Annotated in this window: 50 protein-coding genes (2 of these 50 only partly in view); 20 read left to right on the forward strand and 30 right to left on the reverse strand. The window is 64.8% G+C overall.

Annotated features, from left to right (window positions below; translation table 11 throughout):
• From AB7Z56_RS41880 to AB7Z56_RS41895, 4 genes are all read left to right on the forward strand, one after another.
• Window positions 1-474, forward strand: the end of a protein-coding gene (locus tag AB7Z56_RS41880) for an acyl-CoA dehydrogenase family protein (RefSeq protein ID WP_231143714.1). It extends 744 nt beyond the left edge of the window; 474 of the gene's 1,218 nt are visible here — the last part of the coding sequence; the start codon falls outside the window, past its left edge; its stop codon occupies window positions 472-474.
• A 65-nt stretch (window positions 475-539) separates the two neighbouring features.
• Window positions 540-1,520, forward strand: a complete 981-nt coding sequence (locus AB7Z56_RS41885) for an amino acid--[acyl-carrier-protein] ligase (protein ID WP_063980011.1) — start codon at window positions 540-542, stop codon at window positions 1,518-1,520.
• 94 nt (window positions 1,521-1,614) lie between these two features.
• On the forward strand, window positions 1,615-2,490 hold the full coding sequence (locus AB7Z56_RS41890) for a hypothetical protein (RefSeq protein WP_063980012.1): 876 nt from the start codon (window positions 1,615-1,617) through the stop codon (window positions 2,488-2,490).
• 361 nt (window positions 2,491-2,851) lie between these two features.
• Window positions 2,852-5,719 (forward strand): PAS-domain containing protein, encoded by a 2,868-nt coding sequence (locus AB7Z56_RS41895; protein WP_063980013.1) that lies wholly within the window; start codon window positions 2,852-2,854, stop codon window positions 5,717-5,719.
• Window positions 5,720-5,751: 32 nt separating this feature from the next.
• On the opposite strand, the gene AB7Z56_RS41900 is transcribed toward AB7Z56_RS41895, so the two are convergent.
• The gene (locus AB7Z56_RS41900; RefSeq protein ID WP_063980014.1) at window positions 5,752-6,051 is read right to left on the reverse strand and encodes a hypothetical protein; all 300 of its coding nucleotides are present in this window, start codon (window positions 6,049-6,051) and stop codon (window positions 5,752-5,754) included.
• Between the two features lie 126 nt (window positions 6,052-6,177).
• Window positions 6,178-6,648, reverse strand: a complete 471-nt coding sequence (locus tag AB7Z56_RS41905; protein ID WP_063980015.1) for a MarR family winged helix-turn-helix transcriptional regulator — start codon at window positions 6,646-6,648, stop codon at window positions 6,178-6,180.
• A 97-nt stretch (window positions 6,649-6,745) separates the two neighbouring features.
• Between AB7Z56_RS41905 and AB7Z56_RS41910 the strand changes: the two genes are divergently transcribed.
• Complete coding sequence (locus tag AB7Z56_RS41910; protein ID WP_441256817.1) at window positions 6,746-7,114, forward strand: antibiotic biosynthesis monooxygenase family protein; 369 nt, start codon at window positions 6,746-6,748, stop codon at window positions 7,112-7,114.
• Window positions 7,115-7,299: 185 nt separating this feature from the next.
• On the opposite strand, the gene AB7Z56_RS41915 is transcribed toward AB7Z56_RS41910, so the two are convergent.
• Window positions 7,300-8,994 (reverse strand): bifunctional diguanylate cyclase/phosphodiesterase, encoded by a 1,695-nt coding sequence (locus AB7Z56_RS41915; protein WP_063985945.1) that lies wholly within the window; start codon window positions 8,992-8,994, stop codon window positions 7,300-7,302.
• 221 nt (window positions 8,995-9,215) lie between these two features.
• Here AB7Z56_RS41915 and AB7Z56_RS41920 point away from each other — a divergent pair, with 221 nt between their 5' ends.
• Entirely contained in the window at window positions 9,216-9,476 is a 261-nt protein-coding gene (locus tag AB7Z56_RS41920) for a hypothetical protein (protein WP_063980017.1), read from the forward strand.
• Between the two features lie 4 nt (window positions 9,477-9,480).
• Here AB7Z56_RS41920 and AB7Z56_RS41925 read toward each other — a convergent pair whose 3' ends face one another.
• From AB7Z56_RS41925 to mtgA, 3 genes are all read right to left on the reverse strand, one after another.
• Window positions 9,481-10,116, reverse strand: a complete 636-nt coding sequence (locus tag AB7Z56_RS41925) for a hypothetical protein (RefSeq protein WP_063985946.1) — start codon at window positions 10,114-10,116, stop codon at window positions 9,481-9,483.
• Window positions 10,117-10,259: 143 nt separating this feature from the next.
• On the reverse strand, window positions 10,260-10,442 hold the full coding sequence (gene rpmF / locus AB7Z56_RS41930) for a 50S ribosomal protein L32 (protein WP_028149139.1): 183 nt from the start codon (window positions 10,440-10,442) through the stop codon (window positions 10,260-10,262).
• 169 nt (window positions 10,443-10,611) lie between these two features.
• Window positions 10,612-11,286 (reverse strand): monofunctional biosynthetic peptidoglycan transglycosylase, encoded by a 675-nt coding sequence (gene mtgA / locus AB7Z56_RS41935; RefSeq protein ID WP_063980018.1) that lies wholly within the window; start codon window positions 11,284-11,286, stop codon window positions 10,612-10,614.
• Window positions 11,287-11,447: 161 nt separating this feature from the next.
• On the opposite strand from mtgA, the gene AB7Z56_RS41940 reads away from it, so the two are divergent.
• Both AB7Z56_RS41940 and AB7Z56_RS41945 read left to right on the forward strand, forming a co-directional pair.
• On the forward strand, window positions 11,448-12,371 hold the full coding sequence (locus AB7Z56_RS41940) for a polyprenyl synthetase family protein (RefSeq protein ID WP_063980019.1): 924 nt from the start codon (window positions 11,448-11,450) through the stop codon (window positions 12,369-12,371).
• Between the two features lie 214 nt (window positions 12,372-12,585).
• Window positions 12,586-13,272 (forward strand): DUF1345 domain-containing protein, encoded by a 687-nt coding sequence (locus AB7Z56_RS41945; protein WP_063980020.1) that lies wholly within the window; start codon window positions 12,586-12,588, stop codon window positions 13,270-13,272.
• Between the two features lie 45 nt (window positions 13,273-13,317).
• Here the strand turns inward: AB7Z56_RS41945 and AB7Z56_RS41950 are convergent, their stop codons facing one another.
• Entirely contained in the window at window positions 13,318-15,135 is a 1,818-nt protein-coding gene (locus tag AB7Z56_RS41950; protein WP_063980021.1) for a caspase family protein, read from the reverse strand.
• A gap of 172 nt (window positions 15,136-15,307) precedes the next feature.
• Window positions 15,308-15,736: a GFA family protein gene (locus AB7Z56_RS41955; protein ID WP_063980022.1), complete on the reverse strand. Its 429-nt coding sequence runs from the start codon at window positions 15,734-15,736 to the stop codon at window positions 15,308-15,310.
• Between the two features lie 94 nt (window positions 15,737-15,830).
• Between AB7Z56_RS41955 and AB7Z56_RS41960 the strand changes: the two genes are divergently transcribed.
• From AB7Z56_RS41960 to AB7Z56_RS41970, 3 genes are all read left to right on the forward strand, one after another.
• Window positions 15,831-16,205, forward strand: a complete 375-nt coding sequence (locus tag AB7Z56_RS41960) for a nuclear transport factor 2 family protein (protein WP_231143715.1) — start codon at window positions 15,831-15,833, stop codon at window positions 16,203-16,205.
• Window positions 16,206-16,350: 145 nt separating this feature from the next.
• Window positions 16,351-17,220, forward strand: a complete 870-nt coding sequence (gene bla, locus AB7Z56_RS41965) for a class A beta-lactamase (protein WP_063980024.1) — start codon at window positions 16,351-16,353, stop codon at window positions 17,218-17,220.
• Between the two features lie 46 nt (window positions 17,221-17,266).
• Complete coding sequence (locus AB7Z56_RS41970; protein ID WP_231143716.1) at window positions 17,267-18,877, forward strand: Na+/H+ antiporter; 1,611 nt, start codon at window positions 17,267-17,269, stop codon at window positions 18,875-18,877.
• Window positions 18,878-18,973: 96 nt separating this feature from the next.
• Here AB7Z56_RS41970 and AB7Z56_RS41975 read toward each other — a convergent pair whose 3' ends face one another.
• The 7 genes from AB7Z56_RS41975 to AB7Z56_RS42005 form a co-directional block, all read right to left on the reverse strand.
• A complete protein-coding gene (locus AB7Z56_RS41975) occupies window positions 18,974-19,738 on the reverse strand; it encodes an N-acetylmuramoyl-L-alanine amidase (protein WP_414643557.1) in 765 nt (254 codons plus the stop codon).
• Window positions 19,739-20,092: 354 nt separating this feature from the next.
• Window positions 20,093-20,524, reverse strand: coding sequence for a hypothetical protein (locus AB7Z56_RS41980; RefSeq protein WP_063980026.1), 432 nt, complete (start codon window positions 20,522-20,524; stop codon window positions 20,093-20,095).
• Between the two features lie 81 nt (window positions 20,525-20,605).
• Complete coding sequence (locus tag AB7Z56_RS41985) at window positions 20,606-23,236, reverse strand: SUMF1/EgtB/PvdO family nonheme iron enzyme (RefSeq protein ID WP_063980027.1); 2,631 nt, start codon at window positions 23,234-23,236, stop codon at window positions 20,606-20,608.
• Window positions 23,237-23,373: 137 nt separating this feature from the next.
• Window positions 23,374-24,270 carry a TauD/TfdA dioxygenase family protein gene (locus AB7Z56_RS41990; RefSeq protein WP_063980028.1) on the reverse strand — a complete coding sequence of 299 codons (897 nt, stop codon included), beginning with the start codon at window positions 24,268-24,270 and terminating at the stop codon, window positions 23,374-23,376.
• 175 nt (window positions 24,271-24,445) lie between these two features.
• A complete protein-coding gene (ispG, locus tag AB7Z56_RS41995; RefSeq protein ID WP_063980029.1) occupies window positions 24,446-25,729 on the reverse strand; it encodes a flavodoxin-dependent (E)-4-hydroxy-3-methylbut-2-enyl-diphosphate synthase in 1,284 nt (427 codons plus the stop codon).
• Window positions 25,730-25,741: 12 nt separating this feature from the next.
• Complete coding sequence (locus tag AB7Z56_RS42000; RefSeq protein ID WP_063980030.1) at window positions 25,742-26,695, reverse strand: DMT family transporter; 954 nt, start codon at window positions 26,693-26,695, stop codon at window positions 25,742-25,744.
• A gap of 34 nt (window positions 26,696-26,729) precedes the next feature.
• Window positions 26,730-27,224, reverse strand: coding sequence for a Fur family transcriptional regulator (locus AB7Z56_RS42005; RefSeq protein WP_038943833.1), 495 nt, complete (start codon window positions 27,222-27,224; stop codon window positions 26,730-26,732).
• Window positions 27,225-27,379: 155 nt separating this feature from the next.
• Here AB7Z56_RS42005 and AB7Z56_RS42010 point away from each other — a divergent pair, with 155 nt between their 5' ends.
• From AB7Z56_RS42010 to AB7Z56_RS42020, 3 genes are read left to right on the forward strand one after another with little or no spacing between them, the layout of a single operon-like run.
• On the forward strand, window positions 27,380-27,862 hold the full coding sequence (locus AB7Z56_RS42010) for a MarR family winged helix-turn-helix transcriptional regulator (protein ID WP_014491125.1): 483 nt from the start codon (window positions 27,380-27,382) through the stop codon (window positions 27,860-27,862).
• Complete coding sequence (locus AB7Z56_RS42015) at window positions 27,855-29,030, forward strand: HlyD family secretion protein (RefSeq protein WP_063980031.1); 1,176 nt, start codon at window positions 27,855-27,857, stop codon at window positions 29,028-29,030. Before AB7Z56_RS42010 ends, AB7Z56_RS42015 begins: the two co-directional genes overlap by 8 nt.
• Window positions 29,031-29,034: 4 nt before the next feature.
• Window positions 29,035-30,591: an MDR family MFS transporter gene (locus AB7Z56_RS42020; RefSeq protein WP_063980032.1), complete on the forward strand. Its 1,557-nt coding sequence runs from the start codon at window positions 29,035-29,037 to the stop codon at window positions 30,589-30,591.
• Between the two features lie 132 nt (window positions 30,592-30,723).
• Here the strand turns inward: AB7Z56_RS42020 and AB7Z56_RS42025 are convergent, their stop codons facing one another.
• The 6 genes from AB7Z56_RS42025 to pcaF all read right to left on the reverse strand — a co-directional run bounded on the left by AB7Z56_RS42025 (window position 30,724) and on the right by pcaF (window position 37,430).
• Window positions 30,724-31,812: an ecdysteroid 22-kinase family protein gene (locus tag AB7Z56_RS42025; RefSeq protein WP_231145444.1), complete on the reverse strand. Its 1,089-nt coding sequence runs from the start codon at window positions 31,810-31,812 to the stop codon at window positions 30,724-30,726.
• A gap of 48 nt (window positions 31,813-31,860) precedes the next feature.
• Window positions 31,861-33,552, reverse strand: a complete 1,692-nt coding sequence (locus tag AB7Z56_RS42030; RefSeq protein WP_063980034.1) for a methyl-accepting chemotaxis protein — start codon at window positions 33,550-33,552, stop codon at window positions 31,861-31,863.
• A gap of 264 nt (window positions 33,553-33,816) precedes the next feature.
• On the reverse strand, window positions 33,817-34,407 hold the full coding sequence (gene pcaG, locus AB7Z56_RS42035; protein WP_063980035.1) for a protocatechuate 3,4-dioxygenase subunit alpha: 591 nt from the start codon (window positions 34,405-34,407) through the stop codon (window positions 33,817-33,819).
• Complete coding sequence (gene pcaH / locus AB7Z56_RS42040) at window positions 34,408-35,109, reverse strand: protocatechuate 3,4-dioxygenase subunit beta (RefSeq protein WP_028155300.1); 702 nt, start codon at window positions 35,107-35,109, stop codon at window positions 34,408-34,410.
• A gap of 119 nt (window positions 35,110-35,228) precedes the next feature.
• A complete protein-coding gene (locus AB7Z56_RS42045; protein WP_063985948.1) occupies window positions 35,229-36,122 on the reverse strand; it encodes a dioxygenase family protein in 894 nt (297 codons plus the stop codon).
• Window positions 36,123-36,221: 99 nt separating this feature from the next.
• Complete coding sequence (gene pcaF / locus AB7Z56_RS42050; protein ID WP_063980036.1) at window positions 36,222-37,430, reverse strand: 3-oxoadipyl-CoA thiolase; 1,209 nt, start codon at window positions 37,428-37,430, stop codon at window positions 36,222-36,224.
• 216 nt (window positions 37,431-37,646) lie between these two features.
• Between pcaF and mutS the strand changes: the two genes are divergently transcribed.
• Window positions 37,647-40,385 carry a DNA mismatch repair protein MutS gene (mutS, locus tag AB7Z56_RS42055; protein WP_063980037.1) on the forward strand — a complete coding sequence of 913 codons (2,739 nt, stop codon included), beginning with the start codon at window positions 37,647-37,649 and terminating at the stop codon, window positions 40,383-40,385.
• A gap of 123 nt (window positions 40,386-40,508) precedes the next feature.
• On the opposite strand, the gene AB7Z56_RS42060 is transcribed toward mutS, so the two are convergent.
• From AB7Z56_RS42060 to AB7Z56_RS42090, 7 genes are all read right to left on the reverse strand, one after another.
• Entirely contained in the window at window positions 40,509-42,185 is a 1,677-nt protein-coding gene (locus AB7Z56_RS42060) for a methyl-accepting chemotaxis protein (protein WP_187387844.1), read from the reverse strand.
• Between the two features lie 439 nt (window positions 42,186-42,624).
• Window positions 42,625-43,338: a hypothetical protein gene (locus AB7Z56_RS42065; protein ID WP_063980039.1), complete on the reverse strand. Its 714-nt coding sequence runs from the start codon at window positions 43,336-43,338 to the stop codon at window positions 42,625-42,627.
• Between the two features lie 104 nt (window positions 43,339-43,442).
• Window positions 43,443-44,258: a hypothetical protein gene (locus AB7Z56_RS42070; protein ID WP_063980040.1), complete on the reverse strand. Its 816-nt coding sequence runs from the start codon at window positions 44,256-44,258 to the stop codon at window positions 43,443-43,445.
• A gap of 175 nt (window positions 44,259-44,433) precedes the next feature.
• Complete coding sequence (locus AB7Z56_RS42075) at window positions 44,434-44,943, reverse strand: OsmC family protein (protein WP_028149375.1); 510 nt, start codon at window positions 44,941-44,943, stop codon at window positions 44,434-44,436.
• A gap of 54 nt (window positions 44,944-44,997) precedes the next feature.
• The gene (locus tag AB7Z56_RS42080; RefSeq protein ID WP_063980041.1) at window positions 44,998-45,783 is read right to left on the reverse strand and encodes an ABC transporter ATP-binding protein; all 786 of its coding nucleotides are present in this window, start codon (window positions 45,781-45,783) and stop codon (window positions 44,998-45,000) included.
• 4 nt (window positions 45,784-45,787) lie between these two features.
• Window positions 45,788-46,633, reverse strand: coding sequence for an ABC transporter permease (locus AB7Z56_RS42085; RefSeq protein ID WP_441256818.1), 846 nt, complete (start codon window positions 46,631-46,633; stop codon window positions 45,788-45,790).
• Window positions 46,634-46,874: 241 nt separating this feature from the next.
• On the reverse strand, window positions 46,875-47,846 hold the full coding sequence (locus tag AB7Z56_RS42090) for an aliphatic sulfonate ABC transporter substrate-binding protein (RefSeq protein ID WP_038943838.1): 972 nt from the start codon (window positions 47,844-47,846) through the stop codon (window positions 46,875-46,877).
• Between the two features lie 188 nt (window positions 47,847-48,034).
• On the opposite strand from AB7Z56_RS42090, the gene AB7Z56_RS42095 reads away from it, so the two are divergent.
• Window positions 48,035-50,824, forward strand: a complete 2,790-nt coding sequence (locus AB7Z56_RS42095) for a [protein-PII] uridylyltransferase (RefSeq protein ID WP_063980043.1) — start codon at window positions 48,035-48,037, stop codon at window positions 50,822-50,824.
• A gap of 8 nt (window positions 50,825-50,832) precedes the next feature.
• Here the strand turns inward: AB7Z56_RS42095 and AB7Z56_RS42100 are convergent, their stop codons facing one another.
• Window positions 50,833-51,363 carry a methylated-DNA--[protein]-cysteine S-methyltransferase gene (locus tag AB7Z56_RS42100; protein ID WP_063980044.1) on the reverse strand — a complete coding sequence of 177 codons (531 nt, stop codon included), beginning with the start codon at window positions 51,361-51,363 and terminating at the stop codon, window positions 50,833-50,835.
• A gap of 97 nt (window positions 51,364-51,460) precedes the next feature.
• Here AB7Z56_RS42100 and AB7Z56_RS42105 point away from each other — a divergent pair, with 97 nt between their 5' ends.
• The 3 genes from AB7Z56_RS42105 (at window position 51,461) to AB7Z56_RS42115 (ending at window position 54,691) form a co-directional block, all read left to right on the forward strand.
• The gene (locus tag AB7Z56_RS42105) at window positions 51,461-51,817 is read left to right on the forward strand and encodes a DUF1304 domain-containing protein (RefSeq protein WP_187388035.1); all 357 of its coding nucleotides are present in this window, start codon (window positions 51,461-51,463) and stop codon (window positions 51,815-51,817) included.
• A gap of 147 nt (window positions 51,818-51,964) precedes the next feature.
• The gene (locus AB7Z56_RS42110; protein ID WP_063980046.1) at window positions 51,965-53,191 is read left to right on the forward strand and encodes an ABC transporter substrate-binding protein; all 1,227 of its coding nucleotides are present in this window, start codon (window positions 51,965-51,967) and stop codon (window positions 53,189-53,191) included.
• A 273-nt stretch (window positions 53,192-53,464) separates the two neighbouring features.
• A complete protein-coding gene (locus AB7Z56_RS42115) occupies window positions 53,465-54,691 on the forward strand; it encodes an ABC transporter substrate-binding protein (protein ID WP_063980047.1) in 1,227 nt (408 codons plus the stop codon).
• A 177-nt stretch (window positions 54,692-54,868) separates the two neighbouring features.
• Here AB7Z56_RS42115 and AB7Z56_RS42120 read toward each other — a convergent pair whose 3' ends face one another.
• Complete coding sequence (locus tag AB7Z56_RS42120) at window positions 54,869-55,294, reverse strand: DUF1330 domain-containing protein (protein ID WP_063980048.1); 426 nt, start codon at window positions 55,292-55,294, stop codon at window positions 54,869-54,871.
• A gap of 168 nt (window positions 55,295-55,462) precedes the next feature.
• Between AB7Z56_RS42120 and AB7Z56_RS42125 the strand changes: the two genes are divergently transcribed.
• A protein-coding gene (locus tag AB7Z56_RS42125; RefSeq protein ID WP_063980049.1) for a transglycosylase domain-containing protein crosses the window boundary here: on the forward strand, window positions 55,463-57,294 show its 5' portion. Its footprint extends 382 nt past the window's final position; the window shows 1,832 of its 2,214 coding nt (coding positions 1-1,832); it begins with the start codon at window positions 55,463-55,465; the stop codon falls past the right edge of the window.

Consider the following 57,294-nt stretch of genomic DNA (forward strand, 5'->3'; position numbering starts at 1 on the left):
CCGTTCGCGCATCTGTGCTGGTCCTCGGCCTGGGCCGGCATCGCGGCTGCGGCCGTGACCCGTGCGCAGGCTTTCGTTCGCAAGGCGGCCCGCACCTCGGGCGGCCAGATGCCGCCGGCCGCGGCGCATTTCACGGCCGCGAAGATGTCGCTGGCCAAGCTGCGCGCGCTGATCGCAGCCAATGTCGACACCTTTGCCCGCGCCGAACATGACGAGCGCGCGCTGAGCTCGCTCGATTTCCAGTCTTCGATCACGCTGTTGAAGGTGCAGGCCTCCGAGCTCGCGGTCGAGACCGTGATGCATGCGATGCGCACCGCGGGCCTCTCCGGCTACCGCAACGACGGCGAGTTCACCATGGGCCGCCACCTGCGCGACGTGCTGTCCTCACCGATCATGATCAACAACGACCGCATTCTCGCCAACGCCGCCACGTCGACGCTGATGAGCGGCATTCCGGCAAGCCTTCGGGACTAGAAAGCCTTCGCGACTGACGTGCCTTTCGGCCAAAAAGAACAATTTCAGATAGCAGGAAGTCGAACATGAACATTGCTGTTCTCCCCAACTCGCCCGAGACCGCGCCGCAAATCGCAGATCCGCTCGATCATCTCGCCGACAAGCTGTTCCACCCCATGGGCTCGGACGGCGTCTACGCCCGCACCGCGCTCTATGAGGGCGTCGTCGAGCGTCTCGCCGCGCTGATCACGAGCGATCGCGAGGCCGGCACCGAGGTCATGCGCTTTCCGCCGGTGATGAGCCGGGCCCAGCTCGAGAAATCCGGCTATCTCAAGAGTTTTCCGAACCTGCTCGGCTGCGTCTGCGGCCTGCACGGCACCGAACGCGAGATCAACGCGGCGGTGAGCCGCTTCGACGCCGGCGGCGACTGGACTTCATCGCTCTCGCCGGCCGACCTCGTGCTGTCGCCCGCCGCGTGCTACCCGGTCTATCCGATCGCGGCGAGCCGCGGACCTTTGCCGAAGGGCGGCCTGCGCTTCGACGTCGCCGCCGACTGCTTCCGCCGCGAGCCGTCGAAACATCTCGACCGGCTGCAATCGTTCCGGATGCGCGAATATGTCTGCATCGGCAGCCCCGACGACGTCGCCGATTTCCGCGAGCGCTGGATGGTGCGCGCGCAGGCGATTGCCCGCGACCTCGGCCTGACCTTCCGCGTCGACTATGCCAGCGACCCCTTCTTCGGCCGCGTCGGTCAGATCAAGGCAGTGAGCCAGAAGCAGCAGCAGCTCAAGTTCGAGCTCCTGATCCCGCTCCGCTCGGAGGATCAGCCGACCGCCTGCATGAGCTTCAACTATCACCGCGAACATTTTGGCACGACCTGGGGCATCCAGGACGCCAATGGCGAACCGGCCCACACCGGCTGCGTCGCCTTCGGCATGGACCGCCTGGCCGTCGCCATGTTCCACACCCACGGCACCGATCTCGCCGCCTGGCCCGCCAAGGTGCGGGAGATCATGGGCATGCAGCCGTTAGCCACGGCCGATGCCCATGGTGAAGGCTGGCGCTAGAGCGTGATCCGGAAAACTGCGGGGCGGTTTTCCGAAAGATCATGCTGAAACGATAGAGCGAACGAGGCCTCCCATTTCCACGGGTAAAACGAGCGTGATCCACACCAAGGTCCGATGCCGCGAGATCACCGAGGCCGACGTCGATGCGGTCGCGGACCTGCTGACGCGCGGCTTCGTCGGCCGCTCGCGCAATTACTGGATTCAGGGGCTGCGCCGACAGGCCTTCCGGCCCGTGCCGGAGGGCTATCCGCGCTTCGGCTACATGCTCGACAATGACGGCGCGCCCGTCGGCGTGCTGCTGCTGATCTACACGGCGCGAAAGCACGGCGAAGAGGCCGCCATCCAGTGCAATTTGTCGAGCTGGTATGTCGATCCGGCCTACCGCAACTACGCCCCGCTGCTGACCAAGATCGCGCAGCGGCACAAGGATGTCACCTATCTCAACATCAGCCCGGCGCCGTGGACCTGGCCGATCATCGAGACGCAGGGCTTTCGTGCCTATTGCCACGGCATCTTCTTCTCCGTGCCTGCACTCGCGCGCCCTCCGCGCTGGAGCAAGATCGAGGTCATCTCGCAGCACGCCAAGGCGATCGAGGGGCTGACCGACGACGAGACGCAGCTCCTCACGCGGCATGCCCGCTACAATTGCCTCAGCCTGGTCTGCCGCACGCCGAAGGGAACGTTCCCCTTCGTCCTGCAGCCGGTGCGCATCCGCCGCGGCTTCATCGCACCGCCGGCGATGAAGCTGATCTATTGCCGCAGCGCCGCCGAATACGCCGCCTGCGCAGGCCGCATCGGCCGGCTGCTGCTGCGACTTGGCAAGATCTCGGTGGCGATCGACTCCAATGGCCCGATACCCGGCCTCGCCGGCATCTACACCGAGCGGCGCGGTCGTAAATATTTCAAGGGCCCGCACCGGCCGCAGCTCGGCGACCTCACGGACACGGAACTCGTGCTGTACGGGCCGTAGGGTAAGGTCGGGCCCAACATCCGCCGTCGTCCCTGCGAACGCAGGGACCCATACCGCGTGATCTACCTGTGAGCCCAGACGCCGGTACCGCGGGAAGATCATTCCGGATCAGTCTTCGCCAAACTGCGCCCTGGGGTCATGGGTCCCTGCGTTCGCAGGGACGACACCTGATTTGTTGCAGGCTCTCGGCCAACTCTGGCTTGCAGGCACTTCCGCATTCGCGCGCCGGCACACACTCTACGCATCCCCAGTCACCCTCCGTAAACTACTGCGCTTAAGGGAATTTTCCGGCCTCTTCGCTACGCTCAGTGGCTGAACTACGTTGCGTTAAGTCTATTGCCGGCCGAGACCCGTCGATCCCATGACGCCGATCCGCGATAACGAGCTTGGTGCACGCCACGCAGAGGGCCCGCAGGCCCTCGTCGGGCTGAGCCAGCTTGCGCTCGATCACATGGAGCAGGGCGTCTGCGTCTACGACGCCGACAACCGGATCGTGCTGGTCAACCAGAGCTATCTGTCGCTGTTCGACATGTCGGCCGACATCGTGCATGTCGGCACGAGCTACCGCGAGGTGCTCGCACACAGCGCGGCGCGCGGCAACTTTCCTCAGGACGAGCTCGACGCGCTGTATACGAAGCGGATCGCGCAGATCGCAGGCGGGAAGCCGTTCCGCACGGAGCAGCAACTGGCGAGCGGACTCGTCATGGCGCTCGAGCTGAAGCCGCTTCCCGGCGGCGGCTGGATGACGATCTGCGATGACGTCAGCCGCCTCGCCCGGCTCGAGGCGGAATTACGCGTGCAGACGGAGCGCAGCCAGCACGCGCTCGCCAACATGTCGCACGGCCTCATCATGTACGATGGCGACAGCCGTGTCGTCGTCTGCAATGAGCGGTTTCTGAACCTCTACAATCTCGACCCCGACATCGTGAAGCCGGGCGTCTCGCATTGCTCAGTGATCGAACACTGGATGTCGCGCGGCAACCTGCCGGGCATGCCGATTGACGAATTCCGCCACACGCGCCTGGAGGACGTGCGCGCCAGGAAAGCGAAGACCCTGCTGGTGATGCGCTATGACGGCCGGATGGTGCAGGCGGTGTCCCGCTTCCTGCCCGACGGCGGCTGGGTGACGGTGCATGAGGACGTCACCGAGCGGCTGCAGTACGAAGAAGCGCTGCGGCAACAGAACTTCATCCTCGATGCGGCGCTGGAGAACATGGCGCACGGGCTCGCCTTCTACGACAGCGACATGCGCCTGCGCGTCTGCAACACCACCTACCGCAAGATCTATCGGCTGTCGCCGGAGGAAACCAGGCCTGGCACGCATCTCGGCGAGCTGATCGAGCGGTCGATGGTGAACGGGGCGTTCACTTCCGAATACAGTCCGCAACAGCTGCTGGAAGCCGCCAGCGCGAGGATCGCGAACCACGATTCCTCGCCGATGCGCCGGCGCATGTCGAACGACACCGTGATCTCGGTGCGCTACTGCGCGCTGCCCGAGGGCGGCTTCGTCGCCACCTACGAGGACATCACCGACCGCGAGCGCGCGATCGAAGAGCTGAGCGAGCAATACCGCCGCTTCGACGCGGCGCTGAACAACATGAGCCAGGGCCTGTGCATGCTCGATGCGAGCCTGCGCGTCATCGTCTGCAATCGCCGCTACATCGAGATGTATGGGCTGTCGCCCGATGTCGTGAAGCCCGGCGTCTCGATGCGCGAGATCATGGAGCATAGCTGCGACCTCGGCATCCATCCGAACACGACCGCCGCGAGGATCTATGCCGACTATGTCGAAAGGCTGCGCGAGGGCGAACACACGCTGCACCGTCACCTGAACGACGGCCGCATCATCAAGCTCAATCACAAGCGGATGGAGCACGGCGGCTGGGTTGTCACCTATGAGGACGTCACCGAGCGCCACAAGGCCCAGGCCCGCGTGGCGCACATGGCGCAGCACGATTCACTCACCGACCTGCCCAACCGCACGCTGTTCCGCGAGAAAATGGGCGAGGGACTGAACCAGGTCGCGATCGCCGGCGGAGCGATGGCCGTGCTGTGCTTCGACCTCGATAATTTCAAGACGGTCAACGACCGCCTCGGCCACGCCGCCGGCGATCGGCTTCTGCGCTGGGTCGCGTCACGGCTGAAGGAGAATGTCGGCGAGCATGACACCGTCGCCCGCCTCGGCGGCGACGAGTTCGCCGTTCTCCAGCGCGGACCGCAGCCGCAATCGGCGGAACGGCTCGCCCGCCGCCTGGTCGAGATCATCGGCCACCCGCCGCCGCTGGAAAGCCAGTCGATCCATGTCGGCGTTTCCGTCGGCATCGCGATCGCGCCCGATCACGGGCTCGATGCCGACGAGCTGATGAAATGCGCCGACCTTGCGCTGTACCAGGCCAAGGCCAAGGGGCGCGGCGCCTACCAGCTGTTCGAGCCCGAGATGGAGGAACAGGCGCGCGGCCGGCACGCGCTGGAGCACGATCTGCGTGGCGCGCTTGAGGCACGCGAATTTCACCTCGTGTTCCAGCCGCAGGTGCGGCTCGACACCACCGAGCTCACCGGTTTCGAGGCGCTGCTGCGCTGGAAACACCCCTCCCGCGGCTTGGTCTCGCCGGCCGAATTCATTCCTCTCGCGGAGGAGAACGGGCTGATCGTCCCGATCGGCGAATGGGTGCTGCGCACGGCCTGTGCGACCGCGGCGTCCTGGCCCGATGTCACCGTCGCGGTCAATTTGTCGCCGGTGCAGTTCCGCTCGCGCGGACTCGTGGCGATGGTCGCGAGCGCGCTTGCGGAAGCCGACCTGCCGCCGCAGCGGCTCGAGCTCGAGGTCACCGAGACCGCGCTGCTCGACGACAGCGAGGCGACGATCGAGATCCTGCACCAGCTCCGCGCGCTTGGCGTGCGTGTCAGCCTCGACGATTTCGGCGTCGGCTATTCCTCGCTGAGCTATTTGCGCAAGTTTCCGTTCGACCGCATCAAGATCGACCGTTCCTTCGTCGGCACGCTCGGCGAGAGCCCGGAGAGCGTCGCCATCGTTCGCACCATCGCCAGCCTCGGCTCCGTGCTCGGCGTCGAGACCACGGCGGAAGGTGTCGAGACCATCGAGCAGCTCGACTTCGTCCGCGAATGCGGCTGCACAGCAGTCCAGGGCTACTATTTCGGCAGGCCGTGCCCGGCAGCCGAGGTCGGACGCACGATCGAGCGACTGAGCGCGGTCAGACGCGTGGCGTGACGCTCCGCTTCACCGCGACGCTCTCTCTATCGTTACGCCCGACACGACCTCAGGCGATTGAGCGTGGCACGATCGGCCGATGCGAGCGCATTGCTCCACTCCCGTTCGGAGAGGTCTCCGACCAGGCTGGAAAGGCTGATGGCAAGTGCACGAAGCCGCGCATTCTCCTCAAGAAGCAAAAAAACGTCGTTCGACGGGGATTCATCGTCCGAAAAGCTAGCGCCTTCGCAGAGCTGCTGCGACAAGAGTTCGAAAGACTCGTCACGCACGGTATCTTCGGCAGTGGAAATCAGCTTCTGTCTCTTATGACGCATTAAATCTTCATCACTCATGGCAAATTCCCCAACTCAGGACATGCCTCCAACCGCATTTGGATACATCGATTGAGTCGGCGGCGGATTTGAGTCCGAAATGGGCTCACACGATGTACGCCTCGTGTCCCCCGGCGCCTCGCTTGCTTACTCGTTCGCTTCACCGGCGTCTTTCAGACCGGCTCGCAGTGCGGTCACGACGCGATGGGCCACGTCGATATCCCTGACCGACAATCCATCCGCAAGGCCGTTGACCCACGGGACCTGCAAGCGGCCGGCGGCGTCGTAGACCTGCCTGCCCTTGTCGGTGAGCACCACAAGCTGCGCCCGGCGATGATGCGGGTTGGTCTCGAAGACAACGAGACCATCACGCGCGAGGTCGTTGACGATGCGCTGCACGTTCTGGCGATTGGCGCCGAGATTGCGGGCGAGCCAGGCGACCGGCTCCGGGCGCTCGGCGTCGGCGATCGCCCCCAGGATCTGCCAGCGCGCACTGGTGAGGCCGAGCGACGTCACCAGCCGGTCGCCAGCGGTCAGAAGCAGGCTGTTGGCGCGGAACATGTCGAGGATGAGGCCGGTCAGCGCTTCGCCCGCCGGGGTCCGTTTGGTCTTGTTCATTTGGCACCATTGATCCGTATTGACATCATGATGTCGATTAGCTATATCCGGGACTGTCGAATTGACATTATGACACCAAATTGACCGGAGCAATGTCATGCCCCTCATGCGCCCCCTCGACCCTGCCTTCCCGATCGACCGTCAGATCGCGCTCGAAACCGGCCCCGCGGTGCTCGTGAACGTGTTCACGCTCGACGCCGAGGATGAGCAGAGCTTCCTCAAGACGTGGCAGGACGACGCCGCCTTCATGAAGCGCCAGCCCGGTTTCATCTCCACCCAGCTTCACCGCGCCGTCGGCGACAGCCCGGCCTATCTGAATTACGCGGTGTGGGAATCCAACGCGCATTTCCGCGCCGCTTTCACCCACCCGGAATTCCGCGCAAAGATCGCCGCCTACCCCGCATCCGCAGTCGCGAGCCCGCATCTGTTCCAGAAGGTCGCGGTGCCCGGTATTTGCGTGGGGTAGCTGCGCGCCTCCCACTCAGCTGTCATGCCCCGGCTTGACCGGGGCATCCAGTACGCCGCGGCCTCTCGGCTTAAACACAACTGTCTCTGGAATACTGGATCGCCCGATCAAGTCGGGCGATGACAGCGAGCATGCGGAAAGCCCCGCGCAGCTCGTCGTTATCCGACGAAGCAAGGGACGCAGCTCTATCCTGCCGCAGGCAGTGCGCTGTCCGGCGGCGTGCCCCATGGGCGGTCGGCTGAGGCGAGCCCGATCAGGCGGCCCTGGATGTAGTCGCAGCCCCAGTCGCGCAGCATGGCGGCGGCCTCTTCGTCCTGCACCCACTCGGCGACCGTCTTGATGTCGAGGCGGCGGGCGAGGTCGATCAGGGTCTGCACAAAGGCGCGGTCGTCGGCGGAACGGGTGATGTTCTGCACGAAGGCGCCGTCGATCTTGACGATGTCGACGCCGAGCTTGCGCAGGTTTCGGAACGAAGTGTAGCCAGCGCCGAAATCGTCGATGGCGATGCGGCTGCCGAAATTCTTCAGCCGCGTGACAAAGCCACGCACGTCATCGATGTCCTGGATCGCGACCGTCTCGGTGATCTCGACGATCAGCCGCTCGGCGACGCCGGGGTGGGCCAGCATCAGCGACTCAATTCCCGCCCACCAGTCCGGATCCATCGTCGTATCAGGCGAGATGTTGAGGCTGAGGCAGATGTCGGGCGCGGCGGCGAGCTCGGCGACCACGAGCTCGAGCACGCGGTGATCGACCAGGCGGATCAGGCCGAGCCGTTCGGCAACCGGCACGATGTCGGGTGCCAGCAGCACCTGGCCGTCGCCCTGGTCCATCCGCACCAGGCATTCGTGGAACGCGCAGTCGCGCGAGGCGGCCGCGACCACCGGCTCATAGGCGAGCTTGATGCGGCGCTCGTTCAGCGCGGTGACGATCTCGTCGGTGACACGGATGTTGACGCGGCGCTGTGCGTCGCGCGCGGCATCCGGGCGCCACGCCGCGAACGAACCGACGCGGCGTTGTTTTGCCGCGTCCAGCGTCTCATGGGCGCGATTGACGGCCTCGTCAGTGCTGCGGGCATAGCGCGGCACGCTAACCGCGCCGATCGACGCCGTGACCGAGACCGGGCCGGATTTGGTCGGCACCACCTCGTCGCGGATGCCGGCAAGGAAGCGCTCGGCGGCGACGTTCATGTCATCGACGGTGCAGTTCTTCAGAATCAGACCGAACTTGTTGCCGGAGAAACGGCCGAGCACGTCACCGCCGCGCAGGCGGGCGCGGATGCGCTTGGCCACGTCGAGGATCACGGCGTCCGCGACGTCGAAGCCGAAAGCGTCGTTGACGCGGGCGAGATGATCGATGCCGACCAGCATGAAGGCTGCGGTCGAGCGGAAGCGGGTCGTCTCCTCGATCGCCTCGGCCAGCGCCGCGATCAGGTGGGAACGATTGAGCTCGCCGGTCAGCGGATCGAGCCGAGCCAGCTTGGCCAATTCCTCGTCGCGGGCGTGGCGCTCATTGTTGATGCGGATGGAGCCGATCGCGCGCACCGGGCGGCCATCGGGGCCGGCGAACCAGCGGCCGGTCTCCTCGATCCAGACCACGGGATCGGCGGCGCTCATGCGCACGCCATATTCGACCCGGTAGGGCGCGCCGTCGGCGCCGTGCACCGGCGAGGTCTGCGCCAGCGCGGCGGTCCGCAGCGTCTGCGCGGGCTCGATCAGCTTGGCGAATTCGGCGCCGGTCGCGAGCCGCTCGGGCGGGATGCCGGGAAAGACGCTGGCGACCTGCTCACCCCACACGATGGAATCGCTGGCGATGTCCCAGGCGAAAACGGCCTGACCAAGAGCGGCCAGGATGTCGGAGGCTTGCGGCAATGCAGGGGTCAAAATCGCCTCGTTTCGGGACAGCAGGGAGTCCTGAGTCGGCACAGAATACGGCCAGATTCGACTCCGACTCTAGGCAAAGTTCATAAACAATTTGGAAACCATGTTTCGCAGGCCCGCGGAACCAAACCGGCCCGGCCGGCATAGGCCTTGCGAGTACATGACACGCACCGGCGCCAGCGTCTCGAAACGCGACAGGCCTCGCCGGATCAACGGTGATTGCGATGTTAAGTACTGATCGATCGGACTGCACGGACAACGGCACGGGCACGGCCCTGGTGCCGCTGCTGCCGACGTTGCAGTGGGTCCACAAGGCGCCGCTGCCCCGTCCCGATCCGAGCTTCGTCACCCAACTCATCGCCAATGCGGAGCACCTGCCCCAGGCCAGCCGGCTCCGCCGCGCCTCTTCCGAAGATGCGCAGACGGCCTATGGCGGCAAGCGCCCGCTTCCGAGCGTCACCGCGCGCACGCGGCAGGTGGTTTGAAGGATCAGCGCGGCGCGTCGGGAGACGGCGGCGTGCCGTTGCCCGGTTGCAAATCCGGCGAGGGAATTTCCGGCGAGGGCGGGTTCACGGGTTTCGGCGCGGGATGATCCTTCAGCACGGATTCGGCGACCGACTGCGCTGAAGGCGCGGGTGGCACCGCCGGCGCAGACACCGGCTCGAACTTGGGTTCGGGCGCCGCGTCGTCCGCTGCCGCTTCGGCCTGGCGCTTAGCCTTGCGCGGCGCCGGCACTGTCGTCTCCGCGACATAGGTGACGCGGCGGCGCGTGCGCTGGGCGATACCGCCGAGGAAATCGGCCATCGCGAGCAGCACCAGCAGGAAATAGGTGGAGTTGCCGAACTTGGGCCACATCACGAATTCGGCCGCGGCGGCACCGAACACGATCAGCGACAGCAGATGATCCATCAGGAATTTCGAGCCGGGCCGCGCGCCTTTGACCACCTCTAACAGCAGCAACACGATACCGAGCGCGAGCATCACGTCGGCAAGCGTGACCGGCCAGGTCTCGCCCGTGATCATCGGCACCCTGAACAGCACGTCCGTAAAGGACACGGACGGCATCAGGAAGGCGATGATGTTGTAGACCGCGAGCGGGATCAGGAGCAGCGGGAAACCGACCATCGGCGAAATGCCTTCTCGATCAAGATATCCGGACAGGACAATGCGGCCGCGAAGCATTAGCTCCGCCGCCGTCATTGTCATATCTCATTGGGTGGCCGAAATCAGGCAGGCGAAATGATCCTGCCCGGAGAAAGGTCCTAAATTCAGGACTCTTTCTTCTTCAGGACCTGACGGCCCTTGTACATGCCGGTCTTGAGGTCGAGATGGTGCGGACGACGGAGCTCGCCGGAGTCCTTGTCTTCCGCATAGGTCGGCTTCTTGATGGCGTCTGCCGAGCGGCGCATGCCACGACGCGACGGCGAGGTTTTTCTTCTCGGAACGGCCATTTCAATATCCTCTAGGGATTGGTGTTGTCAGGGCATCGTCCGCGAGGGGACGGCTCAGCACCCGCAAACCGAGGCGAGCTGAATGCCGATCAAGGCCGGGCTTATAGAGGAAGGCTGGCCGTAAATCTAGGCTTTTGGACCGGAAAATACGTCCGAAAAGGGCCCAAAATCAGCGATTTTCCCGCCAGCAGGTCAAAAGCGAGTTCGCCTGCGCCCTCGCCACATAGGTCCCCGCCAGCCGCCGGACGCCAGGCCCGGGGGTCCGGGCGCTCCGTTTGACCGGATTGGGCAGGATCGAGGCCAGAAGTGCCGCCTCCCGAGGCGAGAGGTTGGCCGCCGATTTGCCGAAGGCATAGGCGCTGGCCGTCTCGACCCCGAACTGGCCCTGGGGACCGAGCTCGGCGATGTTGAGGTAAATCTCGAGGATTCGCGCCTTGGGCAGGACGAGATCGATCCACAGCGCCAGCGGGAATTCCAGCGCCTTGCGGACGAAATCCCGCCCCTGCCAGAGGAACAGGTTTTTTGCCACCTGCTGGGTGATGGTGGAGGCGCCCCGGAAGGGCGTACCGTCCTCCTTCGCATCGTCGATCGCCTCGCGCAGCGCGCCCCAGTCGATGCCATGATGCTTGCAGAAATGGGCGTCCTCGGCCGCCACCACCGATCGCAGCAGTGAGGGCGACATCGCGGCCAGATCAATCCACTCCCGATGCATCGGCGCACCCCGGAGCGACCGCCAGGCCATCAGCGTCGAAACGGGATGGCCGGTGCGGTAGAACGGCGCGATCACGTAGGGCGCGAGAGCCACGACCACGAGCGCTACCAGCAGGGTCTTGACGATGCGCAAATCGACCTTTCCGGCGCAAAATGAAACGCGGCCACGGATCCCGCCATTAAGTCTGTGATAATTCTGGCCTTTTCCAGCACTTTTTAGGCCTTCCAAACGATTGACTGAGGCGGGCGCATAAAGGATTGTCCCGCCGAATTTTAGTTCTGGAGCCCTTCTTGATGACCGGCACGTCCCCGTCCGATTTCGCCAAACGCCTGGACAAGACCGCTGATGACACCGAAGCCCTGCTTGGACGCCTGCTGGCGGACGACATCCTGCACGATGAGATCGCCCGTCCCAAGCGACTGATGGACGCAATGCGCTATTCGAGCCTGAACGGTGGCAAGCGCCTGCGGCCGTTCCTGGTGGTCGAGAGCGCCGCCGTATTCGGCGTTCCCCGCGAAGCGGCGCTGCTCGTGGGCGCCGCGCTCGAATGCATCCACTGCTACTCGCTGATCCATGACGACCTGCCGGCGATGGACAATTCGGACCTGCGCCGCGGCCGCCCCACTCTGCACAAGAAGACCGATGACGCGACCGCGATCCTCGCCGGCGACGGCCTGTTGACGCTCGCCTTCGACATCGTCACCCGCGATGAGATCCACCGCGACGCCAATGTGCGCCTCCTGCTGACGCGCGCGCTGGCGCGCTGCGCCGGCATCGGCGGCATGGTCGGCGGCCAGATTCTCGATCTCGCCGGCGAAGGCCGTTTTGGCGGCAACGAGCCGATCGATGTCGCCCGCATTCAGCAGATGAAGACCGGTGCGCTGCTGCGCTACGGCTGCATCGCCGGCGCGATTCTCGGCCAGGCCTCGCAAAAGGAATATCAGGCGCTCGACGATTACGGCCGCGCGCTCGGCGAAGCCTTCCAGATCGCCGACGATCTGCTCGACGTCGAGGGTGATGCGGCGGCCCTCGGCAAGCCGGCCGGCGCCGATGCCGCACTCGGCAAGACCACCTTCGTCACCCAGCTCGGCATCGAAGGCGCCAAGCAGCGCGTGCGCGACCTGCTCGCGCGGGCCGACGGCGCCGTGTCGATCTTCGGCGACCGCGCCGCCGTGCTGCAAGCCGCCGCGCGCTTCGTCGCCGAGCGGAAGAACTGATGTAGTGCACGATCTTCACCTCGCCCCGCTTGCGGGGAGAGGTCAATATTCAGGCGCAGCTTGAATATCGGGTGAGGGGGAGCCTCCGCGAATCCAGCTCTCACCGTCCTTGCGGAGGCGCCCCCTCACCCCGACCCTTTCCCCACAAGCGGGGCGAGGGAGCAGGCCGCCGCTGCGGCGACAACGAGAGTTGAGCGAGAGGGCTGGAGCCATCATGGCCACCGACAAAGACGATCCCGTCCTCGTCCGCTTCCGCAAGATGTCGCGGCCGATGCGGCTGATTTACGCGCGGCCGCGCACCTTTATCGCACTCGCTGCCGGCATCCTGGTCTGCTTGCTGCTGCCGGGATCGCACCGGCTGGTGACGCGGCTGCTGTTCGGCTGGGATGCGTTGATCGCGGTTTATCTCGTGCTGGTCTACGCGATGATGCTGTGCAACGACCAGCAGCACATCCGCCGCAGTGCCGCAATGCAGGACGACGGCCGCTTCGTGATCCTGCTGGTGACGGCGATCGGCGCCTTCGCCAGCATCGCAGCGATCATGTCTGAGCTCGGCACGCCGCATCGCGGGGCGTGGGAGTTGACCATCGCGATCGCCACCATCGCGCTGTCATGGGCCGCCGTGCACACGACCTTCGCGCTGCATTACGCCCATGATTATTACCGGCACCCGCCGGGCGGATTGCAATTTCCGAGCGGCGATAAGGAAGATCACGCCGATTATTGGGACTTCGTCTATTTCTCGTTCGTGATCGGCATGACCGCGCAGGTCTCCGACGTCGGCATCACCGACAAGACCATCCGCCGCACCGCGACCGCGCATGGCATCGTGTCGTTCATCTACAACACGGCGCTGCTGGCGCTGACAGTGAACATCGCGGCAAGCGCGATCTCGAACTGACGTCATCCCGGCAAGTGCCGAGACGACGGCGTCGATGGCGCGGTCCTAGTTGCACACCTCGGCATTGGCGTCGTTGCCGGGGCCGCCGCCGCCGCGATATTCGAGATGACAGCCGCGGTTGACCGGACGGCAGCTGCCGCCATTGCAGAAAATCTGCCCGCCACCCGAGGCGCGGCCGGCGCTCGCGGCAGCCGCAATGCCCGCTGCGGCACCATCGCCGCCCGCCGCGCCACCGGCCTGACGGCGCTGCCGTGCGGGACGCTCATCGCCGTCGTCGCGCTTGGCGGTTGCGCGCTTGGCCGTCGCAGGCTTGGCGATGTGCTGCTTCTCGCACGCATTGTCGTCGTTGATCGCATAGCCCTCACGGCAAACGATCTTCGTGCACGTGTCGCCGTCGGCCTTGAAGCCGTGCTCGCAGACCAGCGGGCAGACGCGCGACGGCTTTGACTTGACGGTATCGAGCGCATCGGTGCTCGCCACTTTCACGTCGAGCCTGGTGCCGGCGTAACGGTTGAACTGCGACAGCGAGCGCCGCGAAGTTGTATTCCAGTTGCCATCGGCCTGCCCGGAGAAACAGCCGACGCGGCCGAGCTCGGTCTGCACCAAGCGGCTGAGGTCGACCGGCGTGGTCGTCGACGTCAGTGAAGCGACGCTGGTGCCGGCGGGGCTCGCCGTGCTGGCGGGTGCAGCACCTGGCGCCGCGGCGGCGAGGTTGACGCGCTGCTGCTCGGCCGCGGCTGCCTGCTGCTGCACCTGCTCCTTGGCCTTCTGCGCGGCGAGCTGCGCCTGCTCGGCGGCCTTCGCATCAGCCGCGGCCTTGGCCTGCGCATCCTTCTGCGCGCCGAGGGCGGCAAGACGATCGCGTTCGGCCTCGGCCTGCTTCGCCTTCTCGGTGGCCGCCGCATGGGCCTGCTCGGCACCGATTTTGTCGACCTGAAGCTTGGCGAGATTCGCATAGAAGCCGTCAGGATGCTGGGCCAGGAATGCCTCCCAGGCCGGCCTGTTGCCAACCTGGAGCGCGAGCTCGTAGTCGCGGCGGATATCGGCCGCCTGCGGGTTCGCCACCGGCGCCACCGGAGCGGCCGCGACCACCTTAACCGGCACCAGCGGCACGTCCTCGCCGCCGAGCGAGCCGTACACGAACGGCTCCTGCTTGTTGCCGGTCGATTTGAGCACGTCGTCGCGCACGAAGCCGAAGGCGCGGCGGACGTCGAGGCCCGGCGTCGTCAGATGCTTCGACAGTGCCATAGTAAAGGGGCTGTTGGCGCCGTCGCCGTCCTGCGCCGTGAAGCCGGCCTTGGCCGAATACGCGATCAGCGTGTTGGGGCTGTTCGGCTCGACCTGGGCCAAGCCGCGGCCGATGCCGCGCGAGACAACCGTGCGCTTCATGGTCTTGCCGAACGGATTATCGCGGCAGGCGTCGAGGATCACCAGGCGAAGCTGCTTGGCGGGCTCGACCGTGACCAGGACGCGGTCGAGCGACAGCCCCTGGTCGTAGACATCGGTGTCGCGTTCGAGCTTGGCGTCAACAGGGATCAGATAGTTCGAGCCTTCGACCTCGATGCCGTGGCCGGCATAGTAGATCACGGCGATGTCGGCATCGCGCGTCGCATCGGCAAAATCGCGCAGCACGCGCCGCGTCTCCAACGCGGACAGATCATGCCGGGACTCCACAATTTCGAAGCTGGCGTCCTTCAGCGTCTTGGCCATCACTGCACCGTCATTGACGGGGTTCGCGAGCGACGGCGCGTACTGATACGACGAGTTGGCAAGGACCAGCGCCACGCGCTTTCCGGCGAGAGCGGGCGCAGCGCCGAACAAGAGAGCCAGAAAAAGCGGACAAAGTCCGAGCAGGCTACGCATGACAGAACTTCCAGAGATCGGGAGCAATTCGGTCGCCCTTTGGGGATTGCCTTAGCAGAATCCGCCATCGCATTTGTGATGGAGATCACGAAGACGATGCCGGCAAACTGCCAAGGAACTCTTTAGTCTCGCCGGAGCGATAGCGGTTCGCTGGCGCAGGCCAAGTATGCGCTCAGTCACCCCCGATGTGTCCCCGGTATTGCGGCAGCTCGTCCGTGATCTCATGCCAGGGCGCTTTCGAGCCCACGAAGATGTGGGCGCTCGGCCGAATCGAGGGGGCGTCAACCAGGGTTCCCATGGCGACATGGACCCATTTTCCCTCGCGCACCCGGGAATAAAGCAACGAGCCGCAGCGGGCGCAGTGCGCGTCGTGGGTTGTGTCGTCGCCATAGATCAGGCGCTGGTCCTCGCCACGGACGATGCGGAGCTTGTCCTGCACGATCCCGGCGAACGGCTTGAAGGCGGAGCCGGTGGTGCGGCGGCAGTTCGAACAGTGGCAGTTCAGCGCGTAAGAGAACGCGTCCGCGACCTCGTAGCGCACCGCACGGCAATAGCATTCGCCGGTGAGGATACGAGCGTTCGAATTTTCTGATCCGGTCATTCCAGCGTCCTCGCGCAATTGACGCAGACACCCATAGCGCATTTTGATGCGTACGACTAAGTTCGCCCCGAGCCATCATTCAAAGGGGTGACCCATGAGCCAGAACCGTTCGAGCGTCGAAGCCGTCGTGCAATCCTATTTCGACGGACTTTACGAAGGCGATGCCGAAAAACTCGGCGCCATCTTCCATCCCTCCGCCGATTTGCGCTGGGTCGAGAAGGGCGAGCTTCAGGTGCTGACCGTCCCCGACTGGCTCGACCGCGTCCGCAAGCGCCCTTCCGGCAAGGCCGAAGGCAAGCCGCGCGAGGATTTCATCGTCACCATGGACCGCTCGGATGACAAGACCGCCTTCATCAAGGTCAGGTGCCAGCTGCCGCCGCGCTTTTTCACGGACTACCTGGTGGCGATGAAGCTCGCCGACGGCTGGCAGATCGTGTCGAAATCGTACCGGTATGACCTGAGGGAGTGAGGGCACCCTCGCACTGCCCGAAATCCGGCACACTCGCCCCGCATTCTCCGTCATTGCGAGCGCAGCGAAGCAATCCAGTCTGTCTCCGCGGAAAGATTCTGGATTGCTTCGCTGCGCTCGCAATGACGATGTCTGAAAGTCCCTTATGCCTCTCGACCGCCGCTCCCTGCTCGCCTCGCTCGCCTGGATCGCCGCCTCTCCCGCGCTCGCCACAGACGCGCCACCCGAGCTCGAATCCTACGAGCGCGAAACCGGCGGGCGGATCGGGGTCTATGCCGAGAACCTCGCGACTGGTGCGAAGCTCGCATGGCGCGCCGACGAGCGCTTCGTCATGTGCTCGACGTTCAAGGCTTCGCTCGCGGCCTGCGTGCTGGCGCGGGCCGATCGCGGCGAGGAGCAGCTTGCGGCCATGATCCCCTACGGCAAGGCCGACCTGCTCGACTACGCACCTGTCGCCAAACAAAATCTCGCCGCCGGCGCGATGTCGGTCACCGACATGTGCAAGGCGATTGTCGAGCTCAGCGACAACACCTGCGCCAACCTGCTCTTGGCGCGGATCGGCGGCCCCGCCGCGCTCACGGCCTTCTGGCGATCGCTCGGCGACACCACCTCGCGGCTCGACCACAACGAGCCCGAGCTCAACCGCTCACCGCCCGGCGATCCCCGGGACACCACGACGCCGGCGGCGATGGCCGGCAATCTGAAGCGGCTGGTGGTCGGCGAAGCATTGTCGCCGGCCTCGCGGACCCAGCTCACCGAATGGATTGTGGGCTGCAAGACCGGCGCCAACCGGCTGCGCGGCGGCCTGCCGGCAGGCTGGAAGATCGGCGACAAGACCGGCAACAACGGCAAGGATGCGTCGGGCGATATCGCGGTCGTCTGGCCCAAGCTCGACAGTAAGCCAGATGTACCAATCCTGATCGCGGCCTACACCCAGGGCGGCAGGCCCAACGCCGCGCAGATCGAAGCCGTGTTCGCGCGCGTCGGACGCATGGTGGCCGAACGGCTGGCGTGAGCCGCGACGCATTGACCTTTTGGCCGCTTCCGGGCCAAGACAGGCCATGATCGCAGCGAAATTTCAGACCTTTCTCATCCTGCTCACGGTGCTGGCCGGCACCGCGCTGGTCGCCCGCCGCTTCAACATCGCGCCCGCCATTCTCCTGATGCTCTCAGGCGTCGGCCTCGCCTTCGTGCCGGGCATGCCGCCGGTGGAACTGCCACCGGAACTGGTGCTGCTGATGGTGCTGCCGCCGCTGATCTACTCGGCGAGCGTCGCCATGAGCTGGCGCGAGTTCAGGAACAATCTGCGGCCGATCGTGCTGCTCGCGGTCGGCGCGGTGATCTTCACCGCGGCGCTGGTAGCTACTGCCACGCATTATGTGATCGGCCTGCCCTGGACCATCGGATTCCTGCTGGGCGCCATCGTCGCGCCGCCCGACGTGGTGGCGCCGCTCGCGATCGCGCGCCGTCTGAACATACCGCGCCGGCTCCTGGTCATCCTCGAGGGCGAGGGACTCGCGAACGACGCGACCGCCCTGATCCTCTACCGCTTCGCGCTTGCGGCCATCATGGTCGGCCATTTCTCACTGCCGCTGGCGGCCGGCGAGTTTGTCCTCATCGTCGCCAGCGAGATCGCCTTTGGCATCGGCATTGGCTGGCTCTCCCTTCGCTTCCGCAAATGGTCCAGGGATCCGCAGGTCGAGCTGACGCTGTCGCTGATCACGCCCTACGTGTCCTACTGGCTGCCCGAGCATCTCGGCGGCTCCGGCGTGATCGCGACCGTGGCCTGCGGCCTCTATGTGAGCTGGAACGGGCCGCTGCTGATCTCGGCGTCGACCCGCCTGCAAGGCATCTTCTTCTGGGATCTCATCATCTATCTGATCGAGGGCCTGCTGTTCCTGCTCACCGGATTCCAGATGCGGGCACTCTACGAGAAGTCGAAGGCGTTTCCGCTCGACGATATCATGATCGCGACCGCGGTGGTTTTGACGGTCATCGTCATCGCACGCTTCGTCTGGCTGTATCCTGCGATCTATCTGCCGCGGATATTGAGCAAGAGCCTGCGCAAGCGCGACCCATCGCCGCCATGGCAATGGCCGTTCGTGCTCGCCTTCACCGGCGTGCGCGGCGCGGTGTCGCTGGCGGCCGCGCTGGCGCTGCCGTTCACGTTGCCGGGCGGCGAGGCCTTCCCGTATCGCGACCTGATCCTGTTCGTCGCCTTCGGAGTCATCTTCGTGACGCTGATCGGCGTCGGCCTGACGCTGCCGCCGGTGGTGCGCTGGCTCGGTGTCGCCGAGGCCGGCCGCAACGAGCATGTCGCCGAGCACGAGGCCGAGATCTCGGCACGCCGCCAGGCGCTCGAGGCGGCGCTGAAGTCGCTCGACGCAATGACCGAGGAAAAGGATGTGTCGGACGAGGTGATGCGGCTCCTGCGCGCGCGTCACGAGATTCGTGTCAACCAGCTTCCGGATTCACTCGACCCCAACCATCACGACGTCTCCGCCGCCGGCACCGCCCTGACCCGCGACCTGATCGTCGCCGAGCGAAAGTTCATCCACGACCTCCTGCGCGACGGCCAGATCACCGACGAGACGCGGCGCCGGATCGAGCGCGACCTGGACCTGGAAGAGGCAAGCCTTGCGAACAGGGAGTATCGGGGGGTGCCGTTGTAGCCTTTTCGTCATTGCGAGCGAAGCGAAGCAATCCGGACTGCTGCCGTGGAAAGACTCTGGATTGCTTCGCTTCGCTCGCAATGACGGCAGCACCAACTATCGCCTCTCGCAAAATTCCCCGACCCCCGCCGCAACGGCGCCCGCAATCATCTCCTGCCGCTCCGACGAGTTCATCTCCATCTCCTCGTCGCGGTTGATGATCGAGCCGGCCTCGAGCAGCACGGCCGCGCTTCTCGCTCGCGACAGCACGACGAGCCCGTCATAGCGGTAGACGCCGACATCCTTGTCGAGCAGCTGGCGTCGGTAGCGGCCCATCACCGGCAGGGTGTATTGGCTGGCATAGTGCAGCCCCTGCTCCTTCAACTGCCTGCCGATCATCCGGGCCAGCTTCAGGCTGCTGGTGAAGTGTGGATTGCGCTCGGACACGAACAGCGAGTGACCCGAAAAACGGTCGCTAAAATAGCTCTTTGCGCCGTCGAATTCCCAGGTCTCGAGCAGCTTGTCCGGCACTGAGTCGTGATGGATCGACAGCACGAGATCGGCCCGGCCGTCATTCGCGGCACTGACGCGCTTGAACAGGCTCGGCCGCGCCTTGCCGTCCGTGACGAGCAGCCGGGTTGCGGTAAAGCCTTCGGATTTGAGTTTTGCCGTGACCAGCCTTGCGAGCCGGAAGTTGAAGCCGAACTCCGGATCATTGCGCGCGCTCAACGCGCCGTAGGAGTCCGGGGTGTGCCCGACGTCGACGACGATCCGAAATTTTCGCGGCTCGCATTTCTCCGGTGCGGGCGACGGCTTAGGTCTGGCTTTCGCAACCTTTCGGGCCGGGGCAGCACGGCCCGCGTCGATCGACGGAAGCAACATTGCGACCAGCGACACGAGGAGAATTGTGACGATGCCTCGTCCTAACGACAAGTCCTACTCCGCTGCCGCGATCCGCGGCCTCCCGACGAAGTCGGCGACGTCGCCGAAGCGCTGCACGACGATCGCAACAACTCGCCCATTCCCGTCCCCAAGCCGGACTCGGTCAGGAACTTGTTGTCCTCGGCGCGGAGCATGGCGGATCCTCCCGATTTGATTTTCGGGAAGATTGGCGCGGACGCGGGAAGACGTCAACGCAAGCACGGCTTCGTGAAGTGGGTTGGCGCAGCGTAATCGCCGCCTTTATCGCAGGCCGAAGGGGGCAGATCTTAGGGCTCCTATCCGCCCCCATCGCAATTACCTGACGGTGACGGCGACTGTGTATACCTTGCCATTATCCGGGTCGGTAGGGTCCGCCGTCACGCGCCGATACGTGAAGGAGTCTTCACCGACATAACCCTTCTTGGATTGGTACACCACGCTGGTCAGCCGCACGGTCTTGGCCTCTCCGCTTCTCAATTTGCGTTGCCCGGTGCTCGCTCGCGTCGTCACGGCACCGCTCTTCGGCGGAGTCACGACTTCAATGCTGACGGGCCAGACCTTGCCACTGCTGTCGACGCGCCAGTGTCCGCCGCATTTGCAGATTTCCTTTGCCTCGCCCGATTTCACGACGAGCGACGTGTTCCCCCCGCCCGCATGTGCGCCACAGAGGATTCCGAAGAACAGGACGAGCCCCGCGGTGATTTTGATCAAGAGGGCCGACGGTAGGCGTACCGGGTAGGTTGTCATTTCATAAGTCTCCAATGAAAAAATCTTAGAGTTATTGTATGGGATTGTTCCGGCTGGCGAGGCCGATGCACTCGTGCCCGGCTATCTCAAGGTTCTCGCGACTCGAAATCCAACGTTGCTCACGCGTCCTTCGGACTGCACGCCGTAACGGCTCCCCGCTTCGACTGCATCCGCCTTGCTGACCCAGGAGCCTCCCCTGAGGACACGCTGCTCGCATCGGCCTTTCAGCCAAGGACTCCCGTCCACAGGCGCGCCCTCATAAGTGTCGTTGACGCAATCCTCGACCCATTCCCAGATATTGCCGTGCACCTGATAGAGGCCCCACGGATTCGGCTGGAAGGAATCGACAGGAGCCGTCTTTTGCCCGGAGGCACCCTTTGCATTCTTGTCCTGGCTGGCCCTGTCATCGTAGTTGGCCTGGCCCCGAGACACGGAGACTCCCCACCAGAACGATGACGTCGTTCCCGCGCGCGTCACATATTCCCGCTCGGCTTCGCTCAGGAGGCGGTACGTCTTGCCGGTGCGGGCCGACAACCAGGCTGCATAGCTCTTGGCATCCGACCAGGAAATGTTGATCGCCGGTCGTCTCCCGCGGCCCCAACCGTTGTCCCAGGGCTTGTACCCATTGCATCCCCCATCGGCGACGCAGGCGTCCCATTCCGCAAACGTGACAGCGTAACGGCCAACCGCGAATGAATGGGCGAACGTCACCTTGTGGCGAGACGATTCCGCGGTGCGTTTCGATGCACTCTCCGACGTCCCCATCATGAACGCGCCCGGCGGGACCACAACCATCTCCGGACACTTTTCACATTCCTTGAAGCTGGCCTTCTGCTTCAGAGCCGCCTCTTCCGAATCGGACAACACCTTGATGCCGATCGCAGTCAGTCCTTCGCGCTGCGGGGTCGTGTCTGGAGCCGGAAGCGTGGCGTTGGTGGAGGCCATCTGCACCGCCTGTAACGCCTTGAACCGTTCGCGCGCCTCTGCGGAGCGCGCGCTTTCGGGAAATTTGCTCAGAAACTCTTCGAACATCGCCGGCGAGCGCCCATCCTTTATCGCGTTCCAGACGATCTCGTCGGTTGCGGGCGGGGGCGGAGGAGGTGCCGTTGTCGCCGCGCGTTCCTTCTTCAGCTCGTCACGACGCGACAGTGCGGCGGAGAGGTGCGAACTGTTCGAATATTTGACGGAATACTCCTCGAAGATCGCGGGGTCGTGCGACTCCTTGATCGCGTTCCAGACGATCTCATCTGCAGGCGGAGGTGGCGGCGCTTGAGCAGCAGCGATCTCCTTCCGCAGGTCATCCCCTCGCTGTCGTGCGGCCGCGATGTGCGGGCTCGCCGCGTATTTACTCACGAACTCATCGAAGATCGCGGGATCGCGCGATCCCTTGATCGCGGCCCAGACGATGTCCTCGGCGGCGGGAGGTGGCGGAGCTTGCGCGGCGGCAATCTGCTTTTTCAGCTCATCCCTGCGCCTCTGGGCGTCCGCCAGATGCGGGCTTGCCGGAAACTTGCTGGCGAAATCATCGAAGATTGCCGGATACGTCGAGCCTTTGATGGCATCCCAGACGACCTCGTCGGCGGTCGGAGGCGGTGGAACGCGGGCGGCAGCGGCGGCGATCTGCTTTTGCAGCTCGTCGGCGCGCGATTGCGCCTCGGCGCGATGCTTGCTGGCCGGAAACTTGCTGAGGAAATCATCGAAGATTGCGGGATAGTTCGAATCCCTGATCGCCGTCCAGACGATTTCGTCGGCGGTCGGCGGCGGGGGTATGCGCGCGGCAGCCGCAGCTTGCGCCTGCTTGAGCTCATCACGCCGTGATTCGGCCGCCTTCAGATGTGGCGTCGTCGGAAACTTCGCGATGAAATCCTCGAACACGCCCGGATAAGCCGAATCCTTCACGGCGTTCCAGACGATGTCATCCGTCGTTGGCGGTGGCGGCAGTTTCGGTGCATCGACGATCGAGATGACAGAGCCGCCCAATGATCCGTAGACGAACGGCTCCTGGTGACGATTGGTGACCTTCAGCACTTCGTCGCGAACTCGGCCGAACGCAATCCTCAAGTCCAAGCCGGGAGCGGCGATGTTGTGCAGCAGCGCGGCCGTGAAAGGACTGTTTTTGGCATCGCCGTCCAGCGCAACCGATCCGGCCTTGGCCGCGAAGGCAATCAGCGTATCGGATATCGCCGGCTCGACCTTGGCCAACCCGCGACCGATCGATCGGGACGCTATGGTTCGCTTCATGGTCTTCAAGAACGGGTTGTCCCGGCACGCATCCAGGATGACGAGGCGAAGCCGCCTGGTGGGCTCGATTGATTTCAGAATGCGATCGAGGGAAATGGCTTCATCCTCAATGTCGAAATCGCGGGACAACTTCGCGTCGACGGGGATGACGTAGTTTGCACCATCGACCTCGATGCCATGGCCGGCGAAATAGACGACGGCCACGTCGGCATCGCTTGCCATCTCGGCGAAATCGCTGATCGCGCGCCGCATGTCTGAAATACCAAGATCACGGCGAGCATCGACCGCGGAGAATCCTGCAGATCTGAACAGGGAGGCAATCTCGGCGGCGTCATTCCGGGGATTCGGAAGGCTCGGGACATTCCGGTACGACGAATTGCCAATCACCAGGGCGACGCGCTTCTCGGCCAGCGCCTGACCCGCGAACCCGTAAAAAACGAGCGCAAGAATGGTAGCCGCCACCCAGCGCATAATTCCCCCCAAATCGCCCTTTGCGAGTATATCGCTGGTTGTAGCCCCTGCAAGCAGCACCGCGAGCCCACATCATTCGACGGGGGCGATCCCAAGTCCGTGATTCAGGTCACTGAGCGATTGGCGACGGTGGCCGTTTAAATCGGCCGCTCCCCCTTCACCGTGACCCGCGTGCCCGAGCGCGTGTGCGGCCAGTAGTCCCACATCGCGCGGTGCTGGGTGCAGCGGTTGTCCCAGAACGCGATGGCGTTCTCGGTCCAGCGGAAGCGGCACTGAAACAGCGGGTTCTCGGCGTGCTGGTAGAGATAGGCGAGCATCGCATCGCTCTCGTCGCGCGGGATGCCGTTGATGTGGCGGGTGAAGCCGCGGTTGACGTAGAGCGCCTTCCTCCCCGTCACCGGGTGCGTGCGCACCACCGGATGCTCGGCGCTCGGATAGGACGGACGATCGGCGACGCCGTAATTGGCGTAAAGCCCGCGATAGATCGGCTCGCCGTCATGCAGCGCGGTCAGCCCGTCGAGATACGCCTTCATCCGATCCGACAGCGCCTCATAGGCCGCGTACATGTTGGCGAACAGCGTGTCGCCGCCGCGCGGCGGGCACTGCTTGATGTAGAGGATCGAGCCCATCGGCGGCTCGAGATCGCAGGACACGTCCGAATGCCAGCCCTCGCCGTTCGCCCGCGGCGAGTTCTTGTCGGCGTAGATCTTCATCAGCGCCGGATCTTCGTCCTCGTGAGGTGCTGCGGGATGGAAATGCAGATCGCCGAACTTGCGGCCGAACGCGAGATGCTGTTTTGGCGTGATGTTTTGATCGCGGAAGAAGATGACGAGGTTTTCGGCGAGCGCGCGGTGGATCTCGTCCATCTGCCGGTTGGAGCGGGCATCGCCATCGACGAGGCTGCCGAGGTCGACGCCGGATATTTCCGCGCCGATGATGGGGGTGAGCTTTTCGACCGCGATGGTCTCGTAAGCCGCGCCGTCTTCGGCCGTGTGGCGATAGCGCGGACCCTGCTTGCCGGATAGCGAGCTCATGGGTGTTACTCCCAATCATTGTTGATTGGGGACATCGTAGCCCGGACGCAGCGAAGCGCAATCCGGGAACGGTCGTTCCGCGGTGGGCAGCGCCCCGGATTTCACGGTCGCGCAAAAAATAAGGCGGGTTACGCTTGCGCTAACCCGCCTTACAATTTCAATGTTGAGTGGGCGCTTACTCCGCTGCGGTCACCGGCACCTTGGCGCCCTGGCCGTAGCGCTGGTCGATATAGTCGATCACCAGCGCCTTGAAGTCGGCGGAGATGGTCGGGCCGCGCAGCGTGCGGAATTTCTTGCCGTCGACGAAGACGGGCGCGGCCGGGGCTTCGCCGGTGCCCGGCAGCGAGATGCCGATATTGGCGTGCTTGGATTCGCCGGGGCCGTTGACGATGCAGCCCATCACCGCGACGTTGAGCTCTTCGACGCCCGGATATTTCGTCTTCCAGCCCGGCATCTCGTCGCGGATGAACGCCTGGATCGAGCTCGCCAGCTCCTGGAACGTGGTCGATGTGGTGCGGCCGCAGCCGGGGCACGCCGCAACCAGCGGCACGAAGGTGCGGAAGCCCATGGTCTGCAGCAATTCCTGGCCGACCTGCACTTCGCGGGTGCGGTCGCCGCCGGGCTCCGGCGTCAGCGAGATGCGGATGGTGTCGCCGATGCCCTGCTGAAGCAGGATGCCGAGCGCGGCCGACGAGGCCACGATGCCCTTGGTGCCCATGCCGGCCTCGGTGAGACCGAGATGGATGGCGTAATCGGAACGCGCCGCGAGATCCTGATAGACCGCGATCAGATCCTGCACCGCCGACACCTTTGCGGACAGGATGATGCGATCCTTGGGCATGCCGAGCTCTTCGGCGCGCGCGGCCGAGAGCAGCGCCGACTGCACCATGGCCTCGCGCGTCACCGCGCGCACGTCGCGCGGATTGGCGGACGCGGCGTTCTCGTCCATCAGCTTGGTCAGCAACTCTTGGTCGAGCGAACCCCAATTGGCGCCGATGCGGACCGGCTTGCCGTTCTTGTTCGCGATCTCGATGATGTCGGCGAACTGGGTGTCGCGCTTGTCCTTGAAGCCGACATTGCCGGGATTGATGCGATATTTCGCGAGCGCCTCGGCGCAGGCCGGATAGGCCGCGAGCAGCTTGTGACCGATATAATGGAAGTCGCCGATCAGCGGCGTGGTGATGCCGCGCTTGGCGAGGCCGTCGCGGATATGCGGAACGGCAGCAGCGGCCTCCTCGCGGTCCACGGTGATGCGGACCATTTCGGAGCCGGCGCGCGCAAGCGCTGCGACCTGGGCGATGGTGCCGTCGATGTCGGCGGTGTCGGTATTGGTCATCGACTGCACGACGATCGGCGCACCGCCGCCAACGGCGACGTCGCCGACCTTGACCTGGGTGGTCCGGTGCCGGGGCGCCGGGCCCGCGATGTCGGAATCAATGGGGTTTTCGAGCTTGTTCATGGGGTCCAAATATCAGGTTTTGGTGACGTTGAGCAATGCATCGCGCGGCGCCGCAGCCGTTGAGCTGGGACGGTTAACCAGAAAAAGCCCAGCAATTACAAGGATCGCAGCGGCCCCGAATGTCAGGCTCAAGGTGTCGTGCATGATGAAATAGCTACCCACCACGCCAAACAAAGGGGTGATGAAGGTAAAAGCCGACAATTTGCTGGCCGAATAGGTCTTCACCAGCGCGAACCAAAGCGTGAACGTGGTTCCAACCACCCAGATCGCCTGGAAGGCCATCAGGCTGAGCGACAGCGGCGACGGGGTCCGGGTGATGGTCTCCCCAAACAGCCAGGCGGCGGTGCCCAGGATCGGGATCGAGGTCGCGACCTGATAGCCGAGTGCCTTTTCCGGCGCCGCGAAGCGCAGCCGGGTGCCCTTGGCGACCAGTGTGGTCGCCGCCCAAAGCCCTGCGCCGGCCACGATCAGGAGGTCGCCGAGCAGGATGTGCGAATCCACATTGGGCTGCGGCACGCCGATCGCGAGCGCAACTCCGGCAAAGCTCACAGCCAGCCCCAGCCATTGGGTGCCCCCGAGCCGCTCGCCGAGCACCTGGTAGGACCCGAGCGCGACGAAGAACGGCGCCGTGTAGAGGAACACCACCGCGCGCGAGGCCGAGGTCAGGCGCAGGCCCTGGAAAATCAGCACGAACTCGACGCCGAACATCAGCCCGGCGACCAGGCCGGCCTTCCACGTGCCGTCGCGCTCGAAGAATTTGACGCCGCGCAAGCTGCCGACGATGAACAGCACGGGCAACGCACCCATCGAGCGGATCATCGCCTGGAGCATCGGCGGCACCTCCGGCAGCACCAGCTTCACCGCGATCTGATTGAAGCCCCAGGTCAGGCACAGCATGAGCATCACGGCGATGGCGCCGGCACTGAGGGGGCGACCGGCGGACGGTATGGCTTGTGGTGCGGACATTTCTTCCCGAATACCGGCTTGCGCCTTTGTTGCTTTATGCAGCTTTCTGACAATGGGCGCAGACGCCCGTAATCTCCACCACGGACAGTTTTGGTGCGAAGCCTGAGCTTCGCGCGGCGGCATTGAGATCCTTGGCGAAGGACGCCGACGGGATCTCGCCGACCAGGCCGCAGCGCTCGCAGATCAGGAACGCCACCGCCGAGGTCGCGTCGTGGTCGTGGGCGGCGCAGGCGAGGTAGGCGTTGCGGCTTTCGATGCGGTGCACGAGGCCGTTGGCCATCAGGAAATCGAGCGCACGGTAGACCGTGATCGGCGCCGGCCGCGGCATCGACTTTGCCAATTCGTCGATGATCTCATAGGCGCCGAGCGGCCGGTGGCTGGAGAGCAGCGCCCCCAGCACCTGGCGGCGGATCGGCGTGAATTTCTGCGCGCGAGCCTCGCAAACCGTCTCGGCGTGCGCCAGCGCGTCCGCGGTGCAGCGGCCGTGATCGTGGTCAGGCGTCGGAAATGCCGGCTTTGCGAGGGTCATGTGGCCTGCCTTCTAGCATTTCGGCCGTGGAACCCAAAGCGCGACCGGGAATGCGCCTGTCAGCCATGCTCTTGCTGCGGGACAGCGTCCCGCTAATCCGCCACGAAATAATCATAAGCTTGCTTATTATAGTCAAGCTCATTGGAGATAACGTTATGACCCGCGGGTCCGTCGACCAGAACTTCCTGTTTACGCTCGGTGAACTCTACCGCCTCTTGCGGGTCTATGCCGACAAGGAGGCATCGCGCTTCGGCATCACCCGCGCGCAATGGGCGGTCCTGGCCAAGGTCGAGCGCAGCGAGGGCATGAAGCAGTCGGAACTCGCCGAGTTGCTGGAGATGCAGCCGATCACGCTGACGCGCCTGATCGACAAGCTCTGCGACAGCGACTGGATCGAGCGCCGCAGCGACGCCTCGGACCGCCGCGTCAAGCGCCTCTATCTCAAGAAGGCCGGCCGTGCGCTGCTCGGCAAGATGAGCGGCCTGAAATCGGAACTCACGGCGAACGCACTCGACGGCATCAGCCCGGCGGACGCCCACCGTCTCCTCACCCAACTCGAATCCATCAAGGAAAACGTGCGTAACGCGATCCAGACATCCGGCGCGGAACAAGCGCGTAAGGAGCAGCGCTATGGCTGATCAGGTCCTCAAGTTCCAGCCCGAGCAGAAGAGCGACAGCGGCAAGCCCACCAAGAAAGCCGGCACCGATCCGCGCCGCCGCCTGGTGGCGGGCCTGCGCCGCTATCGCCGCTTCCTGCTCCTGGTCGTGCTGCCGCTCGTCGTCGCCGTCGGCGGCCTCACCTTCTATCTGAACGGCGGCCGCTACGTCGGCACTGACGATGCCTATGTCGGCGCGCAGAAGGTCCTGGTGACGCCCGACATCTCCGGCAAGATCCAGAAGGTCGTCGTGAGGGAAGGCCAGATCGTCAAGCAAGGCGACGAGCTGTTCGAGATCGATCCCGTGCCGTTCCGCCTCGCGGTGGACGAGGCCAGGGCGCAGCTGATGCAGGCGCAGTCGACCTATGACAACCTCCGCGCCAATATCAAGATCTACGGCGACATGCTCAACCTCGCGCAACAGGGCGTCGACCTCAAGCAGCGCGACGTCGAGCGCAAGCAGGCGCTGGTGAAGAACAGCTACGGCTCGCAACTCGACCTCGACAACTCCGCGAACGCGCTGGTCACATCAGGTTCGATCGCGCAATACGTCAAGCAGCAGATCTCGACGGCCAAGACGCAGCTGCTCGGCGACACCGACCTTCCGCTGGAGAAATTCCCCCCCTACGCGCAGGCCAAGTCCAAGCTCGACAATGCCGAGCGCAATCTCGACCACGCCGTGGTGCGGGCATCGATGGGCGGCGTTGCGACGCAGGTCGAGCAGATTCAGCTCGGCCGCTACGTCACCGCCGGCACGCCGGTGTTCTCCATCATCGACGTCGCCCACCCCTGGGTCGACGCCAATCCGAAGGAGAGCGACCTCACCCACGTCACCGAGGGACAGCCTGTGACCCTCGAGGTCGACGCGTTCCCGAACCACGTCTTCAAGGGCAAGATCGGTTCGCTCTCGCCCGGCACCGGCGCGCAATTCGCGATCCTGCCGCCGCAGAACGCCACCGGCAATTTCGTCAAGGTGGTACAGCGCGTGCCTGTCAGGATCTATTTCGACGAGACCGACAAATACGTGCGGAAGCTGAAGGCCGGCATGAGCGTCTACGCCACCATCGACACTGGCCACAAGCGCTCGCTCGCCGGCCTGTTCGGATTGTCGGCGACGGCGAACCAGGACAAAGACCAGGACAAGGACTGATCCGATGTCCGGCCCCAATGCCAGCCTGATGGTCCCCGGCCTGCGCAGGAACATGGTGACGATCTGCGCCATGACCGCGACCATCATGCAGGCGCTGGACACCACCATCGCCAACGTCGCCTTGCCCTACATGCAGGGCTCACTGTCGGCCTCGCAGGACCAGATCAACTGGGTCTTGACCTCCTACATCGTCGCCGCCGCGATCATGACGGCGCCGGTCGGCTGGATCGCCAACCGCTTCGGCCGCAAGCGCATCTTCATCATCTGCGCCGCCGGCTTCACCTTCGCATCCGTGCTGTGCGGCTTGGCGCAGGACATCAACCAGATGGTGCTGTTCCGTCTGCTGCAAGGCGTGTTCGGCGCGGCCCTGGTGCCGCTGTCGCAATCGGTCATGCTCGACTATTACACGCTCCAGGAACGCGCCAAGGCGATGTCGATCTGGGGCATGGGCGTGATGATGGGCCCGATCATGGGCCCCTCGCTCGGCGCCTGGCTGACCGAGACCTATTCCTGGCACTGGGTGTTCTTCGTCAATCTGCCGTTCGGCGCCATCACCGTGCTCGGGCTGATCGTCTTCATGGACGAGACCAAAAAGGACATCAGCCTCAAGTTCGACTGGTTCGGCTTTGCCGCGCTGGCGATCGCGATCGGCTCGCTTCAGCTCGCGCTTGACCGCGGCGAGCAATTGGGCTGGCTCGAATCCGGCGAGATCATCGCAGAATTCATTGTGTCGGCCGTCGCCTTCTACTTCTTCCTCGCGCACTCCTTCACGACGTCGACGCCGTTCATCCGCTTCGCGCTGTTCAAGGATCGCAACTTCGTCACCGGCTGCATGTTCATGGTCGTGATGGGGCTCGTGCTGTTCTCGACCATGGCGCTGGCCTCGCCCTACATGCAGAACGTGATCGGCTATCCCATCATCACCGCCGGCCTGCTGCTGGCGAGCCGCGGCTTCGGTACCTTCTTCGCCATGATGCTGGTTGGCCGCATGATGCGTTATTTCGAGGCACGCACACTGATCATCACCGGCCTGACGCTGACCGCGGGCTCGCTGTTCCAGATGACCGGGTGGACCGACCTGACCCAGGTGCCGGAGATCGTCACCGTCAGCGTCATCCAGGGCTTCGGCTTCGGCCTCGTCTTCGTGCCGCTCTCGACGGTGGCGTTCCTGACCCTGTCGAACGAGCTGCGCACCGACGGCACCGCGATGCTGACCCTGATGCGCAACGTCGCGAGCTCGGTCGGCATCTCCGTCGTCATCGCCGAACTGACGCAGGGAACGCGGAGGACCTACGCGATCCTGTCCGAGTACATCAACCCGTTCAACCACGCGCTCCAGATGCCCAGCGTCAGCGGCATGATCAATCTCTCCACCGACGCCGGCCGCGCCATGGCCGACAGGATGGTCAGCGTGCAGGCGCAGATCATCGCCTTCGCACACGACTATATGCTGGTGATGATCTTCATCCTCTGCACCATCCCGCTCGCCTTGCTGATCGGCTCGACCAAGGCCACGCTGCGCAAGCAGGCCGCGGGGCCGGAACATGCGGTGATGGAGTAACCACAGGTGTCATGCCCCGGCTTGACCGGGGCATTCAGTACGCCGCAGCTTCTCCGAATCCCACAACCGTCTCTGGAATACTGGGTCGCCCGGTCAAGCCGGGCAACGACAGCGAACAGGTGGCACGAGCTTCTACAACAACTCCTCGCAGCCCAAATCGTCCACCGCCATCATCACCCGCTCCAGATTATTCCACCAGATCAACGGCGGGATCTGGATGCTCCACTGCCAGACCGGCTTGGTGATGTGCCAGAGCACGGACCAACGGTAGTCGCGATCGAGCGCACCTCGCGTGTAGCCCGTGATGCCGCTTTCGATCAGCGTGTTATGATAGAAATTGAGCAGCGAGCGTTCGAGCGCCTGCCGTCGCTCCGGGTACCATTGCATCGCCATCATGTAGGCGAGATCGTTGGTCGGGACGTCGATGCCCCACAGGTCGAAGTCGAAGATGCGCGCGGTATCGGCGACACCGGTGCGGGGCAGCAGGAAATTCCAGCTATGGGCATCACCATGGGTGATGCTGAGATGACGGCGCGAATGATAGCGCTCGGATAGCCGGGCCGACTGATCGATGAGGCGACGGTAGATGAGGCGTCGCTCCTCGCTGAGACGGTCACCGAGCAAATCGGCAAAGCGGTCGTAATGACCCGCGAACGCCTCCATGTGCTGCGTGCTGTCTTCGGTGCTCGCCCAGCTGCCGACGGTCTCGCCGAGATCGGGATGGTCCCACCAGGCCGCATGCCAGCGCGCCAGCGTCGTGACGATCGCGATCGCCTGCTCGCGTGACGGCGGCAGCGGCCATTGCGTTGCGACCTCGTGGCTGTCGGTGAGATCCTCGAGCAGCAGGTGCCAGGCGAGGCTTTCTTCGTCGAAATGCGCGTCGAAGCAGCGCGGCACCAATCCCAGCGGCATCTTCGGCGCAGGCTGCGTGTAGTACGCCACCTCGTGCCGGCCGGCATTGGCGAGCGTCTGCGCAAACGCGGAATTGGCGGTCTTCAGGATCAGCGATTGCGGCGCACCGGCGGATTCCCCGACATAGCGCAGGCCGAGGCGGACGATGTGTGACACGACGGTGTCACGCTGATGCAGCACCTTCACCTCGCGCACGGCGCCAGCGTCCAGCACGCCACCCCTGCGCAGCGCAGCCGTCAGTTGGGCGGGCTCAACGACCGCCGGCAGTTGTGGAGGTGTCATGACCACGATGCCCCTGTCCCGCGCAATACTGCACGATCACGACCCCACGCACCAGCCGCAGACCCGGCGCCCGGCTCAAGCCGCTGCGGTCGAGTCGCGCACGGTCCGGACGACGACCGACCGCAGCGATTCCAGGTTGGCCGCCATGCCCGCGATCGCCTGCCTCACCTCCGTGGCGCGCGCGTCCACCGAGGCGGCGTCGCGGCTGACATTGGCGATCTTGGCCGAGACCTCCTTCGCAGCGGATGCCGATTCGGAAATCGACCGCGCGATCTCCCGCGTCGCGGAGTCCTGCTCTTCCATCGCCGCCGCGACCGACGTCGCCACGCCGTCGATCTCGACGATGTGGCCTCCCATCGTCTCGACGGCATCGACTGCGGCCTGGGTCGAGGCCTGAACCTCGGCGATCAGGCGCCCGATCTCTTCGGTGGATTTGGCGGTCTGGTCGGACAGGGATTTCACTTCGGCCGCAACCACCGCAAAGCCGCGGCCGGCCTCGCCGGCCCGCGCGGCCTCGATCGTGGCATTGAGCGCCAGGAGGTTGGTCTGGCCGGCGATGCCGCCAATGAGGTCGGAGACCTCCGCAATCTTCTTCACTGCGCCCGCCAGCGCCTGGATGGTCGAACGCGCCTGCTCGCGGCCCGCGACCGCCGATTTCGTGACAGTGCTGGTCCGTGCCACCTGGGTTGCGATGTCCCGGATCGAGGCGCTCAGTTGTTCGGCGGCGGCCGAGACGGTCTGCGAGCTACCCAGCGCCTGGGTGGAGGCCGAGGCCACCGCCTGCGACTCCGCGGACAGCGACCGGGCGATCTCGGATAGGCTGGAGGCGGCCCGTTCGACGCCCTGGCTTGCCACGCTCGCGGAATCGACCGAGCGGCCGGTCTCGCGCTCGACGGTCTCGGCCATCTGGTGCAGGGCGCCGCGCTTGGCCGTCGCGGCCTCCTGCTCCTTCCGCAACTGCTCCTCGCGCAGGCGCGAATTCTCGATCGCCCCCTGCTTGAACACCTGGAGCGCACCCGCCATCGAGCCGACCTCGTCCTGGCGGTGCGCGAAGGGGATGTCGGCGGCGAGATCGCCGGTCGCGAGCTTCTGCATCGTGTCCGTCATGCGCACGATCGGGCGCACCACGCCAAGCGCGACGCCGAGCAGGCCTGCGGCAATAAGGGCCAGGACGGCTGCGGAGACGCCGAGGAGAATGTAGAGGATCGAGCTGTCGCGCTCGGCCGCCAGCTTCTCCATGTCGGCATTCTGCTTGTTTGCGCTCTCGACGATGCTGTCGATGACGGCGCGGTGCGCGGTGTAGGCGTCCTTGAGCTGCGCATAGGCGCGTTCGGCGCCGGCCACGTCCTTGGCTTTGAGGGCCGGCAGGAGCTGATCAGACAGAAGCTTCCAGAACTTCTGCACCTCGGCGTCAGATTTCGACACCAGCGCCGTCTTCAGATCGGTGGAGAGGCTGGAGGTGGTCCAGAATGCCTTGCGCTCATCGTAATCCTTGCGGAGCTGGACCAGGCGTTCGCCATGGGCCGACAGCTGGTCCGGCTCGCGCATGGCGAGCGTGGCCTCGAGATAGGCTTCGATCACATATTCGGGCGGCGGCAGGATGTCCGCGATGAGGTCGTTGCCGAGCTTGATGTCGGAATAAAGCGGACCGCCGACCTTGAGCTCGCGCAGGGCGTAAAGGCTGGTCGAGACGACGGCAGTAAAGCCGATGGCGAGAACGATCCCGAATGCAATGACCGCAGAAGAAAGCGAGAGACGAATTTTCATGAAACAATCCAATGGCGCAGGTCGAAATCCGAACGGACCCTAAACAACTGCGGTAAACACGGGATTGCTTCGCGCGGAAATTGTATCCCGCGGGCACCGGAAAATTACGAAAAGAGGACGTCAGTCGGTCGTTTTTGAGTCAGCGAGATCGACTCGGGGCACGAACAGAAACGTCTCAGGCCCGATGAAACGCAGCAACCAGCTCAGTTGCGCTGGATGAGAAACGCGTGGCGGCTGTCGATATCGCCGCCACGCGTTGCTGCCTCACATGTCGAAGAAGACCGTCTCGTCGTCGCCCTGAAGCCGCAGGTCGAGCCGATAGACCGCCTTCCCCGCCTCGCGCGTCGCGATCAGCGTCGCGCGGCGATCGGCCGGCACCAGTCCCAGCACGGGATCGGTGGCATTGCCGGCCTCGTCGCTGAAATAGATGCGGGTGTAGAGATGCCGCAGCATGCCGCGACCGAACACCGCAAGCACGATGTGCGGCGCCTGCGGCTTGCCGTCGGGATCGGGCACCGCGCCCGGCTTGACGGTGTCGAAGGAATAATTGCCGTCCTTGTCGGTGCCGCAGCGGGCAAAGCCGCGGAAGCTGGCATTGGGCAGAGCGCGCTTGTCCTGGGGGTCGGCGAAGCGGCCCTGCGCATCCGCCTGCCAGATCTCCAGCATGACGTCGGGCACCACGACGCCGTCGCCGTCGAACACGCGGCCTTCGATGCGGACGCGATCCCCGGTGACGTCGGGCGTCAGCGTCGAGTTGGTGAACGCGTCGTTCCAGGCGTATTCGCCGGTCGGCGTCAGGCCGTATTTGAAGAACGGACCGACGGTCTGCGATGGGGTAATACCGTTGTCCTGCACTTAAGTGTTCTCCATTGGCGTGGCGTTCTTGCCGCGCAGCACGATGTCAAAGCGGTAGCACAGCGCCCATTCGGGCTGCGTGTTCTCGAGGTCGAAAGACGACACCATCCGCGCCCGCGCCTTCTCGTCCGGCACCGAATTGAAGATCGGGTCGAACGGGAACAGCGGGTCGTTCGGGAAATACATCTGCGTCACGAGCCGCGTGACGAAGGAATGGCCGAACACCGACAGATGGATATGCGCGGGACGCCAGGCGTTGTGGTGATTGCCCCAGGGATAGGCGCCAGGCTTGATGGTGACGAAACGGTAGTAGCCGGCGGCATCGCTCACGGTGCGGCCCGCGCCGGTGAAGTTCGGATCGAGCGGCGCCGGGTGCTGGTCGCGGACATGGACGTAGCGGCCGCAGGAATTGGCCTGCCAGATCTCGACCAGCGAGTTCGGCACGCCGCGTCCGTCCTCGTCGCGCACATGGCCGTGCACGATGATGCGCTCGCCGATCGGCTCGCCGGTATGCTGGGTGGTGAGATCGGCATCGCCCTCGCGCACGGTCTCGTGGCCGTAGACCGGGCCGGTCAATTCCGACAGCGTGTGGCGCATCGGGATCAAGGGCTTGTTCGGCGCGCGCTTGATCGAGCTCTTGTATTCGGGCGACAGCGGCAGCGGATGCGCCTTGTTGCTGTCGACGGGATAGATGAATGTCATTGGCGAACTCCTCCCCGGCCATTTTGCTCCAGCCGGTCAACGCTTCCCCCGATCATTATAGAACATAACTAATCTAGGGAAGCGGGTTTGGCGGGCGTTCTGCGCCCGGCAGGGCCACGCTATTTGATCGGCGGACGCGGTAACACGGCCTCACCGGCCTCCAGCCGATAGGTGTGGTCGAGCGAATACCAGGGGGTCGGGACGTCTCGTGCGGTCGGATGCGGCGTGTCGTGGCGCTGGAACTTGCCGATCAGTGCCTGCGTCACCCCGAACTGCACGTCGCTGTCGATATGCGGGTCGGCGGGGTCGTAGACCTGCGAGATCAGCACCTTGAATCCGGGCTTGAAGATCAGCGCGTGCAGATGCGCGGGCCGATAGGGATGCCGGCTCTGCGCCTCGAGGAGGCGCCCGACCACGCCGTCGGTCGGGATGGGATAGCCCACCATCATCACCGAGCGGAAGGCGAAACGTCCGTCCTGGTCGGTCGTGAACTTGCCGCGCAGGTTCATGTCGGCTTGATCAGGGTCCTGGTTCTCGTAGAGACCGACCGGCGAGGCGTGCCAGACATCGACCTCCGCATCGGCGACGGGACGGCCGTCTTTGTCGACGACGCGGGCGCTGACGAACAGCGGCGCGCCGGGCGTCTCCGAGCGGACGATCGAGCCGCCATTCTCGACCCGCGGCGAGTTCAGCCGCCAGAACGGGCCGAGCAGCGACTGATCGGTTTCGGTATTGCCCTGATCGCCGTTGTTGAGCAGGCACAGCAGCGGCGAGACGCCGAGCGAGCCCGCCATCAGCACGACTTCGTTGTGCGTGTCGGTCGTGAGCTTGCCGAGCTCGGCCACGATCGCGGTCGCGTCCCGGAACTCCTTCTCGGTCAGGCGGACATCGCGGACGAAGGCGTGCAGATGCTTGACCAGGGAGACCATGATCTGACGCAGCCGCGGATCGGACGTCCGCTCCATCACCGCCAGTGCCGCGGCCGTGACGTCCTGCTCGCGCTCGATGATCATGCTCGTCTCCGGATTACCCGTCATTCCGGGCGCGAGTGAAACGAACGAGCCCGGAATCTTCGCCTCTCCCCGCTTGCGGGGAGAGGGAGAGGAGAAAGCTCAGTTCAGCTTCTCGATCGCGACCGCAACACCCTGGCCGACGCCGACGCACATGGTGGCCAGCGCCAGCTTGCCGCCGCGCTTTTCCATGCCGTGGACGGCGGTGAGCGCGAGGCGCGCGCCGCTCATGCCGAGGGGATGGCCGAGCGCGATGGCGCCGCCATGCGGATTGACAAAATCGGCATCGTCGGCAACGCCGAGCTGGCGCATGCAGGCAATGCCTTGCGAGGCGAAGGCCTCATTGAGCTCGATCAGGTCGAAATCGCTGATCTTCTTGCCGAGGCGTTCCATCAGCTTGCGGGTCGCCGGCACCGGGCCGATGCCCATGATGCGCGGCGGCACGCCGGCCGAGGCGAGGCCGAGGATGCGTGCGCGCGGGGTGAGGCCATGCTTCTTCACGGCGGCTTCAGAAGCCAGGATCATCGCGGCCGCGCCGTCATTGACGCCGGAGGCGTTGCCGGCGGTCACGGTACCGGGATTGCGCACGATCGGCTTCAGTTTTGCCAGGCCTTCCAGCGTCGCCTCCGGGCGCGGATGCTCGTCCTTGTCGACCGTAATCGGGCCGGCCTTGCCGCCGGGAATGGTGATCGGCGTGATTTCCTCGGCGAAATAACCCGCCGCGATCGCCGCGCCTGCGCGCTGCTGCGAGCGGATCGCGAAGGCGTCCTGGTCGGCGCGCGAGACCTGGAATTCCTCGGCGACGTTCTCGCCGGTCTCCGGCATGGCGTCGACGCCATATTGCGCCTTCAACAGCGGATTGATGAAACGCCAGCCGATGGTGGTGTCAAAAATCTCGGCGGAGCGCGAGAAGGCTTCCTGCGCCTTGCCCATCACGAAGGGCGCGCGGGTCATGGATTCGACGCCGCCCGCGATCGCAAGCTCGATCTCGCCGGAACGGATGGCGCGGCCGGCCGCACCGACCGCGTCGAGGCCGGAGGCGCAGAGCCGGTTCAGGGTCTGGCCGGGAACCGAATCCGGCAGGCCCGCAAGCAGCAGCGCCATGCGCGCGACGTTGCGGTTGTCCTCGCCGGCCTGGTTGGCGCAGCCGAAGAAGACTTCGTCGACCTGTGCCCAATCGAGATTGGGATGCTTGGCCATCAGCGCCTTGATCGGGGCCGCCGCGAGGTCGTCGGCGCGCACCTTGGCGAGCGAGCCGCCGAAACGGCCGATCGGGGTCCGCACGGCATCGCAGATAAAGACGTCACGCATCGTTGTTCTCCCTGAATGCCGCGGTCCGGCCCAAATTCTTCAATGTCCGCGGAGTTTTAGGAGGGCGCCCGCGGCAGGTCAATTGACGGTTTCTTGCTTGTTCCGAGGGGGGCGCACGCTGCCAATGCATGCCGTGGTGCGGACAACGTGGAAAACCTCCCCTCGCCGGCCAAACCGGTAGGAGCAGGAGGCGAAATTTTGTAGGTTGCGCCGCCCATGACAATGCAACAGCCGATACCTGTGCCGCCCCCTGACGAAGCGCCCACGCCGCCGGCGGAAGCCATCGCGCGCGTCACGCCGATGATGGAACAGTACCTTGAAATCAAGGCGGCTCATCAGGGCCTGCTGCTGTTCTACCGGATGGGCGACTTCTACGAGCTGTTCTTCGAGGACGCCGAGATCGCCTCGAAGACGCTCGGCATCGTCTTGACCAAGCGCGGCAAGCATCAGGGCGCCGACATCCCGATGTGCGGCGTGCCGGTCGAGCGTTCCGAGGACTATCTGCATCGCCTGATCAGCGCCGGCCACCGGGTCGCCGTGTGCGAGCAGACCGAGGATCCCGCCGCCGCCAAAGCGCGCGGCAACAAGAGCGTGGTGCGCCGTGGCGTGGTGCGGCTGGTCACGCCGGGTACGCTGACCGAGGACACGCTGTTAGACGCGCGCGCCAACAATTATCTGCTGGCGATCGCGCGTGCCCGCGCCTCCGGTGGCGGCGACCGTTTTGGGCTCGCCTGGATCGACATCTCGACCGCCGAATTCACGGTGATGGAATGCTCTAGCGGCGAGCTCGCCGCGACGCTGGCGCGCATCAATCCGAACGAGGCGATCGTCACCGACGCGCTCTACAATGACAGCGAGCTCGGACAGACCTTGCGCGAGCTGCCGGCGGTGACGCCGCTGACCCGCGACGTCTTCGACGGCGCCACCGCGGAAAAACGCCTGTGCGATTATTTCGCCGTCGCGACCATGGACGGGCTCGCGCAGCTCACGCGGCTCGAAGCGACCGCCGCAGCCGCCGCCGTCACCTATGTCGACCGCACCCAGGTCGGCAAGCATCCGCCGTTGTCGCCACCCGCGCGCGAGGCCTCGGGCGCGACCATGGCGATCGATCCGGCCACCCGCGCCAATCTCGAATTGACGCGAACGCTCGCGGGCGAACGCCGCGGCTCGCTGCTCGACGCGATCGACTGCACGGTGACCTCGGCCGGCTCGCGCCTGCTGGCGCAGCGGCTCGCGGCGCCGCTGACGGACGCGCCCGCAATCGCGCGGCGGCTCGATGCCGTCAGCGCCTTCGTTGCGGACTCCGCTGCGCGCGAAGACATCCGCAGCATCCTGCGCGGCGCGCCCGACATGTCGCGGGCGCTGGCCCGTCTTTCGGTCGGCCGCGGCGGACCGCGCGACCTCGCCGGCCTGCGCGACGGCATCATTGCCGCCGACCAGGTGCTGACGCGCCTTTCCGAGCTCGACCAGCCGCCGCAGGAAATCGCGGTGGTGATGGCGGCCCTGCAGCGTCCGTCGCGCGAGCTCGCCGCTGAATTCGCAAGTGCCCTCGATGACCCGCTGCCGCTGATCAAGCGCGACGGCGGCTTCGTGCGTCAGGGCTACGAGCCCGCGCTCGACGAAACGCGAAGCCTGCGTGATGCTTCGCGCCTCGTCGTGGCCTCGATGCAGGCGCGCTACGCCGATCATACCGGTGTGAAGGGCCTCAAGATCCGGCACAACAACGTGCTCGGCTATTTCGTCGAGGTCACCGCGCAGCACGGCGACAAGCTGATGTCGGCGCCGCTGAATGCGACCTTCATCCATCGCCAGACGCTGGCCGGACAGGTGCGCTTCACCACCTCGGAGCTCGGCGAGATCGAGGCCAAGATCGCCAATGCCGGCGACCGCGCGCTCGGCCTCGAGCTCGAGATCTTCGAGCGGCTGTCCGCGAAGGCGCTTGATATCAGCGACGATCTGCGCGCCGCCGCCCATGCCTTTGCGCTGCTCGACGTTGCGACCTCGCTGGCCAAGCTCGCGGTCGACGACAATTATGTGCGGCCGGACGTGGATGACTCCCTCGGCTTCGCGATCGAGGCGGGCCGCCATCCCGTGGTCGAGCAGGCCTTGAAGCGCAATGGCGAGCCATTCATTGCCAATGCCTGCGATCTCTCGCCAACACCGGCGCAAAAATCCGGCCAGCTCTGGCTGCTGACCGGTCCCAACATGGCCGGTAAATCGACCTTCCTGCGCCAGAACGCGCTGATCGCGCTGCTGGCGCAGATCGGCAGCTTCGTGCCGGCGACGCGCGCGCGGATCGGCATCATCGACCGCCTGTTCTCGCGCGTCGGCGCCGCCGACGATCTCGCGCGCGGCCGCTCCACCTTCATGGTGGAGATGGTCGAGACCGCAGCGATCCTGAACCAGGCCGGCGAGCGCGCGCTCGTGATCCTCGACGAGATCGGCCGCGGCACCGCGACGTTCGACGGCCTCTCCATCGCCTGGGCCGCGATCGAGCATCTGCACGAGAGCAACCGCTGCCGCACGCTGTTCGCGACGCATTATCACGAGCTGACGGCGCTCTCGGCAAAACTGCCGCGCATGTTCAACGCGACGGTGCGGGTGAAGGAATGGCAGGGCAATGTCGTGTTCCTGCACGAGGTGCTGCCGGGCTCGGCCGACCGCTCCTACGGCATCCAGGTCGCCAAGCTCGCCGGCCTGCCGCCGGCCGTGATCACGCGTGCGAAATCCGTGCTGGCGAAACTCGAAGCCCAGGACCGCGGCCAGACCGCCCGCGCGCTTGCCGACGACCTCCCGCTGTTCGCGGTGCCCTCGCGCGCCGCCGCCGAAGCCGCACCGCCGACCGAGGCCGAGCTATTGATGGACGCCGTGAAGGCCCTCCACCCGGACGAGATGTCCCCGCGCGAGGCGCTGGATGCGCTCTATGCGTTGAAGGCCAAGCTGCCGAAGCCGTGACGGTGCCGTAGGGTGGGCAAAGCGCAGCGTGCCCACCATTCAACGACCAATTCGCGGAAAGATGGTGGGCACGGCGCGCGAAGAGCGCGCCTTTGCCCACCCTACGACTTCTGCGCGCTTGGCTTACGCCCTTGCCGCCATCGCAGCAGCTTCCGCGGCGGCGCGCTGCATGCTGGTCGACATCTCGTTCGTGACCGTGCTCTGCTCCTCGACGGCGGCGGCTGTCGAGGTGACGTATTCGCTGACGTTGTTGATGGCCTGCTTGATCGAGCCGAGCGCGCTGACGACGTCGCCGGAGATGCCGTTGAGGCTGCCGATCTCCTGGCCGATCTTGTCGGTCGCCTGTCTCGCCTGATTGGCGAGGCTCTTCACCTCGGAAGCGACCACCGCGAAGCCGCGGCCAGCCTCGCCGGCGCGCGCCGATTCGATCGTGGCGTTGAGCGCGAGCAGGTTGATCTGACTGGTAATGCTGTTGATCATCTCGATGATGCCGCTCATCGCCTTCGCCGCTTCGGTCAGCCGCTGCGCCTGCGCGTCGGCAGAGGCAACCTGCTCCACCGCGCTCATCGCGGTCTCGCGGGACTTGGTCATCGCTTCGGAGATCTCGCGCACCGACGCGTTCAGCTCCTCCGAGCCTGCGGCGACCGATTCCATCATGCCGCGGACGCGCTCATTGCCCATGCGGACCAGCACCTGCCGCGTGGTGTCAGTGGCGTATTTCACGACCTTGAACGGCTTGCCGTTGAGATCGAGGATCGGGTTGTAGGAGGCCTGGATGTAGACCTCCTTGCCGCCCTTGCCGATGCGCTTGTATTCAGCCGCCTGGTACTGGCCGCGATTGAGCGTGGCCCAGAACTCGCGATAGGCAGCGCCGTCGCGCTCCGATGGCTCGACGAACATGCTGTGATGCTTGCCCTTGATCTCGGCCAGCGAATAGCCGAGCGTGCCGAGAAAATTGGCATTGGCGGTGATGATCGTGCCGTCCATGTTGAAATCGATCACGGCCTGCGCCTTGTCGATCGCCGAGATCTGACCAGCGAGGTCGGCGTTCTTCAGCTTCTCCGCGGTGACGTCGGTCGCAAATTTGGCAACGCCGAACGGCTTGCCGTTCTCGTCGAGCAGCGGGTTATAAGAGGCGAGGATCCAGACCTCGCGGCCGCCCTTGCCGATACGTTTGTATTCGCCCGCCTGGTATTCACCGCGGTTAAGCCTGGCCCAGAATTCGCGATAGGCCGCGCTGTCGCGCTCAGCGGGGGCCACGAACAGGCTGTGATGCTTGCCCTCGATCTCGGCCAGCGAATAGCCGAGCGCCTGGCAGAAATTCTGGTTCGCAGTCACGATAGTGCCGTCGAGCTTGAACTCGATGACGGCCTGGGCGCGGCCGATGGCGGACACCTTGGAGGCTTCCGTCATGGCATTGATCTTCTTCGCGGTGATATCGGTCGCGATCTTCACGACCTTGATCGGCTTGCCGTCGCCGTCAAGCACGGGATTATACGACGCCTCGATCCAGATCTCGCGACCGCCCTTTGCAATCCGCTTGAACTCCGCGGCCTGGAACTCGCCGCTCTTCAACGCGGACCAGAACGCCTTGTACGCCGCGCCGCCTCGCTGATCGGCGGGCACGAACATGGAGTGATGCTTTCCCTTGATCTCCTCCAGCCCATAGCCCAGGGCCTTCAGGAAATTCTCGTTCGCGGTGAGGATGGTGCCATCCAGTGCAAATTCGATCGTCGCCTGCGAACGGCCGATGGCGTCGAGCTGTGCCTGGGCATTTCCATTGGGATTACGACCAAACATCAAAACATCTCCAGAATGGATCGCATGGTGCCGCAGCGCAACGCGCCTCAAAGACAGGCGAGCGGACGCCCTCGGACAGACCGAGCGTTGGAATATGACTAGCTGTGAACTATGTGGGTCCGTTCACGCGTACAGAGGACCCGCCTTGATGCCCATGTCCGCCCAAACGCGGAAACGACAACCGACGAGTAGCTTTACGGGGAATGCACCAAATTTAGATTAATGCACCTATCGGAATCGGGCAGCCCATCTCCGAAGAAATACGGAGTGATGGAACCGAAAATGGCCGGCGGAAGAAACGGCCGAAACGCGAATTAGCAACGATCAAATCGATACTTAGCGACGTCGCGACATGAACGGATTGCGGCCCCGCGCGCGCTTTTCCGCGCGACTACCGTCCAGGATGCTGCCCCATTAACGCAACGCCTTCCGGCGGCCGTCAGCGGCCCACCCTGGCAAACGGCTCGATCAGCTTCAAGGTGGCGGCGAGGCGGATGCTGCGCTTGCCGGCGAGCGCGATCGCTTCCATGTCGGCGCCCTTGTCATCGCAGTGGCCGGAGAAGCCGATGCCCACCTCATAGCCACCGAACAAGGGATGCTCGCTCTTTGCCAGCGTGTGTTCCTGATTGACGAATTCGCCTTTCCAGCGACCGTTCGCCGAAGAATAGGCGCCGAGATAATAGAAGAAGGCATCGCCGCCGAGGATGCGGCCGTCGCGCAGCAACATCACGCCGGTATGGCCACCGGTAATTCCATCCAGCATCCGGATATCGATCGAATAGAGTCCGCTGACGATGCCGCCCTCGCCGACCGCACCGGGCGGGGGAACGTCATCGTCGCCGAGCGGCGTCATCACGGCGCGAAACACCGAGGCGTCCTCGACCACTTCTCCCTCGAAGCGGTAGAGCTTGCCCTGCGGTCGACCGCGAATGCTGATTGTGACGGCGTCGGAACTGACCAGCGACCTGTGCTGCGGCGACCGGCTGTGGCGCTTCGTCCGGAGCCTGGCGACGATTTCGCCGTCCACAATCTCGTAGGTGCCGAAGTGCGCGAAGGCCGTGTTGCCGCCAAGCATTTTCCCGGCATGGGCGTACAGCACGCTGCGGCCGGAGCCGTCGTTGATATCGTATTCGACCTTGTACAATCCCTCCACCGCACGCCCCGATCTTGCTCTGTTGCCAGTTTAGCGGGTCTGCCAGCCCGGGTAACTAACTATCCTGACGCAGGGTTGAGGTCCCAAGCGCAGCGTAACTCGCCTTACGAAGCGCGGCGCGGCTGATGCATCGGCCTCTTCCGTCGTCCCATCCACCACAGCGTCAGGTTCCAGCCGATGCAGGTGGCGAGTGCGCAACTCAAGCCGATCGCCGAGCCGAACTGCGTGACGGCGACGTGCAGCACCGCAATTGCCAGACCGAAGCCGAGCAGGCCCCAGGCGGAGTTGGCGAGCACGGCGGCGGTCGGCGGGCCGCCGATGCGCGGATGCAGGATCACCATCATGCTGGTGAACACGATCGGGTAGAGCGCGATGACGCCGCTCACCCGCGGGCCGACCCAGCCCGAGGTCGAGACCACGATCGCAACCAGCGTCGCGACCAGCGAGGCGCGGAATGGAATGTCGTACCAGCGACGCGTCACCAGCGGCATCTTCACATGGCGGTATCGTGCGAGCAGCGGAATGCAGATGCCGAAGGCGACCAGGTTGACAGCGAGCCCGGCGGTCAGGGTCCAGTCGAACAGGCGGATGATGGAGGCCAGCACGATCCACACCGCGACCGCGCTGCCGGCGCTCACCAGCAGATTGTTCCGCTGCGCCAGCACGACATAGGTGAGCCCAAGGACGATCGTCGCCGCGTTGACCGGAAGGCTCGACAGCGCGCCCTGCGCGATGAAGGCGGCATCATGGTCGAGCGCGAGGAAGACGTAGGAAGGACCGGCCGAGATCGGCAAGGTCGCCACCAGTCCGCCGATCACCGGACCGGTGCGCTCGGCAATGAACGACGCGGACACGACGAACGCCGCGGCGATCGCCATGCGCAGGACGAGGAAGATGATGAAGTGGAGCTCGGGGGGCATTTTTTGCTTCTTACCCTGCCCTGAAGGGGAGGGTCGGCTCATATGGAGCGTAGCGAAATATGAGACGGGGTGGGGTGACAGTCTCTCGACGGATACGGCGCCCGAGTGGAGAGATCACCCGCCCCGCTCGCGCTGCGCGCGATCGACCCTCCCCCTCAAGGGGAGGGTCAGGAAGTCACATCCGCTGCATCGACACCGAAACCTTCGGGCCGTTCTTGATGGTCTGGTAGACCACGCAATAGCGCTCGGTGAGTTTCAGGAGCAGATCAAGCTTGTCCTGCGGCGCGTCGGTGTCGACCTCGAAGCGCAGGCGGATCTCGGCGAAGCCGACCGGGGTCTCCTTGTCGACGCCGAGCGTGCCGCGGAAATCGAGATCGCCCTCGGCATAGACGTTGCCGGTCTTGAGCGGGATCTCGATGGCGGTCGCGACCGATTTCAGCGTGACGCCGGCGCAGGCAACCAGCGCTTCAAGCAGCATGTCGCCGGAGCACAGCTCGAGGCCGGAGCCGCCGGTCGCGGGATGCAGGCCAGCCATCGCGATGGCGCGACCGGTCTCGACCTTGCAGGCGATGCCTTCGCTGTCGGTCGAGCCCTTGGCCTTCAGCGTGATCATCGCGGTCTTGGGATCGGTCTTGTAGCGTTCCTTGATCGGGGCCTGCATCTGGCGCAGTGCTGCGGCGTCCATCTTGTTCTCTCCCGGAAAAATCGTCCCTCGATGTACCGGCTCAGAGAGAAAATGTCACCACCACATGGCCTGACCGGGACCCTGGGTTGCGTCACGGTCGGGCACGTTGCGGTCGAGCGAACGGTCGAGTGACGTCAGCACACTTCGCTTGAAATTCTCGAACAGCGGCGAATTGCGATCGCGCGGCCGGCCCAGATTGATCTCGATCTGGTCGAACAGCCGGCCCGGCCGCGGCCGCATCACCAAAACGCGATCAGCCAGCACCACGGCCTCGTCGACGTCATGTGTGACGAGGATGAGCGTCGGCCGGGTGTCGGCCCAGAGGTCGAGCAGATGATCCTGGAGATCCCTGCGGGTGAAGGCGTCGAGCGCGGAGAACGGCTCGTCGAGCAGCAGCACTTCCGGTTGCGGCACCAGCGCACGCGCGATCGCGACGCGCTGCGCCTGCCCGCCCGAGAGCTCGCGCGGCCAGGCCTGCGCCTTATCAGTGAGCCCGACGCGGGCGAGCGCGCGCGCCACCTTCTCGCGCCGCTCGGTCGCGGGCAGGTCGGCAAGGCCGAAGCCGATATTGTCGGCGACGCTGAGCCAGGGCAGAAGCCGCGGCTCCTGGAAGATGATGCCGATTTTTGCGTGCGGCGAATTGATCGCCTCGCTGTCGAGCGTCACCGTGCCTGCGCTCGCGCGATCGAGGCCTGCGATGGCGCGCAGCAGCGTGGACTTGCCGCAGCCGGAGCCGCCGATGATGGCGACGATCTCGCCCTGTTTGATCTCGGCGGAAAAACGCGCCAGCGCCTGCACGCCGTTGGGATAGGTCTTGCTGACCCGGTCGAGCGCCAGCATCGTGTTACGTTCCCTTCGCGCGCCCGAAGGCGTCCTGCCAGCGCAGGAACGGCGCAGCCCCGACCTCGATCAGCCAGTCGGTAAGCTTGCCGAGGATGGCGAAGATCACGATCGCGGCCAAAATCTGCGCAGGCTTGCCGAGCTGCTGGCCGTCGAGCAGGAGATAGCCGAGGCCTTCGGAAGCGCCGATCAGCTCGGCCGCCACCACGAACATCCAGCCCAGACCAAGGCCGACACGCAAGGACACCACATAGGCCGGCAGCACCGCGGGCAGCAGGATGCGGCGGATCATGGCGAACCCGGAGAGGCGGAAGGTGCGACCGACCTCGACGATCTTGCGATCGACGGAAAGGATCGCGCCCATCACGCCGAGATAGACCGGGAAGAACACGCCGACCGCGATCAGCGCGATCTTGGAGGTCTCGAAGATGCCGAGCCAGAGGATGAATAACGGCACCCAGGCCAGCGAAGGGATCGCACGCAGCGCCTGCACGGTCGGATCGAGCAGCCGCCGCGCCAGCGACCAATAGCCGGAGATGGCACCGAGCACGGTGCCCGCGATCACGCCGAAGGCGAAGCCGAGACCGACCCGCCACAGCGTCGCGGCGATGTGGCGGACCAGCTCGCCGGAGCGGGCGAGTTCGGTGATGTTCGCAAAGACGCGCGAGGGCGACGGCACCAGACGGCCGTTGGACCAGCCGGACCAGACCACCAGCTCCCAGCCGAGCGCGAGGATGAGCGGCAGCAAGATTCCAAGCAACGGCCGCGCATAACGCGACAGCCGCGAGGGCGCGGCGGCACTTTCGGCCGGTTCCGAGGTCTGTTGCAGGACTGGCGCGTCGGTGATCATGGCCGGTAGGAAGCGCGTCTCACGCCGGAATGCAACATGACTCTTGCCGCGCCCTCAGCCCGTCGTCCCGGGGCGCGCGAAGCGCGAGCCCGGGACCCATAGCCACAGGCAGACATGGCTACGGGGACTCGGAGTGACCGCCTTCGCGTCAAACTACTCCCTGGGGTTATGGGTCCCGGGCTCGCTTCGCGCCCCGGGACGACAGCGGAGTTTGTTGCGCGCGCCTGCCTCTTGCGCAGAACTAGTTCGTCGGCAGCGGGACCTGGTCGTCGATCAGGGCATCCAGCGTCGCCTTCACGTCGACCTTGGCGTCGACGACGCCGGCCTGCTGCAGGGCAAGGCCGGCAGCGAGGATCGACTCGCGCTGGGGTGCGCCGATGCGGCTGTGGGTGAGCTCGGTGCGCTCCTTGAGCTGCTTGTCGACGACGGCCTCCGGCAGCTTGGTCACGGCGATGAAGGTCTTCTTCAGGTCATCGTAATTCGCCAGCGAATATTTGCGGGCCTCTTCATACACCGCGAGTACGCGGCGGGCGGCGTCCGGATAGTCCTTCAAGAACTGCTCGCGCACATTGAGGATGCCCCAGGTGTTGGCATCCGCCTTGCGATAGAACAGTTTTGCACCTTCCTCGACCTCGGCCTGCGCCATCATCGGATCGAGGCCAGCCCAGGCATCGACATCGCCGCGGATCAGCGCGGTCTTGCCGTCGGCGTGCTGGAGCAGCACCGGCGTGATGTCCTTTTCGGTGAGGCCTGCACCGAGCAGCGCGCGCACAAGGAAGATGTGCGGATCGGTGCCGCGCGTCACCGCGACGCGCTTGCCCTTGAGATCAGCAACGCTCGCGATCTTGGAATCCTTTGATGTCACCAGCGCCGTCCATTCGGGACGCGAATAGACATAGATCGACTTGATGGGGTTTCCGTTGATCTTCGCCACCAGCGCCGCCGAGCCCGCGGTCGAGCCGAAATCGATCGAGCCGGCGTTGAGGAATTCGAGCGCCTTGTTGGAGCCGGCCGACTGCACCCAAATGATGCTGATGCCGTCCTTGGCGAATTCCTTCTCCAGCAGGCCCTTCTGCTTCAGGACCATCGACACCGGATTGTAGGTCGCCCAGTCGATGCGGATTTCCTTGAGCGGATCCGCCGCCCGTGCCGCAGGGGTCATGGCGAGCGCAACAGCCCCCGCCAACAGAATGCGTCGTGTAATCCCGGTCATGCCCAGCCTCCTCAAAAACTTCATTGTTTTTCAATGAGTTATTTCTAGAGGTCAACGAGAAAATCGCTATCCCGAAAGCCCGTCTGCTGAGAACAGATTTGCTCAAAGCGGGGCTTTTCCAGCATGGAACGACTATTGCCAGAGAATGGCGGGTGACAGCGCCTGTCACCTCTTATATCCGGTGAGACATGGACAGCGTCGCGACTGAGCACAAGGCCGAGGTGGACGATCGCTTCGACACCGCGCGGATCACCGCCGCGGTCGATGCGCTTGCCGAGAAGCATCAGGGACGTGAGGACACGTTCCGCACGGCCATGGCGCAATTGCTCAAGGCCGAGCTGATCGCGGCGCGCGCTGCGGCGCAGGCGATCCTGCTGAAGGACCGTCACGGAAGGCGCTGCGCCGAGCGGCTGTGCCACGTGCAGGACGAGATCATCCGCATCCTGTATTCGGCAGCGACCCGGCATCTCTACCGCTCGCCGATCCCGAGCGGCGCGGAGCGCATGGCGGTGGTCGCGACCGGCGGGTATGGCCGCGGCCTGATGGCCCCGGAATCCGACATCGATCTCCTGTTCATCCTGCCCTACAAGCAGACCGCCTGGGGTGAGCAGGTGGCTGAGGCCATTCTCTACTGTCTCTGGGACATGGGACTGAAGGTCGGACACGCCACGCGCTCGGTCGATGAATCGATCCGGCAGGCGCGCGGCGACATGACCATCCGCACCGCAATCCTGGAAACGCGCTTCCTGACCGGCGACCAGCCGCTCTATGACGAACTGGTCGCGCGCTTCGACAAGGACGTGGTGCAGGGCACGGCGTCCGAATTCGTCACCGCAAAGCTCGCCGAGCGCGAGGAGCGCCACCGCCGCGGCGGGCAGTCGCGCTACCTGGTCGAGCCCAACGTCAAGGACGGCAAGGGCGCCCTGCGCGACCTGCACACGCTGTTCTGGATCGCCAAATACGTCTACCGCGTCCGTGATACCGACGAGCTGGTCGAGCGCGGCGTGTTTGACGCGCAGGAATACCGCACGTTTCGCCGCTGCGCCGACTTCCTCTGGTCGGTGCGCTGCAATCTGCACTTCTACTCCGGCCGCGCGGAGGAGCGCCTCTCCTTCGATCTCCAGCGCGAGATCGCGGTCCGGCTCGGCTACACCTCGCATCCCGGCATGCAGGACGTCGAGCGCTTCATGAAGCACTACTTCCTGGTCGCCAAGGAAGTGGGCAACCTCACCGCCATCCTCTGCGCCAAGCTCGAGGACCAGCAGGCCAAGCCCGCGCCGGTGCTGAGCCGGATGATGGCGCGGCTGCGCCCCGCCCCCGCGAAGCGCCGCGTCCCCGACAGCGACGACTTCCTCGTCGACAACAACCGCATCAACGTCGCCGCGCCCGACGTGTTCAAGCACGATCCGGTCAATTTGATCCGGATCTTCCGCCTGGCGCAGAAGAACAACCTCGCCTTCCATCCGGACGCGATGCGCGACGTGACGCGCTCGCTCGGACTGATCAACGCGCAGCTGCGCGAGAACCCGGAAGCCAACCGGCTGTTCATGGAGATCCTGACCTCCGACAACGCCGAGATCGTGCTGCGTCGGATGAACGAGACCGGCGTGCTCGGCCATTTCATCCGCGCCTTCGGCAAGATCGTCTCGATGATGCAGTTCAACATGTATCATCACTACACCGTCGACGAGCATCTGATCCGCTGCGTCGGCTTCCTGCAGGACATCGAGCGCGGCGGCATCGAGGAGTTCACGGTCGCCAGCGATCTCTTCCGCAAGATCCGGCCCGAGCACCGTGCGGTGATCTACATCACGACGCTGCTGCACGACATCGCCAAGGGACGGCCGGAGGATCACTCGATCGCGGGCGCCAAGGTGGCGCGCCGGCTGTGCCCGCGGCTCGGCTTCAGCGCGGCCGACACCGAGCTCGTGGCCTGGCTGATCGAGGAGCATCTGACGATGTCCACGGTCGCGCAGTCGCGCGACCTCTCCGACCGCAAGACCATCGAGAATTTCGCCGCCGTGGTGCAATCGGTCGAGCAGATGAAATTGCTCACGATCCTGACCACCGCCGACATCCGCGGCGTCGGCCCGGGCGTGTGGAACGGCTGGAAGGCGCAGCTGCTGCGCTCGCTCTATTATGAAACCGAACCGGTGCTGACCGGCGGCTTCTCGGAAGTCGACCGCGGCAAGCGCCTCACGGCCGCCTACGCCGAATTCCGCATGGCCTTCGCCGAGTGGCCGGCGGACGAGCTCGATGCCTATATCGGCCGGCACTATCCCGCCTATTGGCTCAAGGTCGAGCTGCCGCGGAAGATCCGCCATGCCCGCTTCGTCCGCTCCAGCGAGCAGGCCGGCCACAAGCTCGCGATCAATGTCGGCTTCGACGAGGTGCGCGGCGTCACCGAGCTGACGATCTTCGCCGCCGACCATCCCTGGCTGCTCTCGATCATCGCCGGCGCCTGCGCCTCGGCCGGCGCCAACATCGTCGACGCGCAGATCTACACCACGACCGACGGCCGCGCGCTCGACACGATCTCGATCTCCAGGGAATACGACCGCGACGAGGACGAGGGCCGGCGCGCCACGCGCATCGGCGAGATGATCGAGGACGTGCTGGAAGGCAAGCTGCGGCTGCCCGAAGTGGTGGCGCGGCGCACCGTGCGCAGCAAGGCGCGGCCTTTCACGATCGAGCCGGAAGTGACCATCAACAACCAATGGTCCGACCGCTACACCGTGATCGAGATGTCCGGCCTCGACCGCCCCGGCCTGCTCTACGAGCTGACCACCGCGATCTCGAAGCTCAATCTGAACATCGCCTCGGCCCATGTCGCGACCTTCGGCGAGCGTGCCCGCGACGTGTTCTACGTCACCGACCTCCTGGGCGCGCAGATCAACGCGCCGACGCGCCAGTCCGCAATCAAGAGCGCGCTGACCCACGTGATGGCCGGCGACAAGGCGGTGCAGCCGGCGGCGTGAGGAGAGAGCTAAATCTCTACCCCCTCATGCCGCAGCAGCCAGCGCTTCCGCTCGAGCCCGCCGCCATATTTCACCAGCGAGCCATCCGCGCCGATCAGGCGGTGACAGGGCAGCACCACGCTGATCGGGTTTGAGCCGTTGGCATGGCCGACGGCACGAATGGCTTTGGGCATATCGATCCTTGCGGCCAGCGCGCCATAGCTCATCGTGGTGCCGGCAGGGATCTTTGCCAACGCGGTCCAGACCTTCTGCTGGAACGGCGTGCCGGCGATGCGCCATGCGACGCCCGAGAGCTGGCCGAGATCGCCTTCGAAATAGCCCGACAGCGCCGTCCGCATCTCCGTCGGCGCAGGCTGATCGCTCAGATCCACGGCGCCGTAGTGCAGGCGCAACAGCTCGCGCATGCGGGGCTCGTAGTCTTCCCAGTCGAGCGCGCGCAGCGCACCCTCGGCATCGGTGACGAGCAGCGCGATCCCGATCGGCGTCGTCAGGCGATCGAGGCCGAATCGTTCAGGCGGTTTGGTTGATCGAGCGGGCATTGCGGCACCATTGCATCGAAACACGCCATCGCACTTGCCATGCCGGCCGTGCTAACGTCCACCCGAAAGCTGACGCTTTGGGGGGCTCAACTTGATTCTGATCACCAATGTCCTGGTGGCGCTGGTCGCCGCACTGCACGCCTACTTCCTGATCCTGGAGATGTTTCTCTGGGACAAGCCGCTTGGCTTGAAGACATTCCGCAATACGCCTGAAAAGGCCGAGATCACGAAGGTGCTGGCGGCCAACCAAGGGCTCTATAACGGCTTCCTCGCCGCCGGCCTGATCTGGGGCCTCGTCCACGGCAACCCGGCCTTCGCATTCCAGATCAAGGCATTCTTCCTGCTCTGCGTGATCGTGGCCGGCGCCTATGGTGCGGCGACCGTTAGCACCCGCATCCTGCTCGTGCAGGCGCTGCCGGCGGCGATCGCGCTGGTTGCGCTGTTTCTGACCTGATTCTCGTGACCTGAGACGCTACGGCGCAGCGTCGCGATCCTTGCGCGGCGCCGGACCTTCCTCCACACTCTCCGGCAGCGATGGCGACCGTTGCAATCAACGGGAAAAGACCGTCGACCGGAAATTCCGTCAGGAGGAACAACCAAGATGAACAATCGCAGAGCCTTCATAGCTGCCACGGCGGCGCTCGCCTTCGCGTTCTCCGCCAGCCAAGCCCTCGCCCAGAAGAAATACGACACCGGCGCGAGCGACACCGAGATCAAGATCGGCCAGACCGTGCCGTTCTCCGGTGCCTATTCCGTCTACGCCAATATCGGCAAGACCCAGGCCGCCTACTTCAAGATGATCAACGATCAGGGCGGCATCAACGGCCGCAAGATCAATCTGATCCAGTATGACGATGCCTATTCGCCGCCGAAGACGGTCGAGCAGGTGCGCAAGCTCGTCGAAGGCGACGAGGTGCTGTTCACCTTCCAGATCATCGGCACGGCCGCGAACGCCGCCGTGCAGAAATATCTCAACGGCAAGAAGATCCCGCAGCTGCTGGCCTCCACCGGCGCCGCACGCTTCAACGATCCGCAGAACTATCCCTGGACCATCGCCTACAATCCCAACTACGTGTCCGAGGGACGCATCTACGCCAAGTACATTCTCGCCAATCACCCCAATGCCAAGATCGGCGTGCTCTACCAGAACGACGACATGGGCCGCGACTATCTCGCCGGCCTCAAGAGCGGCCTCGGCGACAAGGCCGCCAAGATGATCGTCGGCGAAGTGTCCTACGAGGTCACCGACCCGACCGTCGACTCGCAGGTGGTCAAGCTGAAGTCGCTCGGTGCCGATCTTTTCTACGATGCCTCGACGCCGAAGTTCGCGGCGCAGGCCATCAAGAAGGTGGCCGAGCTCGGCTGGACGCCGGTGCACATCCTCGACATCAACGCGAGCCCGATCTCGGCGACGCTAAAGCCGGCCGGCCTCGACATCTCCAAGGGCATCATCTCGACCCAATACGGCAAGGAGCCGAGTGACCCGCAGTGGAAGGACGATCCGGGCGTGAAAGCGTTCTTCGCCTTCATGGACAAGTATTTCCCCGAAGGCGACAAGCTCAACACGGTCAACACCTATGCTTATTCGGTCGCCGAGTTGCTGACGCAGGTGCTGAAACAGTGCGGCGACGACCTGTCGCGTGAGAACGTGATGAAGCAGGTCGCCAACATCAAGGACTTCACCCCGAGCTTCGCGCTGCCCGGCATCAAGATCAACACCGGACCGAACGATTATCGCGTCAACAAGCAGATGCAGATGATGAAGTTCAACGGCGAGCGTTGGGAGCTGTTCGGCCCGATCATCGAGGACAACGGCCCGGCGGGTTAGTAACTGCGCAGGGTGGATTAGCCCTGCAGATGCGCAAAGCGCATCTGCTCGGCGTAATCCACCTCTTCGACATCCGCGGCAACAGAAGTGGTGGGTTACGCCTGGCGGACTGCGCTTCGCGCAGCCGCAAGGCTGACCCACCCTACGAACTGCGCGTCTCCACCCACCTTGCGTTGCAGCAACGCCTCATCCACAATCGCCCTCAGCGGTGACGTCCTGTGCGCAAGAGCATCCGGGCAGATCATCGGCAATAACAAACTGAGGAAATTGCGAATGAGGAATGGAATGCTGCATCTGGCCGCGACAACGGCGCTGACCCTGGCGCTGTCGGTCACCACGGCCAGTGCCCAGAAAAAATATGATCCGGGCGCCAGCGACACCGAGATCAAGGTCGGACAGACCATGCCGTTCTCGGGACCTGCATCGGTCTATTCGTCGATCGGCAAGACCCAGGCCGCCTATTTCAAGATGATCAACGACCAGGGCGGCGTCAACGGTCGCAAAATCAACCTGATCCAGTATGACGACGCCTATTCGCCGCCGAAGGCCGTGGAGCAGATCCGCAAGCTCGTCGAGAGCGACGAGGTGTTGCTGACCTTCCAGATCATCGGCACGCCCGTGAACGCGGCGGTGCAGAAATATCTCAACTCCAAGAAGGTGCCGCAGTTGTTCGCGGCCACCGGCGCATCGAGGTTCACCGATCCGAAGAACTTCCCGTGGACCATGGGCTTCAATCCCAACTACTTCGTCGAAGGCCGCATCTACGGCCAGTACATTCTGAAGGAGCATCCCAACGCCAAGATCGGCGTGCTCTATCAGAACGACGACCTCGGCAAGGACTATCTGAACGGCATCAAGGCCGGCCTCGGCGACAAGGCCGCCAAGATGATCGTGACCGAAGCCTCCTACGAAGTCTCCGATCCGACCGTCGATTCGCAGGTCCTCAAGATCAAGGACGCCGGCGCCGATCTGTTCTTCAGCGCCACCACGCCGAAGCAGGCCGCACAAGCGATCAAGAAGATCGCCGAGATGGGCTGGCATCCGGTGCAGATCGTCGACATCAACGCCACCTCGGTCGGCGCGGTGCTGAAGCCGGCCGGCCTCGATGCCGCCAAGGGTTTGATCAGCGTCAACTACGGCAAGGAACCGCTCGATCCGACCTGGAAGGACGATGCCGGCCTGAAGAGGTATTTCGACTTCATGGCGAAGTACTATCCGGACGGCGACAAGGACTCGAACTTCAACACCTACGGCTACAGCACGGCGCAGCTGCTGGTCCATGTGCTGAAGCAGTGCGGCGACGACCTGACGCGCGAGAACGTCATGAAGCAGGCCGCGTCGCTGAAGGACGTCGTCAGTGACACCGCGCTGCCCGGCATCAAGGCCAACACCTCGCCGACCGACTACCGCGTCAACAAGCAGCTTCAGATGATGAAGTTCAACGGTGAGCGCTGGGAGCTGTTCGGCCCGATCCTGGAGGATGCCGGCCCGATCGATTAGTTCTCGGAAACAACTGCCTCAACGACGTCATGCCCGGGCTTGTCCCGCCTGCGCGGCCGAAGCCGCTTCGGCGCGGCGAAGGCCCGGGCATCCACGTTCTTGGAGCGGCAAGGCAAGGGCGTGGATGGCCGGGTCAAGCCCGGCCATGACGGCGGAGGGAGATGCGCGCAGAGACATCTACTCCGGTATCTCCCCAAAATTCTTCCCCACCGGCAGCACCGCGTGCCGTATCAGCCGTGAATCCTCCACCGCGGCCTGCCGATGCTTCACCGCTTCGCGATAGACGGGATCGCGGATCATCTCGACGAAGGCGGCAACGCTTGGATATTCGGCGATGAAGCAATGGTCCCAGCGCTCCTCTTGCGGGCCAATCAGCATCAGCTCGAATTTGCCCTGCCAGACGATGCGGCCGCCGAGGCGCTCGAACACCGGGCCGCTGTTGCGGCCATAGGCAGCGTAGGCTTCCGCGCCGCTCGCCTTGCGGCCGTCAGGATAGGCCGCCTCTTTGCGCAAACGCACCAGATTGAGCATGTGGATCGGGCCGGGGCGGTCGTTGTCCCGGAACTGCGCGAAAATCTCCTTGCTCGGATCGATATGGCCCATGCCGGTTCCCTCTTGTTTTATGCGGGCGATCCTAGCCCTGCCGCCCGGCGAGCGGAACTGCGGCAGGCGAATGCCGCACCTCCTAATCGCGCGTTAAGCTCTGGGTAACCGGGCCTTAAACAGCGACCGGTAGCGTGCGGCGGGGCGGGCTGACCGGGCGTTTTGCGTATGGCGTGGGGAAAGAAAAAGGGTGGGCGGAAGGAGCCGTTGTTCGGCTTGCCTGCTGCGCTCGCCGATCTGCGCCTGACCGCGGCCGACCGCGTCCCCGGCGGCGAGGACAAGCCGAAGAAATCAACGAAATCATCCGCCAAGCGCAAGAGCGAGGATGCCGGCGACGAGCCGCCGCGCGAGCGGAAGGCACAAGCCGGCCGCAGCGGCGCCAAGCGCCGGTCGAAATCGGGCGGAGGCTTCAGCCTCGGCCGCCTCGTCTATTGGGGTGCGGTGCTCGGCCTGTGGGGCATGATCGCCGTGATCGGCGTCGTGATCTATGTCGGCGCCCATCTGCCGCCGATCCAGTCGCTGGAGATTCCCAAGCGCCCGCCGACGATCCAGATCGTCGGCATCGACGGCAGTATGCTGGCGCAGCGCGGCGAGATGGCGGGCGCCAACGTCTCGCTGAAGGACCTGCCCCCCTATCTGCCGAAGGCCTTCATCGCCATCGAGGATCGCCGCTTCTACTCGCATTTCGGCATCGACCCGATTGGCATCCTGCGGGCCCTCGTCACCAACGTACTCCATCGCGGCGTCTCGCAGGGCGGCTCGACCTTGACGCAGCAGCTCGCGAAAAACCTGTTCCTGACCCAGGAGCGGACCATGGCGCGCAAGCTGCAGGAGGCGGAGCTCGCGATCTGGCTGGAGCGCAAGCATTCCAAGAACGAGATTCTGGAGCTCTATCTCAACCGCGTCTATTTCGGCTCGGGCGCCTATGGCGTCGAGGCCGCGGCGCAGAAATATTTCGGCAAGTCGGCGAAGGACGTCACCGTCGCCGAGGCCGCGATGCTGGCGGGCCTCGTCAAATCGCCGTCGCGGCTGGCGCCGAACCGCAATCCGGAAGGCGCGGAAGCGCGCGCGCAGATCGTGCTCGCGGCGATGGCGGATGCCAAGTTCATCACCGAAGCACAGGCGCAGGCCTCGATCGGCCACCCCTCCTACAACGTGAAGCCGGCCGGCGCCGGCACGCTCAACTACGTCGCCGACTGGATCGGCGAGGTGCTGGACGATCTGGTCGGCCAGATCGACGAGAGCATCAAGGTCGAGACCACGATCGATCCGAAGCTGCAGAGCGTGGCGGAAGCCGCCATCATCGACGAGCTCGCGGCCAAGAGCGTCAAGTTCAATGTCAGCCAGGGCGCGCTGGTGGCGATGACGCCCGACGGCGCGGTGCGCGCCTTGGTCGGCGGACGGAACTATTCCGACAGCCAGTACAACCGCGCGGTCACTGCGAAGCGCCAGCCGGGCTCCTCGTTCAAGCCGTTCGTGTACCTGACCGCGCTCGAGCAGGGGCTGACGCCGGACACGGTGCGCCAGGACGCGCCGATCGAGGTCAAGGGCTGGAAGCCCGAGAACTACACCCATGAATATTTCGGCGCGGTGACGCTGACGCAGGCGCTGGCGATGTCGCTCAACACCGTCGCCATCCGCCTCGGTCTCGAGGTCGGGCCGAAGAACGTTGTGCGCACCGCGCACCGGCTCGGCATCTCCTCGAAGCTCGAGCCCAATGCCTCGATCGCGCTCGGCACCTCCGAAGTCTCGGTCGTCGAGCTGGTCGGCGCCTACGCCCCCTTCGCCAATGGCGGCTTCGCCGTGGCGCCGCATGTCGTCACACGGATCAGGACGCTCAGTGGCAAGCTGCTCTACATGCGGCAAGCGGAAGAGCGCAATCAGGTGATCGACCCGCGCTATGTCGGCATGATGAACACGATGATGCGGGAGACGCTGATATCAGGCACCGCCAAGAAGGCGGAGATCCCCGGCTGGCCGGCGGCCGGCAAGACCGGTAC

Origin of the sequence: Bradyrhizobium sp. 482_C4_N1_8 (genome assembly GCF_052075965.1) — a bacterium.
Taxonomy (GTDB): Bacteria; Pseudomonadota; Alphaproteobacteria; order Rhizobiales; family Xanthobacteraceae; genus Bradyrhizobium; species Bradyrhizobium barranii.

Excerpts from the sequence above, each read along its gene's own strand:
- AB7Z56_RS42020 (WP_063980032.1), top strand. The coding sequence starts at position 29,035 with ATGTCCGGCCCCAATGCCAGCCTGATGGTCCCCGGCCTGCGCAGGAAC.
- AB7Z56_RS42005 (WP_038943833.1), bottom strand. The coding sequence starts at position 27,224 with ATGACCCTCGCAAAGCCGGCATTTCCGACGCCTGACCACGATCACGGC.
- AB7Z56_RS42115 (WP_063980047.1), top strand. The coding sequence starts at position 53,465 with ATGAGGAATGGAATGCTGCATCTGGCCGCGACAACGGCGCTGACCCTG.
- AB7Z56_RS42015 (WP_063980031.1), top strand. The coding sequence starts at position 27,855 with ATGGCTGATCAGGTCCTCAAGTTCCAGCCCGAGCAGAAGAGCGACAGC.
- AB7Z56_RS41975 (WP_414643557.1), bottom strand. The coding sequence starts at position 19,738 with ATGTTGCTTCCGTCGATCGACGCGGGCCGTGCTGCCCCGGCCCGAAAG.
- AB7Z56_RS42120 (WP_063980048.1), bottom strand. The coding sequence starts at position 55,294 with ATGGGCCATATCGATCCGAGCAAGGAGATTTTCGCGCAGTTCCGGGAC.
- AB7Z56_RS42080 (WP_063980041.1), bottom strand. The coding sequence starts at position 45,783 with ATGCTGGCGCTCGACCGGGTCAGCAAGACCTATCCCAACGGCGTGCAG.
- ispG (WP_063980029.1), bottom strand. The coding sequence starts at position 25,729 with ATGAACAAGCTCGAAAACCCCATTGATTCCGACATCGCGGGCCCGGCG.
- mutS (WP_063980037.1), top strand. The coding sequence starts at position 37,647 with ATGACAATGCAACAGCCGATACCTGTGCCGCCCCCTGACGAAGCGCCC.
- AB7Z56_RS41925 (WP_063985946.1), bottom strand. The coding sequence starts at position 10,116 with ATGGTCGGTTTCCCGCTGCTCCTGATCCCGCTCGCGGTCTACAACATC.
- AB7Z56_RS41885 (WP_063980011.1), top strand. The coding sequence starts at position 540 with ATGAACATTGCTGTTCTCCCCAACTCGCCCGAGACCGCGCCGCAAATC.
- AB7Z56_RS41960 (WP_231143715.1), top strand. The coding sequence starts at position 15,831 with ATGAGCCAGAACCGTTCGAGCGTCGAAGCCGTCGTGCAATCCTATTTC.
- AB7Z56_RS42110 (WP_063980046.1), top strand. The coding sequence starts at position 51,965 with ATGAACAATCGCAGAGCCTTCATAGCTGCCACGGCGGCGCTCGCCTTC.
- AB7Z56_RS41945 (WP_063980020.1), top strand. The coding sequence starts at position 12,586 with ATGGCCACCGACAAAGACGATCCCGTCCTCGTCCGCTTCCGCAAGATG.
- rpmF (WP_028149139.1), bottom strand. The coding sequence starts at position 10,442 with ATGGCCGTTCCGAGAAGAAAAACCTCGCCGTCGCGTCGTGGCATGCGC.
- AB7Z56_RS42000 (WP_063980030.1), bottom strand. The coding sequence starts at position 26,695 with ATGTCCGCACCACAAGCCATACCGTCCGCCGGTCGCCCCCTCAGTGCC.
- AB7Z56_RS42010 (WP_014491125.1), top strand. The coding sequence starts at position 27,380 with ATGACCCGCGGGTCCGTCGACCAGAACTTCCTGTTTACGCTCGGTGAA.
- AB7Z56_RS42095 (WP_063980043.1), top strand. The coding sequence starts at position 48,035 with ATGGACAGCGTCGCGACTGAGCACAAGGCCGAGGTGGACGATCGCTTC.
- AB7Z56_RS41920 (WP_063980017.1), top strand. The coding sequence starts at position 9,216 with ATGTTAAGTACTGATCGATCGGACTGCACGGACAACGGCACGGGCACG.
- AB7Z56_RS41970 (WP_231143716.1), top strand. The coding sequence starts at position 17,267 with ATGATCGCAGCGAAATTTCAGACCTTTCTCATCCTGCTCACGGTGCTG.
- AB7Z56_RS41980 (WP_063980026.1), bottom strand. The coding sequence starts at position 20,524 with ATGACAACCTACCCGGTACGCCTACCGTCGGCCCTCTTGATCAAAATC.
- AB7Z56_RS42030 (WP_063980034.1), bottom strand. The coding sequence starts at position 33,552 with ATGAAAATTCGTCTCTCGCTTTCTTCTGCGGTCATTGCATTCGGGATC.
- AB7Z56_RS42045 (WP_063985948.1), bottom strand. The coding sequence starts at position 36,122 with ATGATCATCGAGCGCGAGCAGGACGTCACGGCCGCGGCACTGGCGGTG.
- AB7Z56_RS41940 (WP_063980019.1), top strand. The coding sequence starts at position 11,448 with ATGACCGGCACGTCCCCGTCCGATTTCGCCAAACGCCTGGACAAGACC.
- pcaF (WP_063980036.1), bottom strand. The coding sequence starts at position 37,430 with ATGCGTGACGTCTTTATCTGCGATGCCGTGCGGACCCCGATCGGCCGT.
- AB7Z56_RS41895 (WP_063980013.1), top strand. The coding sequence starts at position 2,852 with ATGACGCCGATCCGCGATAACGAGCTTGGTGCACGCCACGCAGAGGGC.
- AB7Z56_RS41955 (WP_063980022.1), bottom strand. The coding sequence starts at position 15,736 with ATGACCGGATCAGAAAATTCGAACGCTCGTATCCTCACCGGCGAATGC.
- AB7Z56_RS42100 (WP_063980044.1), bottom strand. The coding sequence starts at position 51,363 with ATGCCCGCTCGATCAACCAAACCGCCTGAACGATTCGGCCTCGATCGC.
- AB7Z56_RS42060 (WP_187387844.1), bottom strand. The coding sequence starts at position 42,185 with ATGTTTGGTCGTAATCCCAATGGAAATGCCCAGGCACAGCTCGACGCC.
- AB7Z56_RS42070 (WP_063980040.1), bottom strand. The coding sequence starts at position 44,258 with ATGCCCCCCGAGCTCCACTTCATCATCTTCCTCGTCCTGCGCATGGCG.
- AB7Z56_RS41985 (WP_063980027.1), bottom strand. The coding sequence starts at position 23,236 with ATGCGCTGGGTGGCGGCTACCATTCTTGCGCTCGTTTTTTACGGGTTC.
- bla (WP_063980024.1), top strand. The coding sequence starts at position 16,351 with ATGCCTCTCGACCGCCGCTCCCTGCTCGCCTCGCTCGCCTGGATCGCC.
- AB7Z56_RS41900 (WP_063980014.1), bottom strand. The coding sequence starts at position 6,051 with ATGAGTGATGAAGATTTAATGCGTCATAAGAGACAGAAGCTGATTTCC.
- AB7Z56_RS41990 (WP_063980028.1), bottom strand. The coding sequence starts at position 24,270 with ATGAGCTCGCTATCCGGCAAGCAGGGTCCGCGCTATCGCCACACGGCC.
- AB7Z56_RS41910 (WP_441256817.1), top strand. The coding sequence starts at position 6,746 with ATGCCCCTCATGCGCCCCCTCGACCCTGCCTTCCCGATCGACCGTCAG.
- AB7Z56_RS42075 (WP_028149375.1), bottom strand. The coding sequence starts at position 44,943 with ATGGACGCCGCAGCACTGCGCCAGATGCAGGCCCCGATCAAGGAACGC.
- pcaH (WP_028155300.1), bottom strand. The coding sequence starts at position 35,109 with ATGACATTCATCTATCCCGTCGACAGCAACAAGGCGCATCCGCTGCCG.
- AB7Z56_RS42085 (WP_441256818.1), bottom strand. The coding sequence starts at position 46,633 with ATGATCACCGACGCGCCAGTCCTGCAACAGACCTCGGAACCGGCCGAA.
- AB7Z56_RS42090 (WP_038943838.1), bottom strand. The coding sequence starts at position 47,846 with ATGACCGGGATTACACGACGCATTCTGTTGGCGGGGGCTGTTGCGCTC.
- AB7Z56_RS41950 (WP_063980021.1), bottom strand. The coding sequence starts at position 15,135 with ATGCGTAGCCTGCTCGGACTTTGTCCGCTTTTTCTGGCTCTCTTGTTC.
- AB7Z56_RS41905 (WP_063980015.1), bottom strand. The coding sequence starts at position 6,648 with ATGAACAAGACCAAACGGACCCCGGCGGGCGAAGCGCTGACCGGCCTC.